42 protein-coding genes and 2 pseudogenes (2 of these 44 cut by a window edge) are annotated in these 57,671 nt (G+C 70.1%); 24 read left to right on the top strand and 20 right to left on the bottom strand.

The annotated features are described in order from the left end of the window. The 5 genes and pseudogenes from NLX94_RS30305 to NLX94_RS30325 all read right to left on the bottom strand — a co-directional run. Window positions 1-305, bottom strand: the 5' portion of a protein-coding gene (locus NLX94_RS30305) for a hypothetical protein (protein ID WP_254386304.1). The gene continues 760 nt to the left of window position 1, outside the view; the window shows 305 of its 1,065 coding nt (coding positions 1-305); the start codon lies at window positions 303-305; its stop codon lies beyond the left edge, outside the window. Between the two features lie 536 nt (window positions 306-841). Then, complete coding sequence (locus NLX94_RS39470; RefSeq protein ID WP_254386405.1) at window positions 842-1,063, bottom strand: hypothetical protein; 222 nt, start codon at window positions 1,061-1,063, stop codon at window positions 842-844. Between the two features lie 115 nt (window positions 1,064-1,178). Next, window positions 1,179-1,277: pseudogene (locus NLX94_RS39475) on the bottom strand (TrmB family transcriptional regulator); the annotation flags it as partial. A gap of 234 nt (window positions 1,278-1,511) precedes the next feature. Further along, window positions 1,512-2,429, bottom strand: a complete 918-nt coding sequence (locus NLX94_RS30320; protein WP_254386305.1) for an SDR family oxidoreductase — start codon at window positions 2,427-2,429, stop codon at window positions 1,512-1,514. Further along, on the bottom strand, window positions 2,426-3,025 hold the full coding sequence (locus NLX94_RS30325; RefSeq protein ID WP_254386306.1) for a TetR/AcrR family transcriptional regulator: 600 nt from the start codon (window positions 3,023-3,025) through the stop codon (window positions 2,426-2,428). The genes NLX94_RS30320 and NLX94_RS30325 overlap by 4 nt, the downstream gene beginning before the upstream one ends. A gap of 331 nt (window positions 3,026-3,356) precedes the next feature. Between NLX94_RS30325 and NLX94_RS30330 the strand changes: the two genes are divergently transcribed. The 3 genes from NLX94_RS30330 to NLX94_RS30340 all read left to right on the top strand — a co-directional run bounded on the left by NLX94_RS30330 (window position 3,357) and on the right by NLX94_RS30340 (window position 6,938). Then, on the top strand, window positions 3,357-3,782 hold the full coding sequence (locus tag NLX94_RS30330; protein ID WP_254386307.1) for a helix-turn-helix domain-containing protein: 426 nt from the start codon (window positions 3,357-3,359) through the stop codon (window positions 3,780-3,782). 132 nt (window positions 3,783-3,914) lie between these two features. After that, window positions 3,915-5,456: an FAD-binding oxidoreductase gene (locus NLX94_RS30335; RefSeq protein ID WP_254386308.1), complete on the top strand. Its 1,542-nt coding sequence runs from the start codon at window positions 3,915-3,917 to the stop codon at window positions 5,454-5,456. Window positions 5,457-5,492: 36 nt separating this feature from the next. Further along, a complete protein-coding gene (locus NLX94_RS30340; RefSeq protein ID WP_254386309.1) occupies window positions 5,493-6,938 on the top strand; it encodes an MFS transporter in 1,446 nt (481 codons plus the stop codon). Window positions 6,939-7,119: 181 nt separating this feature from the next. Here the strand turns inward: NLX94_RS30340 and NLX94_RS30345 are convergent, their stop codons facing one another. From NLX94_RS30345 to NLX94_RS30355, 3 genes are all read right to left on the bottom strand, one after another. Continuing rightward, complete coding sequence (locus NLX94_RS30345) at window positions 7,120-9,594, bottom strand: excinuclease ABC subunit UvrA (protein ID WP_254386310.1); 2,475 nt, start codon at window positions 9,592-9,594, stop codon at window positions 7,120-7,122. Window positions 9,595-9,672: 78 nt separating this feature from the next. Further along, complete coding sequence (locus tag NLX94_RS30350) at window positions 9,673-11,199, bottom strand: FAD-dependent oxidoreductase (RefSeq protein ID WP_254386311.1); 1,527 nt, start codon at window positions 11,197-11,199, stop codon at window positions 9,673-9,675. Window positions 11,200-11,297: 98 nt separating this feature from the next. Further along, on the bottom strand, window positions 11,298-11,897 hold the full coding sequence (locus NLX94_RS30355) for a class I SAM-dependent methyltransferase (protein ID WP_254386312.1): 600 nt from the start codon (window positions 11,895-11,897) through the stop codon (window positions 11,298-11,300). Between the two features lie 216 nt (window positions 11,898-12,113). On the opposite strand from NLX94_RS30355, the gene NLX94_RS30360 reads away from it, so the two are divergent. Genes NLX94_RS30360 through NLX94_RS30390 form a run of 7 tightly spaced genes read left to right on the top strand, consistent with a single transcriptional unit; the run spans window position 12,114 to window position 22,542 of the window. Continuing rightward, on the top strand, window positions 12,114-13,160 hold the full coding sequence (locus tag NLX94_RS30360) for an acetylserotonin O-methyltransferase (RefSeq protein ID WP_254386313.1): 1,047 nt from the start codon (window positions 12,114-12,116) through the stop codon (window positions 13,158-13,160). Between the two features lie 19 nt (window positions 13,161-13,179). Then, window positions 13,180-14,397 carry a methionine adenosyltransferase gene (gene metK / locus NLX94_RS30365; RefSeq protein ID WP_254386314.1) on the top strand — a complete coding sequence of 406 codons (1,218 nt, stop codon included), beginning with the start codon at window positions 13,180-13,182 and terminating at the stop codon, window positions 14,395-14,397. Window position 14,398: 1 nt separating this feature from the next. After that, complete coding sequence (locus NLX94_RS30370) at window positions 14,399-15,382, top strand: carbohydrate kinase family protein (RefSeq protein WP_254386315.1); 984 nt, start codon at window positions 14,399-14,401, stop codon at window positions 15,380-15,382. Further along, complete coding sequence (gene metH, locus NLX94_RS30375; RefSeq protein ID WP_254386316.1) at window positions 15,379-18,858, top strand: methionine synthase; 3,480 nt, start codon at window positions 15,379-15,381, stop codon at window positions 18,856-18,858. Before NLX94_RS30370 ends, metH begins: the two co-directional genes overlap by 4 nt. Before the next feature lie 43 nt (window positions 18,859-18,901). Further along, window positions 18,902-19,840 carry a methylenetetrahydrofolate reductase [NAD(P)H] gene (gene metF, locus NLX94_RS30380; protein WP_254386317.1) on the top strand — a complete coding sequence of 313 codons (939 nt, stop codon included), beginning with the start codon at window positions 18,902-18,904 and terminating at the stop codon, window positions 19,838-19,840. Between the two features lie 31 nt (window positions 19,841-19,871). Beyond that, window positions 19,872-21,326, top strand: coding sequence for an adenosylhomocysteinase (gene ahcY, locus NLX94_RS30385; protein ID WP_254386318.1), 1,455 nt, complete (start codon window positions 19,872-19,874; stop codon window positions 21,324-21,326). 49 nt (window positions 21,327-21,375) lie between these two features. After that, window positions 21,376-22,542: a prephenate dehydrogenase gene (locus NLX94_RS30390; RefSeq protein ID WP_254386319.1), complete on the top strand. Its 1,167-nt coding sequence runs from the start codon at window positions 21,376-21,378 to the stop codon at window positions 22,540-22,542. A gap of 51 nt (window positions 22,543-22,593) precedes the next feature. On the opposite strand, the gene NLX94_RS30395 is transcribed toward NLX94_RS30390, so the two are convergent. From NLX94_RS30395 to NLX94_RS30430, 8 genes are all read right to left on the bottom strand, one after another. Continuing rightward, window positions 22,594-23,148 carry a winged helix-turn-helix domain-containing protein gene (locus NLX94_RS30395; protein ID WP_254386320.1) on the bottom strand — a complete coding sequence of 185 codons (555 nt, stop codon included), beginning with the start codon at window positions 23,146-23,148 and terminating at the stop codon, window positions 22,594-22,596. A gap of 89 nt (window positions 23,149-23,237) precedes the next feature. Next, window positions 23,238-24,338 (bottom strand): methyltransferase, encoded by a 1,101-nt coding sequence (locus NLX94_RS30400; protein ID WP_302170751.1) that lies wholly within the window; start codon window positions 24,336-24,338, stop codon window positions 23,238-23,240. 43 nt (window positions 24,339-24,381) lie between these two features. Then, a complete protein-coding gene (locus NLX94_RS30405; RefSeq protein ID WP_254386321.1) occupies window positions 24,382-24,579 on the bottom strand; it encodes an MbtH family protein in 198 nt (65 codons plus the stop codon). A 20-nt stretch (window positions 24,580-24,599) separates the two neighbouring features. Further along, entirely contained in the window at window positions 24,600-26,975 is a 2,376-nt protein-coding gene (locus tag NLX94_RS30410; protein ID WP_254386322.1) for a M20/M25/M40 family metallo-hydrolase, read from the bottom strand. Then, on the bottom strand, window positions 26,972-28,069 hold the full coding sequence (locus NLX94_RS30415; RefSeq protein WP_254386323.1) for a hypothetical protein: 1,098 nt from the start codon (window positions 28,067-28,069) through the stop codon (window positions 26,972-26,974). Before NLX94_RS30415 ends, NLX94_RS30410 begins: the two co-directional genes overlap by 4 nt. Beyond that, entirely contained in the window at window positions 28,066-32,520 is a 4,455-nt protein-coding gene (locus NLX94_RS30420) for an amino acid adenylation domain-containing protein (RefSeq protein WP_254386324.1), read from the bottom strand. The genes NLX94_RS30415 and NLX94_RS30420 overlap by 4 nt, the downstream gene beginning before the upstream one ends. Continuing rightward, on the bottom strand, window positions 32,517-35,864 hold the full coding sequence (locus NLX94_RS30425; RefSeq protein WP_254386325.1) for an amino acid adenylation domain-containing protein: 3,348 nt from the start codon (window positions 35,862-35,864) through the stop codon (window positions 32,517-32,519). The genes NLX94_RS30420 and NLX94_RS30425 overlap by 4 nt, the downstream gene beginning before the upstream one ends. A gap of 71 nt (window positions 35,865-35,935) precedes the next feature. Then, the gene (locus NLX94_RS30430) at window positions 35,936-41,359 is read right to left on the bottom strand and encodes a non-ribosomal peptide synthetase (protein ID WP_254386326.1); all 5,424 of its coding nucleotides are present in this window, start codon (window positions 41,357-41,359) and stop codon (window positions 35,936-35,938) included. Between the two features lie 342 nt (window positions 41,360-41,701). Between NLX94_RS30430 and NLX94_RS30435 the strand changes: the two genes are divergently transcribed. Both NLX94_RS30435 and NLX94_RS30440 read left to right on the top strand, forming a co-directional pair. Continuing rightward, on the top strand, window positions 41,702-43,039 hold the full coding sequence (locus NLX94_RS30435; protein WP_254386327.1) for a cytochrome P450: 1,338 nt from the start codon (window positions 41,702-41,704) through the stop codon (window positions 43,037-43,039). A 130-nt stretch (window positions 43,040-43,169) separates the two neighbouring features. After that, a complete protein-coding gene (locus tag NLX94_RS30440) occupies window positions 43,170-44,699 on the top strand; it encodes an FAD-binding oxidoreductase (protein WP_254386328.1) in 1,530 nt (509 codons plus the stop codon). 89 nt (window positions 44,700-44,788) lie between these two features. Here NLX94_RS30440 and NLX94_RS30445 read toward each other — a convergent pair whose 3' ends face one another. Continuing rightward, entirely contained in the window at window positions 44,789-45,022 is a 234-nt protein-coding gene (locus NLX94_RS30445; RefSeq protein WP_254386329.1) for a ferredoxin, read from the bottom strand. 4 nt (window positions 45,023-45,026) lie between these two features. Continuing rightward, window positions 45,027-46,109 (bottom strand): cytochrome P450, encoded by a 1,083-nt coding sequence (locus tag NLX94_RS30450; protein ID WP_254386397.1) that lies wholly within the window; start codon window positions 46,107-46,109, stop codon window positions 45,027-45,029. Window positions 46,110-46,340: 231 nt separating this feature from the next. On the opposite strand from NLX94_RS30450, the gene NLX94_RS30455 reads away from it, so the two are divergent. The 3 genes from NLX94_RS30455 to NLX94_RS30465 all read left to right on the top strand — a co-directional run bounded on the left by NLX94_RS30455 (window position 46,341) and on the right by NLX94_RS30465 (window position 48,225). Continuing rightward, window positions 46,341-47,135 (top strand): 4'-phosphopantetheinyl transferase superfamily protein, encoded by a 795-nt coding sequence (locus NLX94_RS30455; RefSeq protein ID WP_254386330.1) that lies wholly within the window; start codon window positions 46,341-46,343, stop codon window positions 47,133-47,135. A 213-nt stretch (window positions 47,136-47,348) separates the two neighbouring features. Next, a complete protein-coding gene (locus tag NLX94_RS30460) occupies window positions 47,349-47,543 on the top strand; it encodes a transposase (protein WP_254386331.1) in 195 nt (64 codons plus the stop codon). Between the two features lie 109 nt (window positions 47,544-47,652). After that, window positions 47,653-48,225, top strand: a complete 573-nt coding sequence (locus NLX94_RS30465) for an IS3 family transposase (RefSeq protein ID WP_254386332.1) — start codon at window positions 47,653-47,655, stop codon at window positions 48,223-48,225. 421 nt (window positions 48,226-48,646) lie between these two features. On the opposite strand, the gene NLX94_RS30470 is transcribed toward NLX94_RS30465, so the two are convergent. Beyond that, window positions 48,647-49,330 (bottom strand): 4'-phosphopantetheinyl transferase superfamily protein, encoded by a 684-nt coding sequence (locus tag NLX94_RS30470; protein ID WP_308402581.1) that lies wholly within the window; start codon window positions 49,328-49,330, stop codon window positions 48,647-48,649. Between the two features lie 1,107 nt (window positions 49,331-50,437). Here NLX94_RS30470 and NLX94_RS30480 point away from each other — a divergent pair. The 4 genes and pseudogenes from NLX94_RS30480 to NLX94_RS39485 all read left to right on the top strand — a co-directional run bounded on the left by NLX94_RS30480 (window position 50,438) and on the right by NLX94_RS39485 (window position 52,215). Next, a complete protein-coding gene (locus NLX94_RS30480) occupies window positions 50,438-50,755 on the top strand; it encodes an acyl carrier protein (RefSeq protein ID WP_254386333.1) in 318 nt (105 codons plus the stop codon). Beyond that, complete coding sequence (locus NLX94_RS30485; RefSeq protein WP_254386334.1) at window positions 50,752-51,012, top strand: hypothetical protein; 261 nt, start codon at window positions 50,752-50,754, stop codon at window positions 51,010-51,012. The genes NLX94_RS30480 and NLX94_RS30485 overlap by 4 nt, the downstream gene beginning before the upstream one ends. Next, window positions 51,009-51,494 (top strand): annotated as a pseudogene (locus tag NLX94_RS39480) (beta-ketoacyl-[acyl-carrier-protein] synthase family protein); the annotation flags it as partial. The gene NLX94_RS30485 and the pseudogene NLX94_RS39480, both read left to right, overlap by 4 nt. Window positions 51,495-51,531: 37 nt before the next feature. Continuing rightward, window positions 51,532-52,215 carry a beta-ketoacyl-[acyl-carrier-protein] synthase family protein gene (locus NLX94_RS39485; protein WP_308402582.1) on the top strand — a complete coding sequence of 228 codons (684 nt, stop codon included), beginning with the start codon at window positions 51,532-51,534 and terminating at the stop codon, window positions 52,213-52,215. On the opposite strand, the gene NLX94_RS39490 is transcribed toward NLX94_RS39485, so the two are convergent. Beyond that, the gene (locus NLX94_RS39490; RefSeq protein WP_308402583.1) at window positions 52,113-52,982 is read right to left on the bottom strand and encodes a hypothetical protein; all 870 of its coding nucleotides are present in this window, start codon (window positions 52,980-52,982) and stop codon (window positions 52,113-52,115) included. The two genes, NLX94_RS39485 and NLX94_RS39490, sit on opposite strands and share 103 nt — an antisense overlap. 47 nt (window positions 52,983-53,029) lie before the next feature. Here NLX94_RS39490 and NLX94_RS30500 point away from each other — a divergent pair, with 47 nt between their 5' ends. From NLX94_RS30500 to fabI, 5 genes are all read left to right on the top strand, one after another. Further along, a complete protein-coding gene (locus NLX94_RS30500; RefSeq protein ID WP_254386400.1) occupies window positions 53,030-54,577 on the top strand; it encodes an amino acid adenylation domain-containing protein in 1,548 nt (515 codons plus the stop codon). After that, window positions 54,574-55,761 (top strand): acyl-CoA dehydrogenase family protein, encoded by a 1,188-nt coding sequence (locus NLX94_RS30505; protein WP_254386336.1) that lies wholly within the window; start codon window positions 54,574-54,576, stop codon window positions 55,759-55,761. Before NLX94_RS30500 ends, NLX94_RS30505 begins: the two co-directional genes overlap by 4 nt. A gap of 22 nt (window positions 55,762-55,783) precedes the next feature. Further along, window positions 55,784-56,212, top strand: a complete 429-nt coding sequence (locus NLX94_RS30510; protein WP_254386337.1) for a thioesterase family protein — start codon at window positions 55,784-55,786, stop codon at window positions 56,210-56,212. Window positions 56,213-56,299: 87 nt separating this feature from the next. Further along, on the top strand, window positions 56,300-57,004 hold the full coding sequence (gene fabG, locus NLX94_RS30515; RefSeq protein WP_254386401.1) for a 3-oxoacyl-ACP reductase FabG: 705 nt from the start codon (window positions 56,300-56,302) through the stop codon (window positions 57,002-57,004). A gap of 15 nt (window positions 57,005-57,019) precedes the next feature. Further along, a protein-coding gene (gene fabI, locus NLX94_RS30520; protein ID WP_254386338.1) for an enoyl-ACP reductase FabI crosses the window boundary here: on the top strand, window positions 57,020-57,671 show its 5' portion. The gene runs 125 nt beyond the window's last position; only the first 652 of its 777 coding nucleotides appear in the window; it begins with the start codon at window positions 57,020-57,022; its stop codon lies off the right edge, out of view.

Genomic DNA, 57,671 nt, shown 5'->3' on the forward strand with positions numbered 1-57,671 from the left:
TCCGCCGCCTCGTCGGGCTCCGGGATGACCACCCGCCCTTCAGCCACGAGCCGTTCGATCAGCTCCGCCGCCCTGGCCCGCCGGCCCCTGGCGGCCAGAGCCCGTTCCGAGTACGGCACAGGCATCTTCCTGGCGCCTTCCTGGGGCGCGGCGGCATACCGCGGATCCTCAGGATGGTGGCCGTGCTCCAGATAGAACTCCCCGGCCTCGGTGACCTCGGCCCGCACCGCCCCACTACGGCGAATGACAGCCAGCACCCCTCGGTCTCGCAGGGCATACGCGGAGAGCCGCTCAGTCGACGCCAAGCCCAACTCCTCGCCGGCACCCAGCCGCCGCAAGAGCGCTCGCTGACGGTCGTTCAACCGTGACCACCGCTGCACACGCCCACCTCACGCTCTAAACCGGCAAATACCTCCCCTTTACCGAACATCGACCGACACCGGGCCGAGAACTGGTGAAATGATCCCTCCCCGATCGGCATCGGCTAGTTTCCCGGCGGCTGAAGGAAGCGGCGGGGCGGTTCGGGGGCGATCAGGCCTGGACGTACCCGTCGACCCACCGTTGGGCACGGGCATCTGCGGACACGAGGTCCTCGCCCGGCCGATCACCGCAGACCAGATGCTGCTGCCCTTCGGCACGACGGCATCGATTGATAATGATGGTCGTAGTACGAGTCCGGCCCGGTCCCCCGCAGGGGAGTGCGCCGGACCTCGTGATCAGCCGTGTGGGCTCGCCAGGTCTAGGCGGCGCGGGCCGTACCCCCGGCGCGGCGCAGCCGGTGGACCCCTCGACTCCCTCACTGTTGGCCGCGGCGCGACGAAGGACGGCTTGCAGAAGCTGATCAGCTCGTGGGGGTGGCCTGCTCCTGGAAGGTCGCGAACCATTCGGCGATCGTCTTGGGGTCGCGCAGCACTTCGATGTCGTCGAGCGGGTCAGTGTGGGTCCGCCCGGCGGTCCAGACCGGGGTCAGCGCCGCGGCGAGGGCGGCCGAGGCCTGGTCCAGCCGCTCCAGCGACTCCCTTTGGAGGGTCATCAGCCGGGTGAGGGCCAGCTCGGGTGCCACGGCGGAGAAGGATGCCGCCAACCCGTCCGGAGCGCGGGATGGCCAGGCGCCTGCGCACCAGCGCGTCGTACACCCGCTGCCGGGGGACGTCCGCGCGCGTGACCTCCGCCGCGGTGGACGACTCCCGCCTCACCAAGGTGAGGTAGACCCGCGCCCCCTGGCGGGAAAAGCCAAGCCCCACAAGATCGTTGACTGCAACGTCGTCCAACCGCATGGCAGCACACGCTATACCCGGAGATCACTCGCCGAAACCGATCCTTTGTGCTCGGCGGGTATTCCCTTGGGCCTGCTCCTCACTACTATCGTCGATGACCACCGCTCATCGGCTCGCGTGTCATGATCATGCCATTCCATGCAGCCGTTGAGTCGGCACACCCCTAGCGGGCGCCTACAGCCGACTCCCCGCCGACGGGTACACCACCCGACCCGATAGGCGGGCCATCCGAGGTTAAAGCGGGGCGCCGAGGGGGCCGAGGGAGGGTTCAAGTGCAGCGGCCCAGTGGGCAGCGAAGTCCGGCTGGGAGCCGTCGGTGTCGGTGAAGCGGTACTCCTTAGACAGATCCCAGGTCGCCAAGGCGCGGCCGGTTTTGGCCATGATCGCGGAGTCTGCTGCGAGGGCGACGACCGCGCGGCCGAGGTAGGCCGGAGTCTCTGAGTGGCCGAAATCCGGATCCTTCTCCACAGCGTCGCGCCAGGTGGATTCCGTGACCTCTAAATGCTCCAACAAGGCCTCCGTGCGCAGGAAACCGGGGGTGAGGGCCACGGCCGCGACATCGAACTCCTCGAGCTCAGCGGCTTGGGCGACTGCCAGTCGGATCACCGCCGACTTGGCCAGGTCGTAGAAGAACGAGCCTCGATAGCGAGCAGTGTTGCCGTCGGTGACCTCGATGACCAGGCCGCCGCGTCGGGCGACCATCAGCGGGAGCGCGTACCGACTGGTGATCACGTGGGTCTCGACTGCTCGGCGGAGCAGACGTAGGCCCGTGTCGAGGTCCTGCTCCCACAGGGGGTGTGCCCAGTCCGTCAGAGGGTCGCCTCCCCATACGGAGTTGACCAGGATGTCGAGACGGCCGCCTTGTTCGGCCGCGATGCGGTCGATAAGAGCGCGGACTTCCGGTGGGCTGCTGTGGTCCGTGCGCACAGGGACGCCGAGTCCGCCGACGGCGGTGATCTGGGCGGCGGTCTCTTCGATCGTCTCCGGGCGGTCCAGGTCCGAGCGTCCGGCGCTGCTGCTACGGCCGGTGACGTACACCGTCGCGCCGGCCGCGCCGAGTTCGACGGCAATGCCGCGTCCGCCGCCCCTGGTGCCGCCAGCGACCAGGGCGACTTTGCCGACCAGCGGCCGTGTTGGCGTGTTGCTGTTCATGATTCCTCCGAGAGGTGGGGGACCAACACCTTGCCCAGATTGCTCTTCAGGCGTTGAGCAAGGGTGCCCTGTCGGTCGAGGGCCCAAGTCAGGCCCGCTCCCGCGGCGATCGCCTGGATGGATTCCGTAAGGGCGGCGATGTCCGTCCCCACCCGGAGCCCACCCGCCGCCAGAGCCTCGGCGAGCAGTGAACTGATGGCCCGACTCTGCGCCTGATGGATGGCCAGGGCATGCTGGCGAAACTCCGGATCCGTCAGATCGATACACAGGAATGCCAGGTGGTTGGCATAGGCCTCGGGCGTGGCCATCTGGGCCATCGGCTCGACGACCAGCACCTCCAGCGCCGCGAGCGGGGACCCGTACCGCTCTCTCCGCAGGCTGCCAGGCAGTTCCTCCGCCTCTTTCGCGGACTGCTCGGCGAGTGCCAGCAGCAAACCTCGCTTGGATCCGAACCGTTGCGCGAGGGTGCCGGGTACGAGTCCCACCTCGCGGGCCACGAGGGCCAGCGTCAACCCCATGGGCCCCACCCGGCCGATCACTTCAGCCGCCGCTCGCAGGATCACAGCGTCCTCGATGCCCCGGGGACGTCCAACCATGACCTCACCCTCTCCAGTTAGTATATGGTCATTCATTTATTAAAGCGGGCAGCCACCCGGACGGCAAACCGCGATTGGCTGGAACCGAACTAGCAGGCGGGAAGCATCCATGATCTTCAGGGCATCAAGCAAGCGATTCCGGCCTGGCGAAATAATGACGCTGAGAGGAACAAGGGCAGGTCAACCGTGGTTACGTGCTGGCGATATCCCAGTTCGTTGCAGATGGAACCAGTGGGGGTGGCCTGTGCATTCGAATCTCGATACCAAGGTGGAACTGATCCGATGGCCGGTGGAGTCGGCCCGTAGGGAGCTCTGTCGGCAGCAAGGGCTCATGCGGTTACTGGTCGTGGAGGCCGGGGTGGAAGCCCCGATCTGTACCGACATCCGCGAGGACTGGGTGCGCACACCACTGAGCAAGGACGACCTGCGTGCCCGGATGAACGGCCTGCGGGTCAGGGGGGGATCCGACTCCATCCCGAGTGTGGACCACAACGGCGTCCTGCGTTTCCGGCGGCGGTCCGCCGTCCTCTCCCCGACGGAGACGGACCTGGTGTCCAAGTTCGCAGAATCGTTCACTCAGCCCGTCGGGCGCGAGGCCCTGCTGGCCGTGCTGGCCCGCACCTCGCGGCCGAGCCGCAATGCCCTGGACCTCCACGTCATGCGAATCCGCCGACGCGTCCAGCCGATTGGCCTGCAGCTACGAACCCTCTGGGGCCGCGGATACGTACTGGAACCTGCCGACGAGACCGGAACCTGAGCTCGATCTTTCTCCGGACCGACAGGTTCCGACCACTGTGCGTCCAGCCGATTCACAATCGTCAGTCGGCACGAACTCAGGACGCGCTCGCGTCCTGCACTCACAAACCACGGATCCAGCAAGGGGAGAGCCATGCTCAATCGACGTACGACCCTGAGACTGGGCGCGGGAGCCGCCGCCGGCGCGATAGGCGGCGGCATGATCACGGGGACCGCAACGGCCGCGGCCCCGCGCACGCCACCCCGGGGCGCGACCGGCCCCGACTGGTCCAGGCTCGGCTCGCACCTCAGCGGCGACCTCGTCCTGCCTCCCGACGCCTCATACGAGCAGGCCAGCCGCCTGGCGATAGGCCAGTTCGACGCGATCCGGCCACAGGCCGTCGCGTACTGCGAGACCGAGCAGGACGTCCAGACCACGCTCGCCTTCGCCCAGGACAACGCCCTGCGCCTGGTACCCCGCAGCGGCGGGCACAGCTTCGGCGGCTATTCCACCACGACCGGTGTCGTCCTGGACGTCTCGCGCCTCAACTCGCTCCGGCTGTCGACGAACACGGTCGTCATGGGGCCGGGCGTCCAGCAGGTCGACGCCCTGACCAAGCTGGCGCCGCGTGGTGTCTCGGTGGCCAGCGGACTGTGCCCCGGGGTCTGTCCGGGCGGATTCGTCCAGGGCGGCGGCATGGGCTGGCAGACCCGCAAGTTCGGCATGGCCAGCGACCGGCTGGTCTCCGCGCGGGTGGTCCTCGCCGACGGGCGGCGCATCACCGCCTCCGCCACCGAGAACGGCGACCTGTTCTGGGCGCTGCGTGGCGGCGGCGGTGGCAACTTCGGCGTGGTCACCAGCTTCGAACTGCGTCCCACCCAAGTGCCGTCCATCGTGAACTTCAATCTGACCTGGCCGTGGGAGGCCGCCCAACGGGTCATCGCCGCATGGCAACGCTGGGTCGTCTCGGGCCCACGCGACCTGGGCACCGGGATGGGCGTGCAGTGGCTCGACGCCGGCACCGGCCGGCCCGACCTGTTGGTGTACGGCGGCTGGCTCGGCGCACCGGACAAGTTCGCGGCGGTCCTGGACGCACTGGTGGCCGACGTCGGCAGCGCCCCCGCCACCCGCTCGGTGGAGGAGCAGACCTACCAGAGAGCGATGATGTCGTACTACGGCTGCTCCGATCTGACGCCCGAGCAGTGCCACACCGTCGGGTACTCACCGGAGGCCCAGGTACCCCGGACCAACTTCGCGATCGACCGCAGCCGACTGTTCTCCGCGGCCATCCCGGACGGCGGCATCGACAAGGCGCTTGAGGCGTTCACCGCCAACCCGCGCGCGGGCCAGTTCCGCTTCCTGAGCTTCTTCGCGCTCGGCGGGGCAGCCAAGGAACCGGGCCGCCGGGACACTGCCTTCGTGCACCGCGACACCGAGTTCTACGCCGGCTACTCGCTGGGCCTCAACGACCCGAAGTACACGCCCGAGGACGAGCAGGCCGGCCGGGCCTGGGCAGACAACGGCTTCCTGGCCATCGACCCGTACTCGAACGGCGAGAGCTACCAGAACTTCATCGACCCGTCGCTCGGCGACTGGCAGGCCGCCTACTACGGCGAGAACTACACCAAACTCCGCGCGGTCAAGCAGAAATACGACCGCCACCGGCTCTTCTCGTTCGCCCAGGGCATCGCCTGATCGCCCGGACACGAACCCAACCAAGGGGTGAAACACATGGTCTCGGATCAGAGTATCCCAGGCGCCAAGGCGTCGAGGGTCCTCCTCACATTGCTGTGCCTGGCACAGTTCATGCTCATCTTGGACGTCGCGGTGGTCGCGGTCGCCGTGCCGTCGATGCAGTCGCAACTGGACATCTCCGCAGCCAACATCCAATGGGTGAGCACCGCGTACGGCCTCGCCTTCGGCGGCTTTCTGGTAGCGGCCGGCCGCGCGGCCGACCTGTTCGGTCCCAAGCGCATCCTGCTCGCAGGCTTGGCGATCTTCACGATCGCGTCCGGATTGTGCGGCCTAGCACCCAACGAGGTGGTGCTGTTCGCGGCGCGCGCCCTGCAGGGCTTCGGCGCGGCGCTGGTCTCCCCGGCTGCTCTGACGCTAGTGACCACCAGCTTCGGCGAGGGCGAGGAGCGCAACAAGGCGCTAGGTCTGTGGGGAGCCGTCTCCTCCGGCGGCGCCATCGCGGGCCAGCTGCTGGGCGGCGTCCTCGCCGACGTGGCCGGCTGGCGGTCGATCTTCCTCATCAACGTGCCCATCGGGATCATCGTGATCATCGCTGTGGCCCGGCAGGTCCGCAAGGACCCGGACCGTGCCACGGGGCGGATCGACATGGCGGGCGCGGGGCTGCTCACCGCGGGTGTGGTGCTGCTCGTGACGGCAGTCTCCCAGGCCGCCGACCACGGCGTGAGCCCGGCGGTGCTGGTCAGCGGTGCGCTCGGGGTGGCCATGCTGGTGGGCTTCGTGGTGCAGGAGGGCCGTATCGACAACCCAGTCGTGCGGCTGTCCATGTTCCGTAATCCCAACGTCCGCTACGGCAACATGATCTGCATGCTCACCGCCGGCGGAGCCACCGTCTCGGTGTTCCTCAGCACGCTCTACATGCAGCAGGTCATCGGCCTCAGCCCGATGATGGCCGGTATCGGCTTCGCCCCCGTCACCGTGCTGATCCTGGGCGTGTCGATGAAGATGGGGCCGCTCGTGGCGAAGTTCGGGGCGCGCGGCCTGCTACTCGTCTCGGCGGTGCTGTTCGCCGTCGGGTCCGTGCTGCTGAGTTTCGTGACGGTCGACGGGTCGTATTGGACGCAGGTCTTCCCCGGTCTGGCGATCGGCGGGGTCGGCGCGGCGCTGAGCTTCGCCCCGTCGATGATCCTGTGCACCACCGGGGTCCCGGACGAGGAGCAGGGGCTCGCCTCGGGGCTGCTGGGCACTTCGCAGCAGATCGGCGCGGCACTGTTCCTGGCGATCCTGAGCGGAGTGGCAGCCGCGGCCGCAGCGGGAGCCGGCGGCGACACTCCGGAGGCCCTGACCGAGGGCTTCCGGGCCGGGTTCCTCTGGTCGTTGGCCATCCCGGTGCTCATCGCGGTGTGTGTGCTGGCCGTTCCGAAGCAGGAGCCGAAGACCGCCGAGCCGCTGGCCGCGGACGAAGAAGCGGGGCAGTCCGTCTGACCTCGGTCCGGTCCCCGGTGGTACGCCTGCGGGTACGCCGGTCGGCTGGGGCTGCAGCCGCGCAGATCCCGGCTGCGGAGCCCCCCGACCGGCGCAATGTGCGTCGGCAAGCGATCCAAGGGCGCGAAGGACCCCGCGCGGCGTGACGGCCGGGCGGGGTCCTTGCGTGCGTACGGGGCGGCTACCGCGCGGGGCGGACAAGTCGGCGCAGATGGCCAGCCGTTGCGGTGTCCGTGGCCCGGACCTCCTCCGGAATACCCTCGGCGACGACCCGGCCGCCGTGCTCTCCGGCGCCAGGCCCCATGTCCACGAGCCAGTCGGCGCAGTTCGCCAAGTGCAGGTCGTGCTCGGCCACCAGCACTGTGTGCCCGGCGGCCAGCAGCGCATCGAAGGCGCCCGCCATGCGCTGGACGTCTGCCGGGTGCAGGCCCGTCAGGGGCTCGTCGAGCAGTACGACGCCGCCGCGCCCGCCAGTCGCCCCCCGCCGAATCGCATCGGCGAGCTTCAGCCGCTGCGCCTCGCCACCCGACAGATCTGTCGCGCTCTGCCCCAGCTGGAGATAGCCGAGTCCCACCTGGCGCAGCGCGCCCAGTACCGCGGCGAGCGGGCGGGGCTCGTCGAAGTGCTCGGCGGCCTCGTCCACGGTCAGGTGCAGCACCTGGTCGATGGCCAGCCCACGGTATTGAACGGAGAGGACGTCCGGAGTGAACCGCCGGCCGTCGCAGACGTCGCACGTCGCCCAGATGTCGGGCAGGAAGTGCATGTCGACAAGCTTGCGGCCGTAGCCGGTGCATGCCTCGCAACGGCCCGCCGCGGCGTTGAAGGAGAACGCCGACGCGCCGAGGTTCAGCGTCCGAGCCCGGTCCGTACCCGCGTACAGCTTGCGGATCGCGTCGAAGGCCTTGCTGTACGTGGCCGGGTTGGACCGGGGGGTACGCCCGATCGGGCTCTGGTCGACGCTGTCCACCCAGGCAACCGACCCGATGCCGCTGACGGCGCCGACCGTCGGGTGGGAGCCGCCGGCGACGGCGGCCGCCAGGGCCGGTGCCACGGCGTGGCCGAGCAGGCTGCTCTTGCCACTGCCGCTAACGCCGGTAAAGCAGGTCAGGGCGTTCAGCGGGAGCCGCAGCCCGTCCACGCGCACGCTGTGCACCCGTATGTCCTTCAGCTCCATCCAGCCGTGTCGACCGGCGCGGGCGCTGACCTCCCTGGTGATCCGCGGCCGGCTCGGGTCGAGGTAGCGGCCGGTCACAGATCCAGGGCAGGCGGCGAGTTCTCGCACGGGTCCTGAAAACATCACCTCGCCGCCCTCACGTCCGGCGCCGGGACCCAGGTCGATCACCCAGTCCGCCTCGGCGATGACGTCTGGGTCGTGCTCGACCAGCAGCACCGTGTTCCCGGCGTCTCGCAGGTCCGCGAGGATGAGCCGCAGTCGCTCTTTGTCGGCGGGGTGCAGTCCGGACCCAAGCTCGTCGAGCACGAACATGATCCCGGTGAGGGAGGTGCTGAGCTGCGCGGCTGTACGGGCCCGCTGCAGCTCCCCGCCGGACAGGGTGGGGGCGGTCCGGCCGAGTTCGAGGTGGGCGAGGCCGAGCCTCTCCAGCATCCGCAGCCGGCCCGTGACCTCGGGCAGCAGCGCCTCGCCGATTTCCTTGCGGACGCCCGTGAGCCCGCCCGCGAGCCTCGCGGTCCACTGCTGCACCTGGTGCACGCGCAGGACCGACAGCTCGGGGTACGTGGCGCCGGCTAGGGACACACCTCGCGCGGCCTCCCCGTAACCTGTGCCCCCGCAGTCCTCGCACGGGACCTGGCGCATGTACGGCACGTAGCGTTGCTTGGCGTTCTCGCTGCCGGCCGCAGCGAACAGCCGCTCGACCTCCGCGACGGCCCCGCGCAGGGGTTGGTTCAGCTGGTAAACGACCTCGGCATCGGAGTTCTTGTTGGGGACGCGGACGCTGGTGCTGACGGGGACGTCCCCGGTGCCGTACAGCAGGGCGTCGCGGAACGCGACGGGGAGCTCGCGCCAGGGCAGAGCAAGGTCGGCGCCGTACTGCTCGGCAAGGAAGGGCACCGCCACCTGCTCCGGCGAGCGGAGTTTCTCGAACCAGGGCGAGCCGCCCTCCATCAGGGGGAGTTCGGGACGCGTGACCACGAGGTCGGGGTCCGCGTGCGGGGTGCCGCCAGCGCCGTGGCAGCGCGGACAGCCTCCCTCGGGGCTGTAGCGGCTGAAATGCCCGCTCGACAGGGCTGGACCGGCCCCCTCTCCGCCGCCGTCGGCGCCCAGCCTGGAGTACAGCAGCCCGAGGTAGGCGTCGACGCCGGTCATGGTGGCGACGGTGGACCGGGAGTGTCGGTTGAGCCGACGCTGGTCAACGGCGAGCGTAGCGCCGAGGCCCTCTATCCGGTCGACCTGGGGACGGTCCTTGGGGGTGATGTACTGCCGAACGAAGGGGGAGAGCCCTTCCAGGTAGCGCAACTGCGCTTCGGCGTGGACGGTGTCGATGGCAAGCGAAGTCTTGCCGCTGCCGCTGACGCCGGTGAAGGCGACGATACCGCCGCGGGGGATGTCCACGGTGACGTCACGCAGGTTGTGCGTCCGCGCGCGGACCACCCGGACCCAATCCGTGCCGCCGTCCGGTAACGCTCTCTCAGTCATACGATTTCCGCTCGTTCGGTGCTGGTACGCGCTGCCCGGGCGGGCGAGGCCGCCAGCTGGTCCGGGCAGAAGATCACATCACACCCGTGAAGGGACGCGGGAGGGCGCCCCGCACCAGTGGCGCAGTGCCGCCCGCAGCGAGGGGGTCTCCCCGGCGTGGCCGGCCCATGCAACGTATCCGTCCGGGCGGAGCAGGACCGCCTCGGGCAGCTCCGTGCGGCCCTCGTACGCCCCCCGTACGACGGTCACACGCCGGGCCCATCCGTCCAAGGCCGCCTGCCCGCAGAAGCCACCGTGCGACTGGTCGAGGAGGACGAAGCCGGCCTGCCGGAAGTGCTCGTAGAGGCGGCCTCCCGCCTCCGCAGCCGCGTCGCGTGGGCGCAGCTCGGCGTCCGCCAGCCTTCGTCCGACGAGCTTGTGCGGGGCGGAGCCCTCCGGCCGGGAGAGCGGCGGGTAGCGGAGGGTCAGCCCGGAAAGCTGCTCGATGACGGAGTTCTGTAGTGGCGGCAGGCCCATCAGACGGGTGGTCAGGCCGCGCAGCACCCGGGCCCCCGGGGAGTTGGACACCTCGAACTTGTAGACCAGATCGGTGCGGCGCAGCGTGGCACGGGCGATGGGACGCCGCTCGCGCTGGTAGGAGTCCAGGAGGTGGTCGGGGGCCCATCCCGACAACTGGGCGGCGAGCTTCCAGCCGAGATTCATGGCGTCCTGGATGCCGGTCTGCAGTCCCTGCCCACCCGAGGGGATGTGAGTGTGGGCGGCGTCGCCAGCCAGCAGTACACGGCCCAGTCGGTAGCGGTCGCTGAGCCGCTGGTCGCTGCGGAACCGCGACATCCACAGCGGGTCGTGGAGCCCGAAGTCGGTGCCGAGGATGGCCCGGCAGCTCTCCCGGAGCTCTTCGAGGGTCACTGGCTCGTCGACGGGTGCGCCCATCCGTTCGTGGTCGAGCGCGATCAGCCGGTACGTGCCGTCGCCGAATGGGAAGAACACGACCATGCCGCGCCGACCGGTACGGGCATGCACCGGCGGGTCGGGCGGGGAGTCCAGCCGGACGTCCGCCACGATCAGCGAGCTGTCGTACGAGGACCCCTGGAAGGGGATGCCGGCGAGGGTTCGTACGGTGCTGTGCACGCCGTCGCAGCCGACGACGTAGTCGGCACTCTCGATGCGGGTGCCGTCCGGGCCGACTACCTCCAGCTCCACACCGTGCCCGTCCTGGCGCAGTCCGGTGACGGTGGTTCCACGCTCGATGCGCGCCCCGGATTCCAGTGCCCAGGACGCTAGTTGTTCCTCGGTTCGGCTCTGCGGGATGACGAGCATGTAGGGGAACGCGCTGTCGATCCCGCGATAGTCGAGCCAGCGCTTGCCGTCGCCAAGCGCGGCGTGAGCCCAGGGCAGCCCCTGGGCGACGAAGGCGTCCGCCCGGCCGCGCAGAGCCAGCAGCTCCAGGGTGCGGGGCAGGAGGCCGAAGGCCCGCGAGTGCGGCGAGGCGTTCGGCCGCTTGTCCAGGACCCGGCAGGCGATACCAGCGGTGGCGAGCTCCGCGGCCAGGGCGAGGCCGGTCGGCCCCGCGCCGACGACGAGCACGGACGGGGAACTGGACATGAACTCTCCTTGGTGCGGGGCGGGCTTCGGTCCCGGGTCGCGTGATCCCTGGGCGGCCTTGTGCCTTCGGGATTCTGGAGCCCTGGGGGTTTCTGCGGTCAGCTCTGGCGCTTCGCGTGCGCCACTACGAAGGTTCCCGGAACGATATCCAGACGGACGGGCGTCAGCCCGGTGCGCCTCAGCAGGTCCCGCATGCCCTCGGTGTCGTGGAGTCGGGGCAGCCTGCCCAGCACCTTCAGGAGCAGGGTGAGGACGAGCCCCGGAGGGGCGTGCTCGGCGATCAGAAACGAGCCGCCTGGCCTGAGCACCCGGCACACCTCGCGCAGGCCGGCTTCGGGGTCGGTCCAGTGGCCGAAGGAGGTGGTGCTTACCACCAGGTCCACACTGGCATCGCTCTGCGGGAGCCGCTCGGCGACGCCCGTGGACAGTTGCGCACAGGGCACCCGGGCGCGGGCTATGTCCACCATGCGCTCCGCGGGGTCGATGCCGTGCAGCAGGGCGTGGGGCCAGCGGTCTGCGGCGGCTTCGAGGAGCTTGCCGGTGCCGCAGCCGATGTCGAGGATGCTCCCGGGCTCCAGCCGGGCGGCACCGGCCCAGCGCAGTACGGCGGTGTGCGCGGTCTCGCAGTCCCTGCCGAACTTGTCGTCGTAGCGCGGCGCGATCCGGTTGAACGTCCGGACGTGACCTGGGTCTGCCATGAATCTGCTCCAGCTCGTGGAAGGCGGGTGGGCCAGGTGGCGATGGTGACGTGAGCCTAGGTTCGCGCCGGTCGCCAGAGCGGGGCCGCGACAGGTCCCCGACAGAAGGGAAATCTGTTGGGGATCTGGCTCGGGGCCTGGTGGAACGGCTGTCGGCACCGACCATCGGATGGCGTTGCCGGACCGGTGACGCCATGGAGCAATCAGGAGGCGACCGTGCATGAACTGAGCGTGGAACACCGGGAAGCGGGGGCTGCCGTCCGCCGCATCCTCTATGCCCAACTGCCCTCGCGTGCACTGGTCGTAGTCGCCCAGCTGGGCATTCCGGATCTGCTGGCCGACGAGCCGCTGGCGCTGCCCGCCCTTGCCGAGCGGACCGGGACGGACGCGCCCACGCTCGCGCGCCTCCTGCGCAGCCTCTCGGTCTTCGGCCTGTTCGAGGAAAGCGCCGAGCAGGTCTATTCGCTGACACCGCTGGGCGAAGCGCTGACCACCGCGCACCCGGCCTCGGCGCTGCCTTCCGCGAAGCTGGTCGCCGGCGACTTCGGCTCCGCCTGGGCGGATCTGCTCACGACGGTCCACACGGGGCAGTCGCCGTTCGAGCGCAGTCACGGCACCGACCTGTTCACGCACATGGAGCGGGACGAGGAGCTGCGCGGCACGTTCGACAACTCACAGGGCTGCGGGCTGGCGCTGGAGCTCGACGAGATCCTGCGCGAGGTGGACTTCTCCCCTTACTCCACGGTCGTGGACGTCGGCGGCAGCGACGGAACCTTCCTGCGTCGGGTCCTGGAGACCACCCCCGGCATCAACGGCATCGTCTTCGACCTGCCCAGCTCCACATCGCGCCTGCTGAAGCAATCCGCCCCCGACCCGCTGTCCGGGCGGTATTCGGTGATCACAGGCGACTTCTTCAAGAAGGTCCCCGAGGGGGGCGACCTCTACCTGCTCTCGCACATCCTGCACGACTGGGACGACGAGAAGGCGGTGGAGATCCTGAAGACCTGCCGTGCGGCCATGTCCGACAAGGCAAGGCTCATGGTCGTCGACCTGATCGCTGCGGACCGCGGGCAGCACGACGAGCGGCTACACACGGCCGCGTTGATGGACCTCTACATGCTCTCGCTGTTCGGCGGGACGGGCGGCCAGGAGCGTACGGCGGCCCAGGTCGAGGTCCTACTGGAGAAGGCGGGCTTCCGGCTCACCCAGGTCGACGCCCTTCCCAGCGGCATGAACGTCATCCACGCCGTCCCCGCTACCTGAACCACCGGAGGAAAGTGCCATGGGGCTTCTCTTCACCTCGGAGTCGGTGACCGAAGGTCACCCTGACAAGATCGCCGACCAGATCAGTGACACCATCCTCGACGCGCTGCTCGCCCAGGACCCGACATCCCGGGTCGCGGTGGAGACCCTGATCACCACGGGCCAGGTCCACGTCGCCGGCGAGGTGACAACGAAGGCGTATGCGCCGATCGCCCAGCTCGTCCGCGACAGGATCCTGGAGATCGGCTACGACTCGTCCGCGAAGGGCTTCGACGGAGCCTCCTGCGGAGTCTCGCTATCCATCGGCGCGCAGTCCCCGGACATCGCGCAGGGAGTGGACACCGCCTACGAGAAGCGCGTCGAGGGCGTTGCCGCAGGCGAGGAGGACGAACTCGACAGGCAGGGCGCAGGCGACCAGGGCCTGATGTTCGGCTACGCGACGGACGAGACGCCCAACCTGATGCCGCTCCCCATCGAGCTGGCCCACCGGTTGTCGCGGCGGCTGACCGAGGTCCGCAAGGACGGCACGATCCCGTACCTGCGGCCGGACGGCAAAACTCAGGTCACCATCGAGTACGAGGGCAGCCGCCCGGTCCGCCTCGACACAGTGGTGGTCTCCACCCAGCACGCCGCCAGCATCGACCTCGACTCGCTGCTCACCCCTGATGTCGAGGAGCACGTCGTCGAGTACGTCCTCGGCCGCCTCGCTGAGGACGGCATCAAGCTGGAGACCGAGGGGTACAGGCTGCTGGTCAATCCGACCGGCCGTTTCGAGATCGGCGGCCCGATGGGTGACGCCGGGCTCACCGGCCGCAAGATCATCATCGACACCTACGGCGGCATGGCCCGCCACGGTGGCGGCGCGTTCTCGGGCAAGGACCCGTCGAAGGTCGACCGCAGCGCCGCGTACGCGATGCGCTGGGTCGCGAAGAACGTGGTCGCCGCCGGGCTGGCCTCGCGGTGCGAGGTCCAGGTTGCCTACGCCATCGGCAAGGCCGCCCCCGTCGGCCTGTTCGTCGAGACCTTCGGCACGGAGCAGGTCGACATCCGCAGGATCGAGGACGCGATCGGCGAGGTCTTCGACCTCCGCCCGGCCGCGATCATCCGCGACCTCGACCTGCTGCGCCCCATCTACGCCCAAACCGCCGCCTACGGCCACTTCGGCCGGGAACTTCCCGACTTCACCTGGGAGCGCACCGACCGGGTTGAGGCCCTCCGCAAGGCCGCGGGGGTCTGAGATGCGTATCGCGGTCACCGGATCCATCGCCACCGACCATCTGACGTCCTTCCCCGGGCGTTTCACCGAGCAGCTGATCGCCGACCGGCTCGACACGATCTCGCTGTCGTTCCTGGTCGACGAGTTGGAGGTACGCCGCGGCGGGGTCGCGGCAAATATCGCCTTCGGCCTCGGAAACCTCGGGTACACGCCCCTGCTGGTCGGCGCTGCCGGAACGGACTTCGCGGAATACGACACCTGGCTGCGCCGGCACGGAGTCGACACGGCCTCCGTCAAGGTCAGCGAGACGCGGCACACTGCCCGGTTCATGTGCACCACGGACGCGGACCACAACCAGATCGCCACCTTCTACGCCGGGGCGATGGCCGAGGCACGCGAGATCTCGCTCGCCAAGGTCGCGCAGCGGGCCGGACGGCTCGACTGGGTAGTGGTGGCTCCCGACGACCCCGCGGCGATGCTGCGGCACGCCTCCGAATGCCGCGAGGTCGGCGCTCCCCTGGCCGCAGACCCCTCACAGCAGTTGGCGCGGCTGAACGGGGACGAGACCCGCCGACTCGTGGACGGCGCACAGCTGCTCTTCACCAACGAGTACGAGGCAGCCCTGCTCCAGGAGCGCACCAGTTGGACAGAACGACAGGTCCTGGACCGGGTCGGTACCTGGATCACCACCCACGGTGGCAACGGCGTCACCATCCGGGCCAGGGACGCGGCGGCCGTCGTCGTACCGGCCGTGCCGGCCAAGGAGACGGCCGATCCGACGGGCGTGGGCGACGGATTCCGGGCCGGTTACCTCGCCGGGCTCGGCTGGGGCCTGTCTCAGAAGCGTGCCGCCCAGTTGGGGTGCACGGTGGCGACGACCGTGCTGGAGTCGGTGGGCACCCAGGAGTACCAGGTACAGCCGGAGCTGTTCGCGGCGCGGATCGCGGACACGTATGGATCCGACGCGGCCGCGTCGATCTCGCCACATCTCCGGGGCTCCCGGTGAACGCACGTATCGCCGCTCTCCGCGAGGCGCTCGCCACACGGGTGGTGGTCGCGGACGGCGCGATGGGGACGATGCTCCAGGCGCAGGATCCGTCGATGGAGGACTTCCAGCAGTTGGAGGGCTGCAACGAGATCCTCAACGTGACCCGCCCGGACATCGTGGCGAATGTGCACCGGGAGTACTTCGGGGCCGGGGTCGACTGCGTCGAGACGAATACGTTCGGCACGAATTACGCGGCGCTGGCCGAGTACGAGATCGCGGAGCGGAACTACGAGCTGTCGGAGGCCGGTGCCCGCATCGCCCGCGAGGTCGCCGACGAGTTCACGGCCTCCACGGGCCGGCAACGCTGGGTCCTGGGTTCGATGGGACCCGGTACGAAGCTTCCGACGCTCGGCCACATCGGCTACGGGACCATCCGTGACGCCTACCAGATCAACGCGGAGGGCTTGCTGTCCGGCGGCGCGGACGCGCTCCTCGTGGAGACCACGCAGGACCTGCTCCAGACGAAGTCCGCGATCGTGGGCGCCCGGCGCGCGATGGAGGCCCTCGGTGTCTCCGTCCCGCTGATCTGCTCCGTGACCGTGGAAACCACCGGCACGATGCTGCTGGGTTCGGAGATCGGTGCGGCGCTGACGGCGTTGGAGCCGTTGGGCATCGACATGATCGGTCTGAACTGCGCGACCGGCCCGGCCGAGATGAGCGAGCACCTGCGCTACCTCGCGCGGAACTCCCGTATCCCCCTCTCCTGCATGCCCAACGCCGGCCTGCCGGTGCTGGGCAAGAACGGCGCCCACTACCCCCTGACGGCGTCCGAGCTCGCCGACGCCCAGGAGACCTTCGTCCGTGACTACGGGCTCTCGCTGGTCGGCGGCTGCTGCGGCACCACGCCGGAGCACCTGCGCCAGGTCGTGGAACGGGTGCGGGGCGCGGCTGTCACCGAGCGCACGCCTCAGCCCGAGCCGGGTGCGTCCTCGCTCTATCAGACGGTGCCGTTCCGGCAGGACATCTCGTTCATGGCGATCGGTGAGCGGACGAACGCGAACGGGTCGAAGAAGTTCCGGGACGCGATGCTGGAAGCCCGCTGGGACGACTGCGTGGAGATGGTCCGCGACCAGATCCGCGAGGGCGCGCACATGCTCGACCTGTGCGTCGACTACGTCGGCCGCGACGGTGTCGCCGACATGCGGGAGCTCGCCGGCCGCTTCGCGACCGCCTCCACCCTCCCGATCGTCCTCGACTCGACAGAGGTTCCCGTCCTCCAGGCGGGCCTGGAGAAGATCGGCGCCCGCGCCGTCATCAACTCGGTGAACTACGAGGACGGTGACGGCCCCGAGTCCCGCTTCGCCAAGGTCACCACCCTGGCCCGCGAGCACGGTGCCGCGCTGATCGCGCTGACCATCGACGAAGAGGGCCAGGCCCGCACCGTCGAGCACAAGGTCGCCATCGCCGAGCGTCTGATCGACGACCTGACCGGGAACTGGGGGATCCTCGAGTCGGACATCCTCATCGACACCCTCACCTTCACGATCTGCACCGGGCAGGAGGAGTCCCGCAAGGACGGCATCGCGACGATCGAGTCGATCCGCGAGCTCAAGCGCCGCCACCCCAACGTCCAGACGACGCTGGGTCTGTCGAACATCTCCTTCGGCCTCAACCCGGCCGCCCGCGTGCTGCTGAACTCCGTCTTCCTCGACGAGTGCGTCAAGGCCGGCCTGGACTCGGCGATCGTGCACGCATCGAAGATCCTCCCGATCGCCCGCTTCCACGACGAGCAGGTCAACACCGCTCTGGACCTGATCTACGACCGTCGTGCCGAGGGCTACGACCCGCTGCAGAAGCTGATGGCCCTCTTCGAGGGCGTCAACACCAAGTCGATGCAGGCCGGCCGCACCGAGGAGCTCCTCGCGCTACCGCTGGAGGAGCGTTTGCAGCGCCGGATCATCGACGGCGAGAAGAACGGCCTCGAGACCGACCTGGACGAGGCCCTCGAAACGCGCCCTGCCCTGGCGATCGTCAACGACACCCTGCTGGAGGGCATGAAGGTCGTCGGCGAGCTGTTCGGCTCCGGCCAGATGCAGCTCCCCTTCGTCCTCCAGTCCGCCGAGGTCATGAAGAACGCCGTCGCGTATCTCGAGCCCCACATGGAGAAGTCGGACGCGGACGGCAAGGGCACGATCGTGCTGGCCACGGTCCGCGGTGACGTCCACGACATCGGCAAGAACCTCGTCGACATCATCCTGACGAACAACGGCTACAACGTCGTCAACATCGGCATCAAGCAGCCGGTCTCCGCGATACTGGAAGCGGCGCAGGAGCACAAGGCCGACGTCATCGGGATGTCGGGTCTCCTGGTGAAGTCCACGGTGATCATGAAGGAGAACCTGGAGGAGCTCAACCAGCGAAAGCTGGCAGCCGACTACCCCGTCATCCTCGGCGGCGCCGCCCTCACCCGTGCCTACGTCGAACAGGACCTCCACGAAATCTACGAGGGCGAAGTCCGCTACGCCCGCGACGCCTTCGAAGGCCTGCGCCTCATGGACGCCCTCATCGCGGTCAAGCGCGGCGTCCCCGGAGCCACCCTCCCCGAACTCAAGCAACGCCGCGTAGCCAAACGCGACACCCCAGCACTCAATATCGAAGAGGTGGAGCAGCCCGGGGGCCGCTCCGACACCGCCATCGACAACCCGGTCCCCACGCCCCCCTTCTGGGGCACGCGTGTCGTCAAGGGGATCCCGCTGAAGGACTACGCGTCCTGGCTGGACGAGGGTGCGCTGTTCAAGGGCCAGTGGGGCCTCAAGCAGGCCCGTGGCGGTCCCAGCTACGAAGAGCTCGTCGAGAGCGAGGGCCGGCCCCGTCTGCGCGGACTCCTCGACAAACTGCACACAGACGGGCTGCTCGAAGCAGCCGTCGTACACGGGTACTTCCCATGTGTCTCCAAGGGAGACGACCTGATCATCCTGGGCGAAGACAGCTCGGAGCGGGCCCGCTTCACCTTCCCGCGCCAGCAGCGCGGTCGACGCCTGTGCCTCGCCGACTTCTTCCGCCCCGAGGAATCTGGTGAGACCGACGTCGTCGGCCTCCAGGTGGTCACCGTCGGCAACCGCATCGGTGAGGAGACGGCCCGGCTCTTCGCCGCCGACGCCTACCGCGACTACATGGAGCTGCACGGCCTCTCCGTGCAGCTCGCCGAAGCCCTCGCCGAGTACTGGCATTCCCGCGTGCGCGCGGACCTCGGCATTGCCGGCTCCGACCCGGAGTCCATGGCCGGCATGTTCCGTACGGAGTACCAGGGCTGCCGCTACTCCCTCGGCTATCCGGCCTGCCCCGACCTGGAGGACCGGGCGAAGATCGCCGACCTCCTCCAGCCGGAGCGCATCGGCGTCCACCTCTCGGAGGAGTTCCAGCTCCACCCCGAGCAGTCCACCGACGCCATCCTCATCCACCACCCCGAAGCCTCGTACTTCAACGCACGCTGACAGCTTTGCCGCAGACCGGAGCCCTCTCCCGGAAGGAGCCCTCATGCCCCCAGGCACCGTCGTCCTGCCACGCCCCGGCCAACCGGGGCTCGGCGATCTGCTCGGCCGCGGGCGGCCCTCCTACTCGTTCGAGTTCTTCCCTCCGAAGACGGCGGAGGGCGAACAGACCCTGTGGAATGCAATCCGCCGTGTCGAGGCCCTCGCGCCGACCTTCGTCTCCGTGACCTACGGAGCCGGCGGGTCGTCGCGCGACCGCACAATCGACGTCACCCAGCGCATCGCGGCCGAGACCACCCTGCGCCCCGTCGCCCATCTCACCGCGGTCGGCCACTCCGTCGCCGAGCTGCGCCGGATCATCGGCCGGTACGCCGACGCCGGTATCCGGGACGTACTCGCGCTGCGTGGGGATCCGCCCGGCGATCCACGCGGCGCCTGGGTCCCGCATCCCCAGGGGTTGCGACACACAGATGAACTTGTTTCTTTGATAAGGGAATTGGGAGAGTTCACGGTGGGTGTGGCCGCGTTCCCCGAACGGCATCCCCGCTCGCCCGACTGGAAGAGCGACATTCGACATTTCGTCGCCAAGTGCCGCGCGGGCGCCGACTACGCCATCACGCAGATGTTCTTCCACGTCGAGGATTACCTACGGCTGCGCGACCGGCTGGCCGCGGCGGGATGCGCGATCCCGATCATTCCCGAGATCATGCCCGCCACTGACGTACGCCAGATCCGCCGGTTCGCCGAGCTCAGCCAGGCAAACTTCCCCGACCCGCTGGCCCAAGCCCTGGAAGCGGCCCGGGACCATCCTGCCGACGGCCACCTGATCGGGGTCGACTACGCAACGCGGATGGCTGCGCGGCTGCTAGCCGAGGGTGCGCCCGGACTGCATTACATCACCCTCAACCGCTCCGACGCGGCTCTTGAGATCCACCAGAACCTGGGCCTCACACAGGTCAGCGCCTCTGCGCCAGCCCTCCCCTGAAGTCCATTCGCACGTCAACCATGGAGTAGTAATGACGAATCTGTCCCCCACCGACTTCAAGGTCGCGGACCTCTCCCTCGCCGTCTTCGGACGCAAGGAGATCACCCTCGCCGAGCACGAGATGCCCGGCCTGATGTCGATCCGCCGGGAGTACGCGGCCACCCAGCCGCTCGCCGGCGCTCGCGTCACCGGCTCCCTGCACATGACCGTGCAGACCGCCGTCCTCATCGAGACCCTCGTCGCCCTCGGCGCCGACGTCCGCTGGGCCTCCTGCAACATCTTCTCCACCCAGGACCACGCGGCCGCCGCCATCGCGGTCGGCCCGAACGGCACCGCGGAGAACCCGCAGGGCGTCCCCGTCTTCGCCTGGAAGGGCGAGACGCTGGAAGAGTACTGGTGGTGCACGGAGCAGGCGCTGACCTGGCCGAACACCCCCACCGGCGGCCCCAACATGATCCTCGACGACGGTGGCGACGCCACCCTCCTCGTCCACAAGGGCGTCGAGTTCGAGAAGGCCGGCGCCGCCCCGGACCCGTCCACAGCGGACTCCGAGGAGTACGCCAACATCCTCACCCTCCTCAACCGCACCCTGGGCGAGGCCCCGCAGAAGTGGACGCAGCTCGCGTCCGAGATCCGCGGCGTCACCGAGGAGACCACCACCGGCGTCCACCGCCTCTACGAGATGATGTCCGAAGGCACCCTGCTCTTCCCGGCCATCAACGTGAACGACGCCGTCACCAAGTCGAAGTTCGACAACAAGTACGGCTGCCGCCACTCCCTCATCGACGGCATCAACCGCGCCACCGACGTCCTCATCGGCGGCAAGACCGCCGTGGTCTTCGGCTACGGCGACGTCGGCAAGGGCTGCGCCGAGTCGCTGCGCGGCCAGGGCGCGCGCGTCATCGTCACCGAGATCGACCCGATCTGCGCCCTGCAGGCGGCGATGGACGGCTACCAGGTCGCGACCCTGGACGACGTCGTCGCGACGGCCGACATCTTCATCACCACCACGGGCAACAAGGACATCATCATGGCCGCCGACATGGCCAAGATGAAGCACCAGGCCATCGTCGGCAACATCGGCCACTTCGACAACGAGATCGACATGGCCGGCCTCGCGAAGATCGAGGGCATCGTCAAGGACGAGGTCAAGCCCCAGGTCCACACCTGGAAGTTCCCCGACGGCAAGGTCCTCATCGTCCTGTCCGAGGGCCGCCTGCTGAACCTGGGCAACGCCACCGGTCACCCGTCCTTCGTGATGTCGAACTCCTTCGCGGACCAGACCCTGGCCCAGATCGAGCTCTTCACCAAGCCGGCTGAGTACCCCACCGACGTCTACGTGCTCCCCAAGCACCTCGACGAGAAGGTGGCCCGCCTCCACCTCGCCGCCCTCGGCGTCCGCCTCACCACCCTGCGCCCGGAGCAGGCCGCGTACATCGGCGTCCCGGTCGAAGGCCCGTACAAGGCCGACCACTACCGCTACTAGACCGGCCGGACAGCCCGACACCGCACGAGGACGACAAGAGGACGACACAGTGATCCATGCCAGTGAGCACACGGCCGGGACGGGCACGCTCGACACCGTCACGGTGATCGGCACCGGGCTGATCGGGACGTCCATAGGGCTCGCCCTCACCCGGCGCGGGGTCAGGGTCCATCTCCGCGACGTCCACGCGGAGTCGGTTCGGATCGCCGAGGCGATGGGGGCGGGCACCGCGCTCGCTCCCGCACGGCAGACGGACCTGGCGGTCATCGCCGTGCCACCGCACGGGGTGACCGCTGCCCTGGCCGACGCCCAGCGGCAGCGGATCGCCGTCCATTTCACGGACGTGGCCAGTGTGAAGGCCTCGCTGTCGGCGCCCGGAAGCGGAGCCGGAGCCGGCTGGGACACCTCCCGCTTCGTGGGAGGGCACCCGATAGCGGGCCGGGAGCACCCCGGTCCCGGCGCGGCCCGGGCCGACCTGTTCCACGGCAAGCCATGGATCCTCACGCCCACCGCGGACACCTCGCCGGCGACGACCGGGGCCGCACGCGAGATGGTCGGGATGTGCGGGGCCGACGCCGTCACGATGGACGCCGAGGCACACGACCGGGCCATCGCGATGACCTCCCATCTGCCACACCTGGTTGCCAGCCTGACCGCCCGCATGCTCCACTCGTACGACCAGCGGGCCCTCGGGCTGTCCGGCTCGGGGCTGCGGGACTTCACCCGGATCGCGGCCGGCGATCCGGACCTGTGGACCGACATCATCGGCTCCAACGCGGCCGCCCTGCTGGAGGCTTTGGAGAGCCTGCAGGGAGACCTGGAAATCACCCGGCGCGCGCTCGGCGTCCTCGCCGGGACCATGCAGGACGGGAGCGGCCGGGAAGCGGCCTACCGGGAGTTGCTGCGCCGACTCCTGGCGGAAGGCCGCTCGGGCCAGTCGCTGATCCCGCAGAAGTACGGTGCGCAGGGCCGCGTGTACGAGAAGCTGCGGGTGCCGCTCACAGACCGCGAGGGCGAACTCGCCCGGCTGCTGGCCGATGTGAGCAAGTGCGGCGTGAACGTCGAGGACCTGTGGATCGAGGAGTCCGCGGACTCCCCGACGGGCCTGGCCGTCCTGCTGATCGACGGCAAGGTGACGGAGGAACTGGCCCGGTGGCTGGAGAACCGGGGCCGGTCCGTGCTGCGGCAGACGCCGGCGGGTGCTGGGACGGTGTGAGCGCCGCCGGGACCAGTGCGGTCTTGAGGATGCCCGAGGGGGTGTCCGTCGTCAGCGGACGACGGACACCCCCTCGGGCGTCTGCGGGTGCTCCCTCGCGGTGTCGGATGTCAACTCCTGGAGGAGGTAGCCGCGGCCCCAAGCCGTGCTAATGCCGAGCCCCAGCGGCGCGATCCGCCGGCGTATCCGCATCATCTGCAGATCCAGGGCGTTGCGGGTGGTGTTCCGGGCACAGGCCAACAGATGGGCCAGTGATTCACGGGCCACCAGCGACCCGTAGTTACGCACGAGCTCGGCGACGATCGGGACCTCCGACGGCGCCAGCACCACGGAGGTGCTCCCGACGCGCAGGACGCCGTCGGGGTCAAGGACGGGAGCCCTATAGGCCGCGGCCCTGGCCTGCAGGGCCCTGACGCGGGCCATCAGGTCCTGGTGGCTGACCGGGGCCCGGACCCAGTCCTCCCGCAGGTCCGCCAGCAGGGGTGGCGGACCGTTCTCGACGAGCAGGATGCGCAGAGCTCCGAGCTTCCTGCACCCCTCCCGCTTGGCCGTCTCCAGCGGCCAGCGCACGATCTTCACCTTTTCCTTGTCCTGAATGGTTGGCATGAGGTCCTCCGCCGGGGTGCGGGGGCACGAACGGTGGCCCGGCCTCGCCTCCGAGGCGGGACCGGGCCACCGTTCGTGCCAGTTGACTGCTACTTGGTGGCGATGATCACGCCGTGCGGGGTCCAGCCCGGGAACGCGATCCGCTCGAAGGACTCGGCATCGAAGCCGGCATTCTTCAGGCACTCCTCGTAGGTCGCCCACGAGTAGATCATTCCGCCCTCGGCCGGCAGCGCGGCGAAGTAGACGCTGTCGAGCGCGGCCACGACCGGGCCGTCGCCCTCGTCGTTGGACATCGAGTTGAAGATGATGACCCGGCCGCCCTCGGGCAGCGCCTCGTAGGCCTTGCGCAGCAGGGCGGTGTTCTCCTCGGGCGTCCAGATGACGAGCTGGTGGGCGAACATCACCGTGTCGTAGCCGGCGGGGAACTCGTCGGCGTGCATGTCGCCCGGCTTGACCGTGATGCGGTCGCTGAGGCCGGCCTCAGCGATCTTCTTCTCGGTGAGCGGGGCCGTCGGCGGGATCTCCAGAATGCCGGCCTCGATGTGGGGGTTGGCCAGGGCCAGGGCGATCGAGTTGACGGCGTCGCCGCCGCCGCAGTCGAGCAGCTTGGAGGTGCCGGAGAGGTCCAGGATCTCGACGAGGTGCTGGTTCGCCAGCTCCGACCAGGAGCGCATGTACTTGTAGAAGACCTGCTCCATGTGCGGGTTCTCGCTGAGCCGGTGGTACAGGTCTCGGCCGGTGCCGCGGACGCGCCGCAGGCCGACGTTGCTGTTCGTGCGCAGGGACTCAGTGAAGTCGAGCTGGCCTTCGTAGACCACGTACTGCTCGAAGGCGACGGTGTCCTTGAAGCGCTGCCAGTCGTCCGTCTTGAGCAAGTCGGCGAGGACGGTGGCGAGGTGGTAGCGGCCGTCATTGACGGTCAGCGTGCCGAGCGAGGTGGCGCCCAGCAGCAGGATGTCGTTGGCGCGGACGGCGAGGCCCAGCTCGGCGCCGATCTCCTCGCGGGTCAGACCCGGCTTCTTCTCGATGAGCTCGAAGAGGTTGAGCTCGCAGGCCGCGTTGAGGTACTGGAAGGCGGCGTGACCGAAGAGGATCCAGGCCAGCCCGTCCATGTCGAGCGGGGCCTTGCCGGTGGGCGGGGCGCCGACGAGGCTCTGGACGGAGGTGGCGGCGTCGGGAGTGACGGTCATGAGGAAGTTCTCCTTGTATGCGTGATCAGGTTTCGGGTTCGGGTCATGCGGCCTGGGCGGGCGTGGGCCCGGACCAGACCGTCTCGATGTGCTCCAGGCAGGCGCTTCGCGGACCGGCGAAACCGGTTTCCCGCCAGCCGGCCGGTACGGCGCGGCCCTGGGGCCAGATGGAGTACTGGCCGCCGTCGTTCGCGACGACCGTGCAGGGGACGGAATCGTCCTCGCCGAGGAAAGTGGCCATGGCGACGCCTCCTCTCTTTGTCATACCGGCCCGTCCTGGGCCGGAAGGTGGACCGTCCGCACGACGAGCGAGGCATTGCCCCAGGTGTCGACGTCCAGAGCGGCCGCCTGATGGGTGTGGCCCGGGTTACCGTGGTCGGGATCGGCACCCGGAAGGTCCGCGGTGTCCCGCGGCAGACCGTCGACACGGTCGAGCACCCTCAACCGGGTACCGGACGACGGAAGTTCGATTTCGACCCGGATGCCCGAGTCGGGTACGGCGTGCAGCCACAGTTCCCAGCTCGCGTCCTCGCCGGGTGCCACCGCGTCGGGCGCGGACCACGGTCCGTCCTCGACCCGCCACCGGCGGACTCCGCCGCCGACTACCGCGAGAGACATCTGGCGGGCCCGGCGCGGCGAAGCCAGGTGGAGGCGCACCCGGCGCCGGCCGGCTTCACCGGAGCCATCCTCTTCGATGCGCACCTCGGGGGCGGGCAGGTCGAGGAGGGGGGCCGGGGCGTGCAGGAAATCCCGCTTCCAGCCCGGGAAGTGGTCCGGCAGGCGGCCGCAGTCGGGCTGCGGGCCGAGGGCTGCAGCGGTGCGCTCGCTGGTGAATTCGTCGCTGCTGATCCACAGCGCCTCACCCCGTTCGGGGTCGAGGAGGTGGCTGAGTGTGTCTGGTCGGGGCGTGTCCCGGCCGCGCCGCAGGTAGCGGCGGGCGGCGACGCCCGCGGCCAGAGCCAGGCCGGAGGCCGCAACCGCCCGGCGGGCGGGTCGGGGCAGCTCCGCGAGAGCCGGCGCGGCCAGTTCACCGCAGAGCTGGAGCGCGACGACCGCGGTTCCGGCCAGGCGCGGGGTGAGCCCCTTGAACAGGAGCCGCGACAGCGGGACGAGCAGCGCGGCGGCCGGGGCCGCGGCGGCCGCCGCGCCCAGGGCGTGCCGTGCGGTGCGGAGGCCGCCGGCGGGGTTCTCCGTACCCAGCAGCCACAATCCGGTACCCGCCCCGAGCCACGTCCACAGTGTCAGGTAGCTGGCGCCGGGCAGGGCCCCGGCCAGGGCCGTGGAGGCCGCTCCCAGGGTGACGCTCGCCGCGCCGGTGCGGGCTGCGGAAGCGGGGCCTCGGTCGCCGGGACCCACGAGCACCGCGGCACAGGCGATTCCGGCAACTGCAGCGAAGATGTCGCCCGAGCCGTGAAAGTCGCCGTGCCTGCGGAATTCGGGTGCCAGCTTGCCCATGACGGCGGTGAAGGCGGTGCCGGCCGCCGCTCCTGCGGCGATCCGGGCGGCGAGTAGGGCGCCGGTGCCGCCGAGCCTGCGACCCGTGAAGGTGCCGGTGCGCAGCGCGTGACGCATACCGCCCGCCCAGACCAAGCCGACCGCCGCGGTCAGCGGGAGCACGGCCTTGCCCGGGATGCGGACGAGCCTTCCACGGCCGAGGGGGAAGAAGACCGCGTCCTCCCCACCGAGTTCCGCGAGGTCGGCGGAGCCGAGCCGGCGGGCAAGCGCGAGGGCGAGTTCGCCGTGGTGCTGGAGGGCCGCCTGATCGACGTGCTCGATGTCGTCGAGAGGGCCGTGGTAGGCGGCGAAACCGCCGATGTGGGCGAAGTTGAGCCCCGGCAGGCCGTATTCCTTGCTCACGGCGAAGTCGGTGGCGTTGGGCATCCTGCGGTAGATCGCGTCGAACAGCGAGCTGGCGAAGACCGGGACGCCTGCCCGGGACAGCTCTTCCACCATGGGTCCGTTGCCCACTCCAGCCTCGAACATCAGCACCGGGCCCTCGGTTCCGCGAGCCTCGAAGTTGAGGGTGACGCCGACGGTGGCCGCGAGCGGGTGGCCGTCGAAGAAGGCGCGGGCGCCCAGGAGTCCGGCTTCCTCCCCGTCGGTAAAGACCACCAACAGGTCGTTGACCTGCCGGTGTCCCGCATCCCGGAGGGCGCGGACCGCTTCGAGTAGGGCGGCGACCGGAACGCCCGCGTCGCTGGCCCCGGGACCCTGAGAGACCGAATCGTAGTGCGTCATCAGCAGCACGGCCCGGCCCGGGACGGTGCCCGGGAGCCGCCCGATGACGTTGCGGACAACTCCGGCGGTCAGGTATCGCGGACCGTACGGGGTGGGCCCGACGTCGTGGCCCGCGACAGCTTCCTGCACTTCGACCTCGAAGCCCAGGTCCTTCAGTTCGGAGAGCAGGTACTGGCGCACGCGGTCGGCGGCCGGCGAGCCGACCGGGTGCGGCTCGGCGGCCACGGTACGGACGTGCCGCATGGCGCGTTCGGCCGAGAACTCCTCCGTGGGGGCGTCCCCAGTACGCGGCCGGGGGGATTTCAGCGAGGTGGCGGCGTACGCGGCGGCCGCCGCGGCGGCCGCCGCCGGCCCGTAGCGGGCCAGGCTTCTGCGCAGGGGGTGGGAACCGCGGGTCACGAGTGGTCTCCCTGGCTGGTGGCGGCGGGCTCCGGAAGCGAGCGCAGACGGATCTTGCGGAACTGCCCGATGACGCCGACGGCGGACCGGGACGAGCCCTGGGCGGCAAGCAGGCTCGGGGCCGCGTCACCGACGAAGTGCTCGCAGACGCCCATGTGGGAGGCGTAGGCCTCGTCGAGTGCGGCCCGGAACGCGGCGGACAGCTCGGGTCGATGCCCGGCGAGCCACTGCCACGCGCTCGTGGAGCGGGCCATCTCGGCGATGAGCGCCTCGTGGTCGCGCCAGTGCAGGCCGCTCATCTTGGGCGGGGCGACCGGCGGCATCAGGGTGGGCCGGATCTCCTCGTTGTACTGCTCCCGGTTGGCGTCCCCGGCGTAGATGAGGGCTCCCTGGCAACCGCGCATCAGGCCGACGGCCGCGGCCGCGGCGGCCTGGGCCGCGGGTAGGTCCTCGCGGTCGGCGCTGTCGCGCAGGCATGCCATGGCGAGAGCGCTGGCCTGGGCGAACACCATGAACACGTGGTGTCCGCGTACCCAGCGCCGCAGTGCGTCGCGGGGTACGGCCGGCGCGGCCTGGCCAACGGGCGGCACGGCCTTGGGGATGGGCTCGCTGTGCGGGTCTGCGAACCAGTCGAACAGTACGTCGAATCCGCCGAGGATCCGTTCCCAGGACGTGGCGTCGAGATCCGAGCCGCGCTCCTCGGCGACCTCCAGGAGGCCGATGAACGCGGCGAGGGCCGCGTCTACGAGGAGCGTGGTGACGGGGCCACGGGTGCGGACGATCCCGAAGGCGAGGTCATTGTCCCGGTTGGCCTCGGACTCGGCCGGGTCGTCGCCGACCGGCCCGAGGCCGGCCGGCTCCAGCAGGGCGTACGTCTGACGGGCCGCGGCCAGCAGCGCACGGAGGTCGGACCGGGCCGCCGGGCCGAGGCCGCGTGCTGCCTCGGCGGCACGGGCGGCGACCGCGCCGCGAACTCCGTCGGGGGTGGTGGGCAGTTCCTCGGGGCGACCCAGGACGAAGGGCACGGTTGCCACTTCGGCCACGTAGTCGGGCTGGCCTTCGGGGTGCGGGGGGAGGCCCGCAGAGCGCGTCATCGGGCGACCGCCGATCCGACGGGGTCGTCATGCTGAACATCAGCGGGTGCCGGCATGAACCCGGTGCGGACGAGGTAGTCCATGACGGCATGGGCGTCGGGCTCCGTGGTGGGCGGGCAGGCGATGTCGCTGCCGGCCAGCATGCGGAGGGTCTCGGCGCATTCGAGGGCGGGCTGGACCTCGTCAAGGTGCTTGGGGTCGAGGGCCCGGTGCGGCTCGGCCTCTGCGTCCTTGATCAGAGGGACGAGCGGGTAGAGGAGGTGGCCGGGGCCGACGCCGAGTGCCCGACGCCTGCCTTCCTCGAAGGGCACGATGTCGAACTCGTAGCCGTACCCCTTGATCCACTCGCAGAAGGTGAGCAGCGGGACCGGCTCCGGATTGAACAGGTGGTAGAACCCGTCGATCGCCTCGCGCTTGCCAGAGATGTGGACGATCGCGGAGGCCACATAGTCGACCGGCACAACGTCGAAGATGCGAGGGTAGTCGGGCAGGACCCGCATGGGCAGGAAGCCTCGGAGCGCGACCAGCAGGTAGTCGATGGTCTGCGTCGCCCCGTTCTTCGTGTGGCCGAGGATGAGTCCGGGGCGGAAGACGGTCACGGGGATGCCGCGGCGCCGGGCTTCGTCGACCACTTTCTCGGCGACCCACTTGCTCCCCGTGTAGCCGGCCGGGACGCCCACCGCGGAGTGCAGCGGTGCGTCGTTCTCCAGGAAGGGCCGGGGCATGTGCGTCGCGAGCAGGGTGTCGATGGTGGAGACGTGGTGGACGGCCTTGAGGCGCGTGGTACAGGCGAGTTCGAGCACCCGCTGGGTGCCCCCGACGTTGGCGGCCTTGAGCGCCGAGTAGGGGTAGACGAAGTTGACGAGCGCGCCGTTGTGGTAAATCACGTCAGTGGTGGCGGCCAGCTCGTCCCATTGCTCCTGGGTCAGGCCCAGGCGGGGTTCGGCAAGGTCGCCGACGACGGCACGGACCCGGTGGATCTGGTCGGCCACGTCGATCTCGTAGAGATCGAAGCCCTCCTTGAGGCGCTCCAGAGCGTGCTCCTCGTCGCGGGCACGGCACAGGCAGACCACTTCGGCGTCGGTTCGGCGCAGGAGCTGCTCGATGAGGTGCAGACCGAGGTAGCCGGTGGCTCCGGTGAGGAACACACGCCGAGGGTTCTCCCAGTCGGCTTCGGGCAGACCTTCGGGGCTGATCGACGGGTCGAGGGTGCCGTCGCCCTCCAGGGTCGCGGCATGCTTGCGGCCGAGGACGCCGGCGAGTCCCTCGCGGCGGTAGACCTCGATCGTCTCGGCGACGCCCGCGACGGTCGGCGTACGGAAGAACTCGTGCAGCGGGATCTCGATGTCGTGGCGGTTGCCGAGGAGGGTGGCGAGGCGGGCGAGGAGCACAGACGTGCCACCCAGGCCGAAGAAGTCGGCGTGGATGTCCACGGCCGGGACCCGCAGGACGGATGCGAAGGCCTCGCCGACGGAGCGTTCCAGCGCGTTGCGGGGTTCGGTCAGGCCGTCCGGGCCGGGGGCGGACGCGTCCGCGCGCTCAGCGAGGAGGGCGGCGACGGCTCGCCGGTCGGCCTTGCCGTTGGGGGTGCGGGGCAGTTCCCCGACGACGGTGAACCAATCAGGCAGCAGGTAGTCCGGGAGTTCGTCGGCGAGTGCGGCGCGGATCCCGTCGGGGGTCGGGACCTGCGCGGCGTCGGCGGGGACGAGGGCCGCGGCGAGACGGGCGGTCTCGGTGCCCGCGTCCAGAGCGACGACGGCGGCGTCCTTGACTCCGGGCACAGTCCTCAGTGCCGCTTCGACTTCGCCGAGCTCTACCCGGTGTCCGCGGATCTTGACCTGGTCGTCGACGCGGCCGAGGAACTGGACGGAGCCGTCGGGAAGACGTCGACCCAGGTCGCCGGTGCGGTAGAGGCGGCCGCCCTCGCCGTCGAACGGGTCGGGCAGGAAGCGGGCCGCGGTGAGCGCAGGGCGGTCGTGGTAGCCGTCGGCGACACCGGCACCGGTGACGACTATCTCCCCGGGCACACCGTCGGGCACGGGGCGCAGGTCGGCGTCGACAATGTGCACGCCGGCGTTGTGCACTGCGCGGCCGATCGGTACGGGAACCGTGCGGTCGCCGCGCGGCACCTGGTGCGCGGTGGCGTCGATGGTGGCCTCGGTCGGGCCGTACAGGTTGGCGATGTCCGCGGCCCAGGTGGACTCGATCCGGGCGAGGAGGGTGTCGGTGAGGGGTTCGGCCCCGCTGAGCACCAGGCGTATCCGGGTGCAGGCGCCGGCGTCGCGGTGGTCGAGCAGCAGGGAGATCAGCGAGGGGACACCGCCGAGGAGGGTCACCTGCCGGTCCCGCAAGGTCGCGATCATCCGGGCCGGGTCGCGCATCTCCTCCTCGTCGGCGAGGACGATCGAGGCGCCGGTCGCCAGAGGCCAGAACACGGCCCAGACCGACGGGTCGAAACTGAAGCTGTGGTTGTGCAGCACCCGGTCCTCGCCGGTCAGCTGCCAGTTGGCCTGCCGCCAGCCGATGTTGTTGACGACGCTGCGGTGGCGTACGACCACGCCCTTGGGGCGGCCGGTGGTGCCCGATGTGTATATGAGGTAGGCGGGTGCGTCGGCCGGGACTCGCTCGGGGCGGCGGGGGCCGTCGGATGCCGGCACGCCGGTGAGTTCGTCGAGCAGGAGGGTGGGGACTCCGAGACCGCCGTAGAGGTGGACCGAGCTGTCGGTGATCACCATCGAGGGGCGGGAGTCGGACAGCAGGTAGCGCACCCGTTCCTCGGGGTAGGCAGCGTCGACGGGAACGAAGGCGGCGCCGGCGGCCAGGACGCCGAGCAACGAGATGACGGTCGAAGAGCCCCGCCGCAGCCACACCGCCACACGGTCGCCGGGGCGCACTCCGCGGGCGGCCAGCTCGTCGGCCAGCCCCAGGGCCTGGGACCACAGTTGGGCATAGGTCAGTTCGTTCCCGCCCTGGCGCAGGGCCACCTCGTCGGGCCTGGCCGCAGCCTGCGCGGCAACGAGGTCCACGAGCGAAGGGGTTTCGGCTGCAGGTGTGGCGGTCTGCTCGCCCCGACCAGCCGCAACGGCGAGCTGGGCTCCGCCGTCACCGAGCAGGGACACGGTGGCCGTGGTGGCGTCGGCGGAATCACCGGACAGGAGCGTGCCGAGTACGGCGGCGAGCTGGCCGGCCAGTCCGCGTACCCGGTCCTCGGTGTAGAGGCGGATGTCGTAGTCAATCTGGGCGGTGACGACGCCGGGCTCCTGCCGGACGGTGACGTCGAGGTCGTACTCGGTGGCAGATATTCCGGTGGGTACAGGCCGCCCGGTGCCGGACACGCCGCTGAGCGGCAGGCGGGAGTCCACTGCCCGGACGACGGTCTGGAGGTACGGGGTGCGGCTGATGTCTCGGCGGGGCGGGGCCGCTTCGAGGAGGTGTGCGAAGGGGACATCCACCGCGGGCCGGCGCAGCTGGCGGCAGACGGCGGTGAGGAGTGCGGGCAACGGCAAGTCGGAGGCGTTGTCCACCCGGATCGGGCGCAGGGTGTCGAGGGGACCGGCGACCTGGCCCGGTCGGGCGCCGCGCGGCGTGCGGACACCGCAGACGGCGGCGCCGGTCGCCTGGGACCGCATCAGGACCACGAGCCAGGCGGCGGCCACGGCGGCTTCCCAGTCGGGTGCCGCAGCGGCGGGCGCGACGAGGTCGGCCGGCAGGGGCACCACGACGGAGGCCGTGGCGTTCTCCTTGATCGGCGGGCGCGTCCCGAAGGGCCGGACCTCGGTGGCGGCAGGCCGGGCGAGTTCCGTGCCCCAGTCGGCGACCCGGGCCGTGAGGCCGGGGTCGGCGAGCCGGGCCCGCTCGGCGTCGAGAACCTCCTCCAGGCCTTGCGAACCGGTACCCGGTCCGGCGGCCGGTGCGGCCTCGGCGGTGTCCCCGAGGAGCTCGGTGACCAGCAGATCCAGGGATGTCTCGTCGAGCACCAGGCGGTGGCCGGCCAGGACGAGTTCAGCGCTGCTGCCGTCGGCGGAGGTCAGCAGCAGGGCACGCAGCAGCGGTCCCTGCCCGAGGGAGAACTCCTCCTCCACCAAATGGCGGGCCAGGTCCTCCGTCCGCGAGGAGTGCGTGGACTCCAGGCCCGCGACGGTGCGCAAGGGCAGCTCGGCGAACGGGAGCAGCAACCGTACGGGGCGCCCGGCCACGTCGACGAACACGCTGCGCAGTGCCTCGTGGCGGGAGGCGAGGGACGCCAGCCGCAAGCGCAGCCGAGCGGTGTCCGGGGCGTCCTTCAGCCGGTATCGGCCGGAGACGACCGCCCAGGATCCGCCGGCGATGCCGCTGAGGAGCCACAGTCGGCGCTGCTCGGCGGAGAGCGGGGTGGCCGATTCCGCGCCGCGCTCGGCGAGTACGCGGTGGACGGCGTCGGTGAACGACTCCGTGGCATCGTGACGGGTCACTGCGAAACCTCCATGGTGACGGGGACGGAGCCGGGGGTGGCCGCATCCTGGCGCCGGACCGCGGGGAAGTCCCAGCTGTCGGCCGCCGTACGGTCCTCGGTCAGGGGCTCGGAGCTCTGCTCCGCGCGCCCGTCAGGGTTTTGGTGTGGTGTCGGTATCGGGTGGGGGGCGCCGCGCAGCTGCCCGACGGTCCCGGCGAGCCGGAAGATGGTCGGCTCCATGAAGAACTCGGCCACCGGTACCCGGGCTCCGAGCTCGCGTTCGATGCGTTGCAGCAGTTCAGCAGCGAGCATCGAATGGCCTCCGATGGCGAAGAAGTCATCGTGGATGCCGGTTTCGGGGAGGCTCAGCAAGTCGCACCAGATCGCGGCGACGGCCCGCTCCGCGTCGGTGGAGGGCGCGACTCGTTCGTTGCCGCCTTCCAGCCTGCGGCCGGTGTCCGCCAATGCCCGGCGGTCGGTCTTGCCGTTCGGGTTGAGCGGAACGGTGTCGATCTCGTACAGCTCGACCGGCACCATCGCGGCGGGCAGCACCTCGGCGAGGGCCTGCCGCAGCCGGACGACCTGGCCCGGCGTCTCCAGCGTGCCGTGGGCGGCGACGAGGTATCCGGCGATCCGCGCAGAGCCGCGCGGATCGAGCACGGTGGCGGCGGCGTCCCGGATGCCCGCCAGGCCCCGCAGCGCGCTTTCGATCTCGCCGAGTTCGATGCGGTGGCCGCGGACCTTGACCTGCTCGTCGGCACGGCCGACGAACTCCAGCAGGCCGTCGGGGCGCATCCGTACGACGTCCCCGGTGCGGTAGAGGCGCTCGCCGGGCAGGTAGGGGTCGGGGACGAACCGCTCGGCGGTGCGCACCTCGTCGCCGAGGTAGCCAAGGGCCACGCCGGGGCCGCCGATGAGCAGCTCCCCGCAGACTCCGGTCGGCACTGGGCGTAGGGAACGGTCGGCGACAATGACGCGAGTGCCGGGCAGGGGGCGTCCAATGGTGACGGGCTCCCCCGGGCGCACTGTGGCCGCGCAGGACCAGATGGTGGTCTCCGTCGGGCCGTACAGGTTGTGCACCTCGGCCGGGGTGCGGGCCAGCAGGTCGGCGAGGTCCGGCGGGAGCGCCTCGCCTCCGCACAGCAGGCGGAACCCTTCACGGGGCCGCCAGCCGGCGGACATCGCCAGGCGCCATACGGCCGGGGTGGCCTGGGCTGCGGTGAGGCCGGGGGCAGCGAGCCGGGCGGCGAGTTCGCCCGCGTCGCGTGGAGCGCAGGCCGGGGCGACGACGACCGCGCCTCCGGTGACAAGCGGGCCGAGCAGTTCCAGCAGCGAGATGTCGAACGCGGTCGTGGTCAGGGCGAGGAGCCGGTCCTCCGGGCCCAGCCGCAGCCGGCCCGTGAGGGCGTGCAGCAGGGAGGCCAGGTTGGCGTGGCTGACGGCGACGCCCTTGGGGCGGCCGGTGGAGCCGGACGTGAACATCAAGTAGGCGGGATCCTGCGGCCGCGTCTGCGGTTCTGTCCGCGTCTGCCCTGAAAGTACGCGGTCCGCCGGGGCGGCCGGCGCCTGCGCCAGGCCTTTGATCGGCAGCGCTCCACTCCGGTAGGCCTCGGGGAGCGCAGCGGGGTCGTCGCAGACGAGGACGGCGGGAGCGGACTGCTCCAGGATGAGTTCGCGACGCGCGAGCGGGGCGGCGGAGTCGACGGGCACGTACACCACGCCGGCCCGCCAGCAGGCGAGGAGGGCTACCACAGCGCCGGTACCGCGCTCGGTGTGCACCACCACGCGATCTCCGGGCCGAGCCCCGGCGGTGTGCAGGTGCGCGGCTGCGGTCTCGACCCGCGCCATGAGCGCCGCGTAGTCGAGGGACTCCTCGTCGTCGCGTACGGCCTCGGCACCGGGCCGGGTCCGGGCAAGCTCGCGGATCCGCGGCCACACCAGCGGCCAGGGCTGTTCCAGCGGGCCGCCCTCGATGCGGGCCTCCATCCCACCTCCCTCGCCCTCCTCAGTGAGGCCGCAGAGCGAGACCGGCACGTCGGCGTCGTGCAGCAGCCGGCGCAGGACCGTGAGCAACTGGTCGGCGAACCGCTCGGCGGTGCTCCGCTCGAAGAGCGCGCTGGCGTACTCGAGGAAGCCTCCGACCGTCCCGGCGCCGTCCTCGAAGAGGAAGAGGGAGAGGTCGACGCGGGCGTCGCCGCAGTCGACGTCGTCGACATCCACACGCAGGCCAGGGAGGTCCCAGCTACGCCGAACGTCCTGCTGGAGTCCGAACATCACCTGGAAGACGGGGTTGCGCTCGGGCATGCGGGGCGGCGCCAACAGTTCGACGAGTTCCCCGAAAGGAAGGTCCGCGTGGTCGAGAACGCCGGTGAGCCGGTCGTAGAGCTGCCTGACGAGCTCGCGGAGGGTGGGGTCGGCGCGCAGGTCGGCGCGGAGCGTGCAGGTGTTGGCAAGGTATCCGACGGTCCCGGCGAGGTCGGCGTGCGATCGGTTGGCGACCGGGAGACCGACGAGCAGGTCGTCGCTGCCGGCATTGCGGGCGAGGACGACGACGTAGGCGGCGAGCAGAGTGGTGAAGGGGGTCACCCCGTGGTCGGCGGACCAGTCGCGCAGCCGGTCCGCGAACTCCGCGTCCAGCTGTACGGGCACCCGTGATCCGGCATAGGACTGGAGCACCGGCCGACGGTGATCGGTCGGAAGGTCGAGCACTTGGGGAGCGCCGCGCAGGGCCTCGCTCCAGTGGTCTCGGGCGGCCTGGCGGCGCGCGGCCCACTCGGGGTCCGGGGTCTCCTCGCCACCGCTGCTCCACACCACGTAGTCGGCGAACTGCAGGGGCTGGTCGAGCTCGTCGGGTCCATCGCCCGCGTAGTACGCCAGCAGCTCACGCAGGATCACCTGGAGGGACAGCCCGTCGCAGACGGCGTGGTGCACGCAGAGGAAGAGGACGTGGTGCTCATCGGTGACCCGGGCCAGCAGGGTGCGCAGCAGCGGGGGCTGGGCAAGGTTCCAGCCGCGTTGCGCCTCCCGGCGGGCCAGCCGCTCCACTTCGCGGTCGAGAGCGGATGCGTCCGTGACGTGGCCGAGGTCAACGAGGGTCAGGGCAGGAGCGATGCCGGGTACGACCACCTGGGTGAGGACACCGTCGATCTGGCGGATCCCGGTGCGCAGCGCCTCGTGGCGATCGACGACGGCGCCGAGGGCGGCCTGGAGGGCCGTCGGCTCCAGGGCGCCGCGCAGGTCGACACGTACTGCGAGGCTGTAGGCCTTGCTGGCCGTCGCGTTCATCCGGTCCAGGAACCAGAGGCGCTCCTGGCCGGGGGAAGCGGGGAAGAGATAGGCGTCGGGTGGGATCCGGTCGCTCACGGGGACTCCAGGGCAATTCGTCGGGCGGGCGTCGCTGGGGACGTCGGCTGCGCGGGCATCGCGGGCATCCATCAGGCGATGCCGCCGGTGGCGGTGTAGCGGCTGCGGTCCAGCCGGCGGACGGCCATGGGGCCGGTGCCGCGGCCCGAGGCCGTGGCGACCAGCTCCTCCACGAACCGGGCCTGGTCGGCGACGGTGGTGCGGGTGCGCAGGGCCGACAGGGGGACCTCCACGGAGAACTCACGGCCGATCAGGTGGGCGATCGCGGTGAGCATCAGCGAGTGGCCGCCGATCTCCAGGAATTCGTCCGTGACACCGAACGCGGGCACCGGCAGCACCTTCGCCCAGCAGTCCGCCACGCGCCGCTCGACGTCGCCCCGCGGTGCGATCCGGACGCCTCCGGCGAGCGGGATGGCAGCCACCGACGCCAGCAAACCGCGGTCGATCTTGCCGTGCTTGTTGCGCGGCAGCACGTCGAGCACGGCAAGCTCTCCGGGGACCATGTAGCCGGGCAGTTCCTGGCCAAGCCGGCGGCGCACTCCGCGCAGCCAGCCGGCCGGATCGCCGTCCGGCGGCTCCTTAGGGACGAGGTAGGCAGCGAGCCGTCGACTCTGACCCTCTCCGAGGGCCAGCACGGCGGCCTCCCTGACCTGGGCGACTGTGTGCAAGGCACGTTCCACATCGCCGAGTTCGATGCGGAACCCACGGACCTTGACCTGGTGGTCGGTGCGGCCCACATAATCCAGCTGCCCGTCGGAACGCCACCGGACGAGGTCTCCCGTCCGGTACAGCCTGCGGCCAGGGTGCTCCGGGTCGGGCAGGAACCGGGCTGCGGTCATCGCGGGCTGCCCTGCGTAGCCGAGGGCCACGCCCGCGCCGCCGATCAGGAGTTCCCCGGTGCCGCCCGGCGGGACCGGACGCAGTCCGGCATCGACGACGACTAGCGTCGTGCCGCCGACGGGGCGGCCGATCGGTACGGGGCCACCGGTGTCGGCGGGCAGATCGGCGTACGTGGAGTATGTGGTGGTCTCGCTGGGCCCGTACAGGTTGACGAGGCGGACGCCGGGGAGCTGCCGGTGGACGTCCCGAACGAGTTCGGCTGTGAAAGGTTCGCCCGCCACGTTCACGACCTTGAGCCCAGGGGGCAGCGCATCGCGTTCCAGGAGGGCTGCGACCGCCGAGGGCACGGTGTTCAGCAGGGTGGCGTCCGCGGCGTGCGCGGGACTCTCGGCGAGGTCCAGGACGCTGTCCAGGATCCGCACCTCGCCGCCGTGGGCGAGCGGGGTGAACAGCTCGAAGACCGATAGGTCGAAGGTCGTGGGGGTGACGGCGAGGGTCCGGGCGAGTGCCTCGGTGCCGAACTCCGCACCAGCCCAGCGGACCAGGTTCACCGCTCCCCGGTGGGGGATGACGACGCCCTTGGGGCGGCCGGTGGAGCCGGAGGTGAACAGCAGGTACGCCGGGTCATCGGGCCCGGTGTCGGGCTGCGGGGCGACCGGATCGGGGCGGGCGGCCGCGAGCACCACGTCCAGCTCGATGACGCGTACGGGGAAGAACTGCCCACGGTCTACCGGAATGTCGCCGACGATGACGTGGCGGCAGCCGGCATCGGCCACCACCGCGGCGAGGCGGCTGGCCGGGCTGCCTGCGTCCAGCGGCAGGTACGCGGCGCCTGAGCGGAGGACGCCGAGCAGGACGCCGGGCAGGTCCCGGCCACGGGGCATCAGGATGCCGACGCAGGAGCCTGGCCCGGCCCCGGCCGCGGCCAGCGCAGCCGCCACGGCGGCGGAGCGGCGGTCGAGTTCACCGTAGGTCAGTGCGCCGTCCCCGGCAACGACGGCAGTGCGCCCGGGGTGACGCCGCGCGGCCTCCAGGACCAGATCGTGCAGGCGGCCCGCGCTGTTCTCGGGCACGGCGGAGCGCGACCATCCCCCGACCTGGCGCAGCTGCTCCGGTCCGATGGCGCCGACCCCGTCCAGCGGCTGGTCCGGGCTGCCCTGGGCCAGGGCGTCGGCGACTGCGAGGAACGCGTCGGCGAACTGCCCGGGCAGTGATGCGGCGTGGCGTGCGGGGTCGGCCTCGATCCGTCCGGCGAGGGTGTCGCCGTCCTCTCCGAGCAGCGTGGTGAGGGCGAACGGGCCGACGCTGGGCGGGACCACTGCGACATCGAGCACGATGTCGCCGAGCCGTACTCCGCCGCCGAGCAGGCCGGCTCCCACACCGCGCGGTGCGCCCGGGGTGTCCTGTTGGAGCAGCAGGGCTGCCTGCGGGGCGGGGATGTCGGGGCCGCCACGGGCCGCGGAGAGCGCGACGAGTTCCGGGTAGCCGACAGTGCGGTGGGCCAGCGCGCCGCGCAGTGCGCCGGAGGCCCGGACGACAAGGTCGCGGACGGTTCCCGAGGCCGTGTCCAGTGGGATCGGGACGGTGGAGACGAGGTAATCGACCGCGCGGTGGGTGGTGGAGCCCCGGCCGTGCAGGGGGACGGCGACCGGTATCCGGTCGGCGCCGGTGAGCCGGGCGAGGGCGAGGGACTGGACGGCAAGGAGTACCGCGTAGAGGGTGGCGCCGCACTCCTTGGCGAGGTCCCTGAGCATGGCCGTCCGTTGGGCGTCGAGGGTGAGCGGCGCGTGGACGGCGGGCCGGGCCCGGCCGTCCGGCGACTTCTCGGCTGCTCCTTCGGCAGGCGGCAGCTGCAGAGGGTCGACGCCGTCGGCGAGCAGCTTCTGCCAGAACCGCCACGCCCGGTCGAGGCGGCGTTCGGTGCTGCCTGGGGCCGGGTGGGAGCTGCCGTCGGGGTCCACCGCGAGCGGCGTGACCGGCGGCAGGGCGGCGGCTGCCGCTGCCGGGTCACCCGCGGCGAGCAGCTGGGCAAGTTCGGCGGCGAGCACCCCGATGGACCACAGGTCAGCGACGGCGTGGTGCACCGTGACCACCAGGTGGACGGGGTGGCCGTCGGCGAGGACCAGGTCGGCGTGGAAGAGGGGGCCCACGGCCGGATCGGGTACCCGGCGGGCGCGTGCGGCGAGATCTTCGGCCAGTTCCGCGGCGCCGACGGGTCCGAGCCGGGTGAGGGAGCAATAGCGGTTCCAAGGCTCGGAGTCAGACTTCGCGGGGTCGACGGTCCGGGTCCAGTGCTCGCCGTCGCGGACGAGGCGCGTGCGCAGGGCGGGGTGGCGGGCGACGAGGGCGACGAGTCCCCGGGCGACGTCGCGGGGGGCGACGGCGGGGGGCAGGACGAAGCCGATGCCGAGGACGAGTCCGGGTGCGGCGGGGTCGAGCTCCTGGAGCAGGCACAGGGCTTCCTGGCGCGCGGTCGCCGGGTGCACCTCCGCAGCGCCGCCGCTCGGCGATCCGGCCTCGGTGCCGGCCTGGGCCGCGGACCGGATGAGGGCGGCGAGGGACTCGGCGTCGACCCCGGCCAGCACCTCCGCCATGGGCAGGGCCACGCGGAAGGCCTGGGAGGTCTCCACGGCGAGCCGTACGGCCGTGAGCGAGTCCAGGACACGGCTGGTCCCGTCCTCGCCTCCGAAGTGTGCGATAGCCGCCTCAGCGAGCCGGACCATCAGATCCCCGCCGCCACCCTGACCGCCCGCGTCCCTTCCGGGGGCGGCGACCCCCTCAGCAGGCACCACGCCAGCGGCGCCGGGTGCCTCCCCGACGACCGGGCCCTTCGCACCGACAGCGATTCCCTCGGCACGAACCACGGCGGCCTCGCCGGACAGCGTGTCACCGCCGGAGGCACACGGCGCTATGGCGCTATCGCAGACCACCGTGGCCAGCGAGTCCTCCAGGTGCGCCGCGCGGGCAGCGCCACGCTGGACCTTTCCGCTGGAAGTCTTGGGCAGGCTGGAGGGGCGGATCAGGTGGACGGCCCCCACCGGCGCCGAGTGCTGTCGGAGTACGGCGGCCCGGATCGCGCGGGCAATCCCGCCGGCCACATCGGCATCGGCGGCGGCCTCCGGCCGGAGCTCGGCCACCACAAGGATCTCCTCGCCGCCGTCCGGGCCCGGGACGCCCGCAGCCGCCACGCAGCCTTTACGGACGGCCAGATCTGCTTCCTGCACCGTGCGCTCCACGTCCTGCGGGTGGATGTTGCGGCCTCGGATGACGATGACGTCCTTGATCCGGGCCACAGGTACCAGTTCGCCGTCCTCCGTGAGGAAACCCAGGTCGCCCGTCCGCATCCAGGCCCGGGACGATCCGGGCAGGCGTACACCGAAGGTCCCTGCGGTCTCTTCCGGATCCTCGAAGTACCCATCGGCCACACTTGCGGAAGCGACGAGCACCTCGCCGACCTCGCCCGGCCCGGCCGGCTCCCCGGTGGCGGGGTCGGCGATCGCAATCTGCGCGCCGACTACCGCCGGCCCGCTGGAGACCAGTTCGGTGACGGGGGCGCCGACCCTCGGCGGTTCGGCCCGGCCGAGCGCCAGGGCGGCGGCGTCGACCCGCTGCGTTCGTATCCCCGCACCGGGCCGACCGCCGCTGACGATCAGCGTGGACTCGGCGAGGCCGTAACAGGGAAGGAAGACGTTCGGGTCCAGCCCGGCCGGTGCGAACCGTTCCGCGAAGGCGCGCAGTGTCGCTGCGTCGACGGGCTCGGCACCGGAGAAGGCGACCCGCAGGCCGCTCAGGTCGAGGGCTGCGACGTCCGCGTCCGCGGCCCGCCGAGTGGCCAGCGCGTACCCGAAGTTGGGCGCCCCGGTGTGGGTGGCGCCGGTCTCGGAGACGAGCCGGAGCCACGACAGCGGGTCGGCGAGGAAGGACAGCGGGGACATCAGATGGATGGGGAATCCGGTGACGAGCGGGGTGAGCACCCCGCCGACGAGTCCCATGTCGTGGTAGGGAGGCAGCCACAGCGCGCCGGTGCTGGACGTGTCGAGCTCGAAGCGCTCCGTGATGGCCGCCACGTTGTCCAGCAGGTTTCGGTGCGAGACCAGCACGCCGCGCGGGGAGCCGGTGGAGCCGGAGGTGAACTGGATGAACAGTGGTTCCTCAGGCTGGACCCGCGGGGCCCGCCAGCCGTCCTCGGCGCCCGCCTCGACGGTGGTGTCGACGAACTGCTCGGGGCGCACCTGCGGCAGTCGCTCGGCGAACAGCTCCCGCAGGGGCTCCAGCAGCCCCGGCTCGGTGAGCAATGTGGCGTTCGGGAGCTTGGCAAGTATGGCGCCCAGTCGCGCGAAGTCCCTTCGCACATCTGCCGGGTTGGGTGGGTAGACGGGTGCGGCGGGCAGTCCCGCGTAGGCGGTGGCCAGGAAGGCCTTGAGATAGTCCGGGCCCGGCTGCATGAGGAGCAGTACGGGGCCTCGGGCGACCTGGCGCAGTTTGACGGCGAGGGCCTTGGCCTCGCGGTCCAGTTCCGCGCGGGTGAAGCGGACCTCCTGCGCGAGTCCGATCGCAGGCTGGGCCGGGAACTCGGCTGCGGTCGCCTCGGGGTCCGCCTCACAGACAGCCCGCATGGCATCGAGCACGGTCTTCCGACCCGTCGTCGCCTGCATTTCCGTTCCCACCCTTCCCTGCAAAACACACCGTTCGGCGCCTGAATACCGGGGAGGATTTCGCCCCGGAGTCCGTCGGATGTGAATCTAGGACAGGATTTCCGGGGCGGGTCTATTTCTTTCCGAACCATGATGGATTTCGGTAAGGATCCAGCAAGAAACTTCTGGCTGACTTCTGTCCGGACGGACCATCGGCAGGAGGGATCGCGGTAGCAAGGGGTCCTCTTGCCGCTTTTCCGTGAGGAGAGATTCACCGTGCCCCGAAGTTCTGTTGCGCCGGCTCCGTCAGACCGGCTCGCCGGGCCGGCCGACCCTCTCGGCCTGCGGCGCCTGTCAGCGGGGTTGAGCCTGCTGCGCCGGCCGCTGCCGTTCCTGCGGGAGCTGGAGGAGGCCTGGGGGCCGGTGTGTGCCATGCCTGGGCGCCGCCCCCGCACCGTGTTCGCGTTCGGACCGGAAGAGGCTCGCCAGGTGCTGACCGGCCGGGCCTTCGTGTCCGACTCGTTCCGGCATCTGCGGCTGCCGCCGGGCTCGCCGATGATGCTGCTGACGAGTGGGCTGCTGCGGCTGAACGGCACGCTGCACCGAAAGCACCGGCAGGCGATGCAGCACGCCTTCTCGCCGCGCCACGTGACGGTCTACACGGACACCATCGTGCGCTTCGCCGACGAGATGCTCGACGGGTGGAAGCCGGGTGCCACGGTCGACCTGCACGAGGAGCTCGCCCGGCTCGTGACCCGTATCTCGCTGGCCACAATGGCGGGCTTGGAGAACCCGGAGTCCGCCCGTCGGCTCAACGACAAGATGGTGGAGTTGGCGGCGGCGGCCGGCAATCCGCTGACCGCGGTGCTTCAGCTGCCGCTGCCCGGCACGCCGTTCCGGCGGATGACCCGCATCGCGGCCGAGATCGAGGCCATCCTGCGGGAGCTGATCGCCGCCCGGCGCTCCGGGACGGCCGGTCCCGACCTGCTGAGCCGGATGACCGTGCTGGAGGACGGGGAGACCGAGCGGCTCGATGACGAGGAGTTGGTGGGCGAGGCGTACACCGCGCTGTGCCACGACAGCGTGGCCGCGTCTCTGTTCTGGACGCTCACGCTGCTCGACCAGCACCGCGAGTGGTGGGAAAAGCTGCGCGCCGAGGTGGCGGAGGTGGTCGGGGACGCGGAGCCCGGGCCGGAGGCCCTGATCCGGATGCCGGTGCTGGACCAGGTGGTCAAGGAGAGCGTGCGGCTCATGCCGCCGGCCGGCTTCGGAGTCCGCTACGCGGACACGGGCGCCGAGATCAACGGGCGGCCCGTTCCGAAGGGGGCGATGGCGATCGTCAGCTCCTTCGTGACGCACCGCGACGCCGCGGTCTTCCCCGAGCCCCTGCGGTTCCGGCCGGAGCGCTGGGAGACCGCGCAGCCTGCGCAGCACGAGTACTTCCCGTTCGGGCTGGGGCAGCACAACTGTATCGGGCGCAATCTGGCGCTGTTGGAGAGCAAACTCGTCCTGACCCGCATCATGCAGCGCGCCCCGGTCGTGCTGCCCGCGGGGACAGTGGTCAACCCCGTGGTACGGATCTCCACCGTGCCCGACGGGTGCGTCCGAGCGGTCGTCACAGCACCGGGCGGCGAGGCCCCGAAGGCCTCCCGTGTCGCCGGCACGATCAACGACATCATCACGCTCCCCGACCTGCCCTGACGGCGGCTCCCCTGCGGCGGCGGGGACTTCGGCGGGCCTAAACCTTTCGGAACACTTACAGCTGTGCTGTGGGCACGGCGGGGCGGCACCACTCTGAGCGGGCGCGATTCAGCCAACCATCCGCCACAGCATGGAGATCCGAATGAAACGCCGCACATTCCTCGGCACAGGAGCAGTCACGGCGGCAGGGCTCCTCCTGCCTCCTGCAGTCTCACAAGCGGCCTCGGAAGCCACACCGTGGGCCGCCCTTCAGCGCAGCATCGACGGGGCAGTGGTCCTGCCGGACGATCCCCGGTACGACACGGTCCGTGCCCTGGCGCTGCGGCAGTTCGACGCGATACGGCCGCAGGCGGTGGTGCGTTGCGAGTCGGCCGGCGACGTGGCGGAAGCCGTGCGGTTCGCCGTGCGGCATCGGATTCCGACCGTGGCGCGCAGCGGTGGCCACTCGTTCGCCGGGTACTCGACCACCACCGGCATGGTGATCGACGTGTCACCGATGGACCATCTGCGGATGGCCGGCGAGGTCGCCCGGATGGGGCCTGGCTGCCAGCTCATCGACGTGGAGGAGGGGCTGGCCCCGCGCGGGGTGGCGGTGCCGACGGGCTGGTGCCCGACAGTGGCCATCGGGGGCCTCGCGCTCGGTGGGGGCCTGGGCTTCCTCACCCGGATGCACGGGGTGGCCAGCGACCGGATGCTACGGGCGCAGGTGGTGCTGGCCGACGGGCGGGTGGTGGAGAGCGACGAGCGGCGCCACCCGGACCTGTTCTGGGCACTGAGAGGCGGCGGGGGTGGCAACTTCGGCATCGTCACCGAATACGACTTCGCTCCGGTACCGGCCCCCGACATGACCAGTTTCACGCTCACCTGGCCCTGGAGTGCCGCGCGCGCGGTGATCGGTGCCTGGCAGCAGTGGACCGCGTCGACCCCCGACGCGCTCACTCCTCTGCTGAACCTGTCGACGTACGGCGACGACCCGGCGGTGGAGCCGGGCGTGACCGTCTCGGGGGTGTGGCTGAGCTCGCCGGACGGGCTGGTCCCTCTGCTGGCACGGCTGACCGCAATGGCAGGCACCTCGCCGACGACGTCGCAGCAGCGCACGGACTCCTACGGGATGGGCATGCGCCACTGGTTTGGCTGCGACGACCTGGATCCGGCGGGGTGCCACCGCATCGGACACAACCCCCAGGCAAAGCTGGCTCGTTACGGATTCGCGCTGGCGCGCGGCAACTTCTACGACGCCCCGCTCGACGAGGCCGGAATCGACGCCGCACTGGCGGCCTTTGCGGACGCCCGGAAGGCGGGCGAGTACCGCAGCCTCGACCTTCAGGGGCTGGGCGGCGCCCATAACCGGGTCTCAGCTACGGCAACGGCGTACGTGCACCGCAGCGCGCTGTTCTACGGAGGGTGGTCGGTGGGGATTGACGTGCCGGAGGGCGAGGTGCTGGAGTCGGCGCGGCGCCGCGCCTGCCAGGAGTGGGTCGACCGCGCCTACGGGCGGGTGCACCCGTGGTCCTCGGGCCAGTCGTACCAGAACTACATCGACCCGGACCTGGCGGACTGGCGCCAGGCCTACTACGGGGTCAACTACCGTCGACTGGTGGCCGTGAAGGAGGCCTACGACCCCCGAGGCTTCTTCCGTTTCGCACAGTCGATCGGCTGAGCCGTCCAGCTCTGCGGGCACGCCGGAGGGCGGCGGTCGGAATCCGTCCACCGCCCTGCGGCATTTCTGTCGCGCACCCTGGGCCGACGTCAGCCGATGCCCAAGACCGGCTCGCCGCCGGGCAGTCGGTGGATGCCGATGGCCTCGGCCGGGCAGAACTCCGCGGCCTCCAGTAGCCGGTCGTCGGGCGCGCTGCGGTCGGTCAGCGCCACCGAGCGGTAGTCGCGAACCGCGAAGACGTCCGGGGCCAGCGACATGCACAGGCCCGACATCAGACAGGCCTCGCTATCGACCCGTACGGTCCACTCCTCCTGGTCAGCCACGGGTCTACCACTCCACCGGCAGGGCCTCGACGCCGCGCAGGACCACGCCGGCCTTCCAACGCAGCTCCTCGTCCGGGACAGCCTGCCGCAGTCCGGGGAAGCGGGCCACCAGGGAGCGCAGCGCCGCCTGCATTTCGAGGCGGGCCAGCTGGGCGCCCACGCAGTGGTGTGCGCCGTGGCTGAAGGCCAGGTGCGGGTTGTGCTCCCGCGTGATGTCGATGCTCTGGGGGTTGGCAAACACCTCGGGGTCGCGGTTCGCGGCGTTCATCGACGGTACGACCGTCTCGCCGGCGCGGATCAGGACGCCGCCGATCGTCAGGTCCTCGCGCGCGACGGCCGGCTGGTCCACCGCGAGCAGGGGGACGAAGCGCAGCAGCTCCTCGATCGCGTTCGGGACCAGCTCCGGCTTGGCCCTCAGGAGTTCCAGCTGGTCCGGGTTTCGGAACAGAAGGTAGAGGAAGTTCACGAGTTGGGAGGCCGTGGTCTCCATGCCGGCGACCAGCAGCCCGAAGCTCATCTCGATGAGCTCCTTCTCGGAAAGCCGGTCGCCCTCGTCGCTCGCCCGGATCAGGGCCGTGAACAGGTCGTCCCTCGGGTCGGCGCGGCGCTTCTCGATGAGTTCGGTGAAGTAGGCGTGGAGGTCCATGACAGCCTGGCGAATCTCGTCAGGGGTCTTGGCCGTGGTGGAGACCACTGAGTCGAAGAAGGGGACGAAGCGGTCTCGGTCCTCGTAAGGGATGCCCATGAACTCGCAGATCGAGATGCCTGGCAGCGGCCAGGAGAACTCGGCGTAGAGGTCGACGGGGCCGCCCTTGGCCTCGATCGCATCGAGCAGTTCGTCGACGATCACCTGGATCCGCGGCTCGAACTCCTGGACGCGACGGGCGGTGAAGGCCTTGGCTACCAGTCGGCGCAGTCGGGTCTGCTCGGGCGGGTCCATGATGCCGATTCCCTCGACGATCGGCTCCGGGAAGAATCGCGGCCGGTCGGGGGCAGCCTGCAGGACTCGGCTCAGCCGCGGGTCGGCGAGGGCCTCCCTCACATCGGCCATCCGGGTCACCAGCCAGGCCTCGCCGCCGTACGGCATGGCCACCCGACAGACGGGCTCCTCGCGGCGGACCCTGGTAAACTCCTCAGCTTCCTCCAGGCCTGCGGCGGGAAATGGATAGTTTGGAGCAGTCGTCGATGTCATACCCCCCTATCTAGCACCGCCACCGGACGCTGACGGAGTCCCTTTCCAATCTCTTTCAATGCCCCTCAATCAACCAAAGCAGTGCCCTATGTTCACTGGTACCAGTGGCACCAATTTGGATGAGCCATGAAAACGACGACGCCCATTACGCGCCTGCCTTTCGGTGTCCCGCCGGTGAGCCAGCGGGCCACCGAGAGGCAGGAATTCACCGTGTCCCGCGACCGGGTCGACCTGTGGCTGGTACTTCTGCCCGCCGGGTCTGACACCGCGGCGCCAGATCTCAAGGAGCTCGACCCGGCCGAACGCCTGCGGGTCACTACCTTCACTCACCCGGCCGACGCCCTGCTGTACGTAACCGCCCACGTGGCACTGCGTCGGCTGCTCGGCCGCTATACGGCCACACCTCCGGAGGAATTGCGGTTCCGGCGCGAGCCCTGTCCAAGATGCGGCGCCGCGCACGGCCGACCGGCCCTTGCCCAGCGGCCCGCGCCGCTGCACTTCTCCCTCTCCCACAGCGGCGAGGTCGCCCTGGTGGGCGTGGGCGCAGTACCGCTGGGCGTCGATGTCGAACTGCTCGCCGGGGAGGAGACCGTGGCGGCCTGTTCGCAAACCCTGCACCGGCGGGAGCGGTCCGAGCTGGTCGAGGCTGAGGGGGAAGAGGCACGACGCCGGCTCTTCGGCCGGATCTGGACGCGCAAGGAAGCGTTCCTGAAGGGCCTGGGGACGGGGCTGAGTCGCTCCCCCGCCCTGGACTACCTCGGCGCCGACGCAAGCCGCCATCCGGACGGCTGGACGATACTCGACATCCCCGTCGGCCCCACCCACACCGCCGCCGTCGCGGTGCGTGGCCCGGCCCCCTCAACGGTCGAGCTCCACCAGTTTCCCGCCTCGTGGCTCGCGGGCTCGGACTGCGCCGCGTAGCACCCTGCCGCTCTGCTCGGGGGCGCCCCTATGGGTTTGGCCAAGCTGCGTGCGCTCGTACCTCCCGCGAGATCGCTTGCCTCGGCCAGGCAGCTCCGACCTCAGATGATCACGACGACCAGGTCTAAGAGAAGCCTCATCGCGCTCCGTTGGGCTTGATCCGCTTTGACGGACATTCGAGATCAGGGGTTCGTCCCCGGGAGGATGTCCGTCATGGAGAGCATGGGGAAGAAGAAGCCTCGCCCTCGCCGCTCGTTCACGTCGGAGTTCAAGGCCGAGATCGTCGAGCTGTGCCGGCGCGGTGACCGCTCGGTCGGCCAGATAGCCAAGGACTTCGACCTGACCGAGACCGCGGTCCGCGACTGGGTCAAGCAGGCCGAGGTCGAAAGGGCGAACGAGACGGGCTGACCAGCAGCGAACGCGAGAAGCTGGCCGCACTGCGGCGGGAGAACCGCCGCCTGCGGGAGGACGTCGACATTCTCAAGCGTGCGACCGCCTTCTTCGCGAAGGAAACCCGGTGACGGTGCACCCGTTCATCGAGGCGGAGAAGCATGCAGGTCACAACGCCAAACGGGCGTGTGAACTGCTCAAGGTCTCCCGCACCGCTTTCTACACCCGCCGCACCAGCGCTCCGGGCACCCGCGCGGCCCCTGACGCCGAGCTGACCGAGCAGACCACGGCCGTCCACGAACGGTCACGCGGTGCCTACGGCGCCCCGCGCGTCCATGCCGTGCTCAAGCGGGAAGGCGCTGAATGCGGCCGCCGCAGGCTCGCCCGGCTGATGAGGGCAGCCGGGCTGCAGGGCCGGCACCGCCGACGGCGCCACCTGACCACATTCCCCGATCCACGAGCTGCCACCCGGCCCTACCTGGTCGTCCGCGACTTCCAGCCCGACGCCGGGGCTCTCGATACGCGCTGGTGCGGAGACAGCTACATCCCGACCGAGGAAAGCTGGCTCTACCTGGCCACCGTCATCGATATCGCCTCCCGCCGCGTGGTCGGCTGGGCCACCGCCGCCCACCTCCGGACCGAAAGGTCTCCGACGCACTCAAGGCCGCCTGCCACCAGCGGCGCCCCACCGGTCCAGTGATCTTCACCTCGGATCGCGGCTGCAGGAATCTGACGCCCGTGCTCACAACAACACTCCACGGTTCCCATGGAAGGCCCCCAGCACCATGCTGACCTACGAGCTGCACAGCCTCACAGAGGAACAGTTTCGACCGGAACGACCACACCATAATCGCCAACCGTCGCAGGCCACCGACAGGGCTCACAGAAGCACCCCCAGCGCGCACCCGCGATTTACCACGCCCCCGGCGCGCACCGCCGAGTTACTGACCTGCGGTTTCTCTCTCGACTGCGCAATCGACCGGATACTTCGTCCCGCATCTTCACTCATCTGCCCCAATCCCCCGGCATCCTCGATCACCCGTGTTCCCGCGGGACGAGCACGGGCCGCGCGCGGGAGGGTGGGCGGGGCAGCACACCGCGACACACGGCGGCTGGTGTGGTCAAGCCGCGGCGGCTGCCGCGGCGGCTGCCGCGTCGACCACCACGCAAGTGGCGATCAGGTCGTTCTCGACTATCCACCGCCCGCTCAGCGCGGTCAGGGACCGTCCCGCGAGGCGCAGACCGTTGTCGTGCAGGGACACGTCGAACGCCTGCCGGTCGGGGTGGATGGTCAGGCTCGCGTCATGGAAGCCGAGCCAGCGACGGGCGAGCGGGAACCAGGCCTTGTAGACCGACTCCTTGGCGCTGAACGTCAGCCGGTCCCAGTGCACTCCAGGGCGGCGGGCGTACAGCCGGGCGAGCCGGGCGATCTCCTCCGGCCGGGCAACCGTCGGCAACATGCCGTCGGGCAGTGCCACGTGCGGCTCGGCGTCGATACCCAGGGAGGCGACGTCGCCGGCGCGGGCCACCGCGGCGGCCCGGTAGCCCGCGCAGTGCGTCATGCTGCCGACGATGCCTTCCGGCCACCGCGGTTCCCAGCGCGGCCCAGGCAGGATGGGGGCGGGAGGCAGACCCAGCTCGCCAAGGGCCGTGCGGGCACAGTGGCGGACAGTCCGGAACTCGGCGCGCCGCGACTTCGGTGCACCTCGGATCGCGGCCTCCTCACTGGGAAGGAGGACCGCGTGCGGCAGGTCGCGGAACGCCTCCGCGGAGGCCACCGGGGCTGGCAGGATCCCCCTGATCACGGCGCACCCCGTCGGGTGTCGGCCGGGGAGAGGGCTGGTCGGGCGGATGTGTTCACGACTGCTCCGTGCGTGGTATCAGCATGTGTTGTTGCGGCCGGTGCCGGTCCAGTGTCGGCGCCGGAGACCGGTCCGTGCCCGGCCGCCGGTGGTGTGCCACCGACCAGTGCGCCGTCGGCCTGATGTGCCAGGCCAGCTGCGGCAATATCGCCGCCACGGTCGATCACTTCCGGCCATGCCTCGGCTTCACCATCTCACTCCTCAAAATCACTTCTTTATTAACACAAGGTCCGCTTCTCAAAACGGCCGATGACAGATCCCCGAAAGGTCACCGCAATTTCGTTGGCAGCGTCTCGGCACCCAGAGTTGCACAGTGATCCAGGTCACAACATGCAGGACTTGCCCGGAAAGACGGGCCTGTGATCGACTTCTCGAACGCGAGGACGATTCCAGGTGAACCCAGCGACCCTCCAGATACACCGAAACGCGCCACACTTAAGGGATCCACAGGAAATGATCTTCAACCTATCTGGTGCCGTAACCTTGGCGGGAAACTTACCCCCCGCCGAATTTGCCTGTCTCAAGACGAAGGTTGTTCATCTACGGGGCGCCAAGAAATGGACGAAGTCCTCATGCCTGCCACACATCGGTGACGGCATCGAGAATATCCCGTTCGGCGACACGGAGAGGCGCGCAGAACTCCACCCGCGCCGACCGCGGACATATCGCGCAAGCAGTGCGTCTGCTCGGCCCTGAGCCGCACATCCCGCCCTTGGGACGGTGCTTCCGACCGAGCGCGACGGCCCTCCTTGAAGGAGCGGCGACCGAGGTCGACGGGACCAGGCAACGGCGCAACGGCACGCATCGCGCTGACGCCTCGACACGCGCATCCGCCCAGACTGTGGTCTTGGCCGCGGTTCCGCCGCGACCCTGCGGGACGCGGTTCTCTCGACCACGCCGCTGAACCCGGCGCCCGTCCGCCCATCTCAGCCGCCCCGGGAGATCAGCCCACTTCACTGCAGGGAACGATCGAGCGCATTCCCGTCGCGTTGCTGACCGAACTGCCGAAAAAAACCCGCCAGACCCATCGAACCAAGAGGAGAGGCAGCCATGCCCGCAGAAAGCCAGGAAGCGGCAAGGCAAGAAATTCTCACCCTAATGACGCGCGTCATGGAAGAAACCTTAGCCATCGAACTGGGCGACGACGTTGACCTGAACACCTCGATCGGGCCGGAGGGGATCGGGATCGAGTCGATCGGCATCTTGGAGGTGACGGTCCACCTCGAGCGGGAGTACGACATCGAATTCTCCGACGAAACGCTGGAAGCTCTGCTCCGCGGAACGCTCGGGGAATTCATCGACGAGGTCGTCAAGGAACGCACGGCAGTGGCCGCCGGTGCGAGCACGGAGAACAGTGGTTCTCGGTGATCACGGCGAACGACATCAGAAAGGTCCTCGTCGAAGGCAGGACGCTTGCCGGCGTGGAACACGTCGAGGACGACGCGGAAATCCTGGTCGACTCCTTCTCGCTTGCCTGGCTGGACCACAGTCTGAGAACCGACTTCGGTGTCGAACTCGATCTTCGGGACGTCCGGATCGAGAATTTTTCGACCATCAACCGGATCGCGGACTACGTCAACGCGCTGGCCACCGGGAGCGCCGCGAAGCCGGGAGAAGGCGGATGACCGGATCCCACCGCGTCGTCGTCACGGGCTTCGGAGTCTTCACCGCTTTCGGCTTCGGCGAGAAGGCGCTGCTCGACGGAGCGTTCTCGGGCCGTCCGGCCTTCCGTGGGGTCGAACGGTTCGACACCTCGGCGTTCCGGTGCTCATCGGCGGCGGTCTACAACGGCGACGGTCCGGAGATCCCCGGCGTGGGCTTCTCGGGGGACGCGCCACCGCGTCAGCATGACGTCCTGCTGGCCTGCTCGCGCGCCGCGATCGACATGGCGGGCATCGCTCCGTCGGACATCGCCGGCGCGCTCGTCGGCAGCCAAGGGGACTACACGCCGATCACCCGCTATTGGGGCTCGGTGGCCGGCGGAGCGGACACGCCTGACACGACGTTCCTGAAGGACAGCGTGCCCGGCCAACTCGCCCACGGTCTGGGGGACGCTCTCGGGCTGGGGCCGCTGCGCCTGACCTTCCTCAACGCGTGCGTGGCCTCCGCCGACAGCATCATTCAGGCCAGTCGCCTCATCAGCCGTGGACGCGCCGACGCGCTGCTGTGTGGGGGGGGCGTACCTGGTCGAAAGAGAGCTGTTCGCCAAGTTCGACTCGGCACGCGCATTCGCCAAGGACGGCTTCGTCCGTCCGTTCTCCAAGGACCGGACCGGCCTGCTGCTCGGCGACGGAGTGGCGTGTCTGGTGCTGGAGTCCGAGGAGAGCGCAGCCGCGCGGGGCGCGAACGTGCTCGCCCGTGTCGCCGGCTGGGGCATTTCCTCCGACGCCTACCACGCCAGCCGGCCCCATCCCGAAGGCCGCGGAACCGCGCAGGCGATGGAGTCCGCTCTCCAGGTCGCGGGGCTCGGCCCGGACGCGGTGGACTACGTCAACGTCCACGGCACGGGCACCGCCTCCAACGACACCTCCGAGACCGGCGCTCTGCGTCGGGTGTTCGGGGACCGGGCCGCGCACCTTCCCGTCAGTTCGACCAAGAGCACGACGGGACACACCCTCGAAGGCGCCGGGGCCGTGGAGGCCGTGATCACTCTGCTGGCCCTCAACCATGGACTGATCCCGCCGACGGCCAACTTCACCACGCCCGATCCCGAGTGCGACCTGGACTACGTGACAGAGGGGGCCCGCCCCGCGAGCCTGCGACGTGCGATGACGACCAACTCCGCCTTCGGCGGGGTCAACACGGCGCTGCTGTTGGAGCGAGCATGACCGATACACGGAGCGAACGGCTCCTGGTCTCCGAGGCTCTCGTCGTGCCGTCCGGTGTCACGGTCGGCGCAACCACGGTCGAACCCGTCGAGGCACGCCGAGTGCCCGGCTTCGTGGAGTCGGCCTTCAGCCCTCTGGTCAAAGCCGTCATCGACCGCTGCCTGGCCGATGTCACGGGAGGCGCGGCCTTCGGCGAAGACGGCGCGCGAACGGGTCTCGTGCTGGCGACCCTCCTGGGCGACTCGGCCACCGCCGATCTCGGGAGCAGGCTGCTGGCGTCCGGGCAGGTGGCCAACCCCTTGCTGTTCTTCCAGTCGGTACCGACGACGATCCTCGGCGTGGTCGCCCGCGACTACGGCATCACCGGACCGACGACCTGCGTGGCCCTCCGTGGCGACCTGCGCGGCGAAGCCCTCGACCTCGTGGACACGATCCTTGACGACGGCATGGACCAAGTGCTGCTCGTCGGCATCGACCTGGCGGTCGACGGCAGGTCGCTCAGCGCCCACGCGCAACTGACGGATGAGCGGCACGTCGGCGCGGCGCAGGTCGATACCGCCGTCGCGTTCCTCATACGCCGTGCCGACTCCCGGCCCCGGTCCGCGGAGGTCTCCGTGGCCCCGGTCACCGACGAGCACCTGTCGGCCTTCGGGAACCTGGCCGGTCTCGTCCAGCTCTACCTCACGGTCCGCGCGGAGCGCGAGGTGCCGGCCCCGGGCACGGTCACCGTCGACATGGGCTCCGCACTCGGCGAGCGTCGCCTGCACCTGCTTTTGGAAGTGTCCTGATGAACGGACCAGGTGAACCAGTGACGATGAACGCAGAGGAGCGGCTGGACGGGCTGCTCACCCGCGCGGTCCGGACGTACCCGGACCGGCCCGCTCTCGAAGACGGCGACCGTACCTGGACGTACGCGGAACTCGACGAGGAGGTCACCCGCCTGGCCGCAAGGCTCGTCGAGCAGGGAGTGAAGCCCGGCGATCGGGTGGGGGTCTTCATCCCCAAGTCGGCCGAAGCCGTCATCGCGATCCATGCGGGGCTGCGGGCCGGCGCGGTCGTGGCGCCGCTCGACATCCGGAATCCAGCCGTCCGCACCCGGCGCATGCTGCGTCAGGGTGGCCTGACCCTGTTGCTCACCGTCGCCTCGTCCGAGCACATCGCCCGGGAGGCAGCCGAGGGCGACGAGGTTCCCGAGATCCATGCCCTCGACGGCGCCATCAGTCTCTTGCGCACGCAGGAGCGGATGTCCCCGGAGCCGCTTCCCGAGGCTGCGGGTGAAGGCGGCTACGTGCTGTTCACCTCGGGCAGCACGGGTGTGCCGAAGGGCGTGCTGCTGTCGCACTCCAACGTCGCGCACTTCGCGGTATGGGCCGCCGCGGAAACGGGACTGCGTCCTGCTGACCGCATCGGGTCGCAGGCCGCTCTGACCTTCGACCTGAGCACCTTCGACCTGTTCGCCGCCTGTGCCGGCGGCGCGTGCACGGTACTGATGCCGGAACGGCTGAAGGCGTTCCCCGCCGACCTCGTCGACTGGCTCACCACACAGAGGATCAGCGTCCTGTACGCGGTGCCGTCCCTGTACGTCAACATGATGGAGCGGGGCGGCATCGGCGACGCGTTCCCGGCGGACTTGCGGATGCTCCTGTATGCGGGAGAACCCTTCCCGCCGCGTGCGCTGGAGACGTGTCTGCGGCTCGCCGCCGGCCGGTCGGTCTACAACTTCTACGGACCGACGGAGACGAACGTCTGTACGTTCCTGCGCCTCCCGGCAACGCCGGCGGCCGCACGGGAGCCCACGATCGGTTCGGCCGTTCCCGGCGATGTCGTGGACGTCTTCGACGAGACCGGGGAACCCACGTCCGAGAGGGGCGAGATCCACGTCGCGGGCGCGACGGTCTTCCTGGGCTACCTGGTGGACGGCACACTCCAGGATCCGACCCGGCAGGTCAGATTCCGCGACGGGACCGTCCGCCGCGCCTATCCGACCGGAGACCTCGGCAGGCGCACGAGCAGCGGCGAGATCGTGTTGTTCGGCCGGAAGGATTCCCAGATCAAGCGGCACGGCTACCGCATCGACATCGGAGAGATCGAGAGCGTGCTGCTCGACTCGCCCGGGATTCGGGCGGCCGTCGTCGTCGCCAAGACCACCGAGCACGAAGGCGAGCTCTGGGCGTACGCGCAGGGCACGGTGTCCGAGCGGGAGATCCTCGCGCTGCTGCGGACGCAGCTCCCGCTGTACATGGTCCCCGACCGGGCGGTCGTGGTCTCCGACTTCCCCCTCAACGCCCGCGGAAAGGTCGACCGCCTGACTCTCGCGGCCGAGGCGACCACCGAGTCCTCGCCGCTGAAGGAGAAGAGATGACGCTCCCCGACGACTTCGACAAGATCCTCGAGGCCGCTCACGAGGCCGGACAGCAACTGGCGGCGCTGGCAGCCGGCGTGGACGCCAGGACCGGCGACCTCCAGGAGCCCTACCGCATCCTCGCCGAGGCCGGCTTCCTGTCGCTGCTGGTACCGCGCCGGGCGGGCGGCGCCGGACTCGGCTTCGCCGACTACTGGCGGGTGCTGTCCGCCGTCGGGTTCCACAACGGTGCGGCAGCACTCGGGTTGAACATGCACAACGCCGTCATCGGACCCTTGTGCGAATCGGCGGACACGCCCTTGCCGCCGATGGCCGAGGAGTTCCGTATGTGGCTCTTCGACGAGGTCGTCAACGGCCGCAAGATGCTGGCGTCCGCGGCGTCCGAACCCGTCGGCGGAGCGAAGCTGCGCGGACTGCGGACCCGCTACCGCAGGACCGAGGACGGCGAAGGGTTCGTGATCACCGGCGAGAAGTCGTTCGTCTCGCTGGCCGGCATCGCGGACTACTACGCCGTCCCTGCCCGGCCAGAGGACTCCGATGATCCGGGACGGATCTCGCACTTCCTGGTGAGCAAGGACGACCCGGGGGTCACCTTCGGGGAGATCCACAATCTGACGGCGATGTACGGCACCAGCACCACCAACATGATCATGGATTCCGTCACCGTGCCCCGGTTCCGCCTGTTCCTCGGCATCGAAGGCCTGTCACTGCCGAAGGTGATCCGCGAACCGCACTGGATGGTCGCTGGTTACACCGGCGCGTACCTGGGAATCGCCGAAGCCGTGCAGCAGGCCGTCGTGGACCACCTGGCGGCCGCGCCCCAGCGGGCGCAATCGCCCGTCGTCCAGCGCAACGTCGGACTGCTCGCCGCCCGCCTGCACGCGGCCCGCGCACTGGTCGAACGCGCGGGTGAGGTCGTCGATCTCGAACGGGGCGGCGTCAGGGCCAACACCCTGGTCCACGCCGCCAAGTACGCCGTGGGCGACCTCGGCGCGGAACTCACCCGCATCGCCCTCTCGCTGTGCGGTGCGGCGGCCGTCAGTCGCGCCAAGCCGATCGAGCGGCTGCTGCGCGAGCTCCAGTACGGGGCGGTGATGCCCGCCAAGCCGGAGGAGTGTCTGGAATACCTGGGCAAAGCCGCCCTGGGTGTTGATCTCCTCGACGGAAAATCGTTCTCGTGGTGAAACCAACGAACGGAGAGACCTCATGACACAAGACGACGCGGTGTTCGCGCACCCCATCGTGCCTCGCTTCTACGAGATCGACCGCCAGGGCGTCATGTTCAACATGTGGTACCTGGCGCACGTCGACGAGGCGGTGGACGGCTTCTTCCTCGCGCGTGACCTGCCGTACGCCACCTGGTCCGAACTGGGCGTCGACGTGCACGTCGCCCACGTCGAAATCGACTGGAAGGCGGCCATCGGGCACACCGATCGACCGGAGGTGCTGGTCAGCACCGCACGGATCGGGAAGAAGAGCTTCACGCTGGACTTCGCCTTCCGCCGCGCGGACGAGACCACCGCGACCGGCTGCATCGTCTATGTCGCGGTGGCTGTCGATGGATCGGGCAGCACTCTCCTGCCACCTCGTCTGATCGAGGCCCTCGGCGAGGTCGCGCTCCTGCGGACCCCGTAGTTAGGCCCGGTGCCGGTCCGAGGAAGCTCCGGACTTTGCGACAGCGCAGCTGTCGGAGGGAAGTAAACAGCAAATTCAGGGGGAATGATGACGAGATCGGTATTGGTGACCGGGGGAAACCGGGGGATCGGCCTGGCCATCGCCCGGGAACTGGCCGCCGCCGGCGACGCCGTGGCAGTGACCTACCGGTCGGGCGAGGCACCGGACGGACTGTTCGGCGTGAAGTGCGATGTGACGCGGACCGAGGACGTGGACAACGCCTTCACCAAGGTCGAAGCCGAGCAGGGACCCGTCGAAGTACTGGTTTCCAACGCCGGGATCACACGGGACAAGCTCTTTGCGATGATGCGTGAAGAGGACTTCGACGCGGTCCTCGACACCAATCTGACGGGCGCGTACCGCGTCGCGAAGCGCGCGACGAGGAACATGATCCGCGCACGCGCCGGGAGGCTCATCTTCGTCTCCTCGGTCGTCGCGTTCTCCGGGCAGACCGGTCAGGCGAATTACGCCGCGTCGAAGTCGGGACTGGTCGGACTGGCCCGATCGCTCGCCCGTGAACTCGGCCCGCGGAACATCACCGCCAACGTGGTCGCGCCCGGGTTCGTCGACACGGACATGACCGCGGGACTCAGTGATCAGATCAAGGCGGCCGCAAGGGAGCGCATACCGCTCGGCCGCACCGCCTCCCCCGAGGAAGTCGCCAAGGTCGTGCGCTTCCTGGCCGGCGCGGACTCCGGTTACGTCACCGGAGCCATCATCCCGGTCGACGGCGGTCTGGCCATGGGACTCTGAGAGAGGAAACCGTTCATGGGAATCCTTGAGGGGAAGCGCATTCTGGTCACCGGAGTGCTCACCCAGGATTCAATCGCGTTCCACGTCGCGAAAATCGCGCAGGAGGAGGGGGCACAGGTCCTCCTCACCGCCTATCCCCGCCGCTCGCTGACCGAGCGCATCGCCAAGCGTCTTCCCTCCGGCCCGGACGCCAAGTTGCCCGTCATCGAACTGGACGTGACGAACGCGGCGCAGCTGGAGGAGCTGCCGGACCGGATACGTGAGCACGTGACCGGACTGGACGGAGTCGTGCACGCGATCGGAGCCGCTCCGCAGACGGCACTCGGCGGCAATTTCCTCAACACCCCCTGGGAGGACGTGGGAGCGGCGATACACGCCTCGACGTACTCCCTGAAATCCCTGGCCGTGGCCTGCCTCCCCCTGATGGAGGAGGGCGGCTCGATCGTGGGCCTGGATTTCGACGCGTCCCAGGCATGGCCGCTCTACGACTGGATGGGCGTCGCCAAGGCGGGACTCGAGTCGTGCGCGCGCTACCTGGCGAGGTACGTCGGACCTCAGGGTGTTCGCGTCAACCTGGTGGCGACAGGGCCACTGGACACTCCGGCTGCCCAGGGAATCCCCGGGTTCAACGACATGGCCGGCGTCTGGGCCGCACGCGCCCCGCTGG

It is taken from the genome of Streptomyces sp. TBY4, assembly GCF_024213195.1.
Lineage (GTDB): Bacteria > Actinomycetota > Actinomycetes > Streptomycetales > Streptomycetaceae > Streptomyces.

What these genes read in the sequence shown, in the direction of transcription:
- ahcY (WP_254386318.1), top strand. Translation starts at nt 19,872, where the DNA reads ATGACGAATCTGTCCCCCACCGACTTCAAGGTCGCGGACCTCTCCCTC.
- NLX94_RS30440 (WP_254386328.1), top strand. Translation starts at nt 43,170, where the DNA reads ATGGAGATCCGAATGAAACGCCGCACATTCCTCGGCACAGGAGCAGTC.
- NLX94_RS30480 (WP_254386333.1), top strand. Translation starts at nt 50,438, where the DNA reads ATGCCCGCAGAAAGCCAGGAAGCGGCAAGGCAAGAAATTCTCACCCTA.
- NLX94_RS30345 (WP_254386310.1), bottom strand. Translation starts at nt 9,594, where the DNA reads ATGACTGAGAGAGCGTTACCGGACGGCGGCACGGATTGGGTCCGGGTG.
- NLX94_RS30355 (WP_254386312.1), bottom strand. Translation starts at nt 11,897, where the DNA reads ATGGCAGACCCAGGTCACGTCCGGACGTTCAACCGGATCGCGCCGCGC.
- NLX94_RS30450 (WP_254386397.1), bottom strand. Translation starts at nt 46,109, where the DNA reads ATGCCGTACGGCGGCGAGGCCTGGCTGGTGACCCGGATGGCCGATGTG.
- NLX94_RS30505 (WP_254386336.1), top strand. Translation starts at nt 54,574, where the DNA reads ATGACGCTCCCCGACGACTTCGACAAGATCCTCGAGGCCGCTCACGAG.
- NLX94_RS30430 (WP_254386326.1), bottom strand. Translation starts at nt 41,359, where the DNA reads ATGCAGGCGACGACGGGTCGGAAGACCGTGCTCGATGCCATGCGGGCT.
- metF (WP_254386317.1), top strand. Translation starts at nt 18,902, where the DNA reads ATGCCCCCAGGCACCGTCGTCCTGCCACGCCCCGGCCAACCGGGGCTC.
- NLX94_RS30395 (WP_254386320.1), bottom strand. Translation starts at nt 23,148, where the DNA reads ATGCCAACCATTCAGGACAAGGAAAAGGTGAAGATCGTGCGCTGGCCG.
- NLX94_RS30500 (WP_254386400.1), top strand. Translation starts at nt 53,030, where the DNA reads ATGAACGCAGAGGAGCGGCTGGACGGGCTGCTCACCCGCGCGGTCCGG.
- fabG (WP_254386401.1), top strand. Translation starts at nt 56,300, where the DNA reads ATGACGAGATCGGTATTGGTGACCGGGGGAAACCGGGGGATCGGCCTG.
- NLX94_RS30350 (WP_254386311.1), bottom strand. Translation starts at nt 11,199, where the DNA reads ATGTCCAGTTCCCCGTCCGTGCTCGTCGTCGGCGCGGGGCCGACCGGC.
- NLX94_RS30330 (WP_254386307.1), top strand. Translation starts at nt 3,357, where the DNA reads ATGCGGTTACTGGTCGTGGAGGCCGGGGTGGAAGCCCCGATCTGTACC.
- metK (WP_254386314.1), top strand. Translation starts at nt 13,180, where the DNA reads ATGGGGCTTCTCTTCACCTCGGAGTCGGTGACCGAAGGTCACCCTGAC.
- NLX94_RS30405 (WP_254386321.1), bottom strand. Translation starts at nt 24,579, where the DNA reads ATGGCCACTTTCCTCGGCGAGGACGATTCCGTCCCCTGCACGGTCGTC.
- NLX94_RS30510 (WP_254386337.1), top strand. Translation starts at nt 55,784, where the DNA reads ATGACACAAGACGACGCGGTGTTCGCGCACCCCATCGTGCCTCGCTTC.
- NLX94_RS30400 (WP_302170751.1), bottom strand. Translation starts at nt 24,338, where the DNA reads ATGACCGTCACTCCCGACGCCGCCACCTCCGTCCAGAGCCTCGTCGGC.
- NLX94_RS30460 (WP_254386331.1), top strand. Translation starts at nt 47,349, where the DNA reads ATGGAGAGCATGGGGAAGAAGAAGCCTCGCCCTCGCCGCTCGTTCACG.
- NLX94_RS30415 (WP_254386323.1), bottom strand. Translation starts at nt 28,069, where the DNA reads ATGACGCGCTCTGCGGGCCTCCCCCCGCACCCCGAAGGCCAGCCCGAC.
- NLX94_RS30340 (WP_254386309.1), top strand. Translation starts at nt 5,493, where the DNA reads ATGGTCTCGGATCAGAGTATCCCAGGCGCCAAGGCGTCGAGGGTCCTC.
- NLX94_RS30335 (WP_254386308.1), top strand. Translation starts at nt 3,915, where the DNA reads ATGCTCAATCGACGTACGACCCTGAGACTGGGCGCGGGAGCCGCCGCC.
- NLX94_RS30370 (WP_254386315.1), top strand. Translation starts at nt 14,399, where the DNA reads ATGCGTATCGCGGTCACCGGATCCATCGCCACCGACCATCTGACGTCC.
- NLX94_RS30455 (WP_254386330.1), top strand. Translation starts at nt 46,341, where the DNA reads ATGAAAACGACGACGCCCATTACGCGCCTGCCTTTCGGTGTCCCGCCG.
- NLX94_RS30320 (WP_254386305.1), bottom strand. Translation starts at nt 2,429, where the DNA reads ATGAACAGCAACACGCCAACACGGCCGCTGGTCGGCAAAGTCGCCCTG.
- NLX94_RS30325 (WP_254386306.1), bottom strand. Translation starts at nt 3,025, where the DNA reads ATGGTTGGACGTCCCCGGGGCATCGAGGACGCTGTGATCCTGCGAGCG.